Genomic DNA, 56,403 nt, shown 5'->3' with positions numbered 1-56,403 from the left:
CCAGGCGTCCGGCGTACCGGCCGCGGGTGAGCTGGATGCCGTGCACGGGACCGGTGGCGTACCAGGAGTTCCAGTCGGCGGGCAGGATCTCGGGGCTCAGATCGCGCGGCGGGGACCAGGTCCGGCCGTCGTCGTCGCTGTACTGCAGGTGCGGAGTGCGGTCGCAGGGAACCGAGCAACTGGCGCTGTCCGTACGGCCCGTGTTGTACGTCTCCGCCAGCCAGACGCGGCCGGTGACGCGGTCCACGACCGGCGCCGGGTTGCCGTGGGTGTCGCCGGCGCCCTCGTTGACCACCCGCAACGGGCCCCAGGTACGCCCGCCGTCGGTGGAGCGCTTGAGCACGATGTCGATGTCGGCCGCGTCCCCGCAGTTGAGGACGCGGCCCTCGGCGAACGCCAGCAGGGTGCCGTCGGCCGTTTCGACGACCGCCGGGATGCGGAAGCACGCGTACCCGGGGTCCTGGGCGGCCTTGAACAGCACCTGCTGCTCGAACACCGGGGAACCGCCCGCCGACTGGGCGTGCGCCGGATGAGCGGGGAGGAACGGCAGGACCAGGCCGGCCGCGGTGACGAGGGCGGATCCGATACGGGCGCGAAGACCTGACGGCACGGTGCGACCTGCCCTTCGTCGGCCGGACATCTGGACATCCGCACATCCCACGTCCAACGTGCGTCCCTGAACGGTAGTTGGCAGTGGCGCGGGTCACAAGAAGCGTGCGGACGGTCACGGACGCAGGACGACCTTGCCGAGGTTGGCCCGGCCCGTGATCACCTCGTGCCCCGCCGCCGCGTCCTCCAGGGCGAACTCCCCGTGCACGGCGGGCTTCACGGCGCCCTCGGCGAAGAGTCGCCACAGCTCCCGCCGCCACCGCTCGTACAGCTCCGGCCGGCCGCGGGCGATCAGCGCCATCTGGAAGCCGATCACCGACTTGGCCCCCACCAGCAGGTCGTACGCCTGGACGGTGCCGCCGCCCGAGCTGTAGGCGACCAGGCGGCCGTGCGGGGCGAGGGCCGCCAGGGCGGGGGTGAGCAGCTCGCCGCCGACGGCGTCGAGGACGCAGTCGACGGGATCGCCCCAGCCGTCGTCGCCGTACCGCACGCAGTCGTCCGCACCGAGCGAGCGCACGAAGTCCGCCTTCGCCCGCCCTGACACGGCCCCCAGGACCCGCCCCGCGCCCCGCGCCCGCGCGAGCTGCACGGCGAGGTGTCCGACGCCGCTCGCCGCCGCCGTGACGAGGACCGACTCCCCCGGCGCGAGGCGGGCCGCCTCCAGGGCCCCCCGGGCCACCAGTCCGCTGCGCACCAGCGCCACCGCGGTCACGGGGTCCGCGCCGTCCGGCACCGGTGAGGCCATGGCCTCGTGCAGCAGGGCGTACTCGGCGTACCCGTGCCCGAAGCACAGCCCGGTCACCCGGTCACCGGCGCGGAAGCGGGTCACGCCCTCGCCGGCCGCCACCACCTCGCCGGCGATCTCACCGCACAGCGGCACCGGCTCCGGAGCCCCGGTCACCTTGCGGACCACCGGGAGCGTGACCCCGACGGCCGCGCAGCGCACCAGCAGCTCACCGGGGCCGGGCACGGGGACCGGCACCTCCTCCACGAACAGGGGGCCGCCGGTGGACTCGTACCGGACGCGACGCATGGAACCTCCAGGGGCCGGGCGTACCCGGCACACACGATCGTCGGGAACCCCATGAAATCATTGGGAGGCCCAACGGTATAGCGGACTTCATTGGGGAGTCCAACGATTCTTCGGCTAGGCTGCCGTCATGGCCGAAGCACCCCTGCCCGCGATCCGCTCCCTGCCCAGCTGGCTACTCGGCCGAGCCGCCGCACGGGGCCGTGCCCTGGTCGCCGAGGCCCTGGCGGCGGAAGGGCTGAAGATGTGGCACCACGTCGTCCTCTCCGCCGTCCGCGACCTCGCCCCGGTCGCCCAGGCGGACCTCGGCCGCGGAGTGCGCCTCGACCCGAAGGACGTGGTCGGCATCCTGAACGACCTGCAGTCCGCGGGTCTGGTCGACCGCGCCCCCGACCCCCGCGACCGGCGCAAGAACGCCGTCTCCCTCACCGAGGAGGGTGCCCGTCTCCTCGTGCGCTGCGAGAAGGCCGCCCGTGAGGCCAACGACGAACTGCTCGCCCCGCTGTCGGCCGCCGAACGCGATCAGTTCATGGGCCTGTTGATCCGGATTTCCGGCACGGACGGCTGACGACGGCTAACGTTCCGTCATGACCGCAGCTCCCGTGCTCGATCCGCAGCGCACCGCCCTCCTCCTCGTCGACCTGATGGACCGCATCGTCGCGCTGCCCCTGGAACCCCGCAAAGGCACCGAAGTACTCGCTGCCGCCGAGGAGTTGGCCACCACCTTCCGCCGCGCCGGTGCCCTCGTCGTCCTCGTCCGGGTCGAACGCCCCGCCGTCGCCGAACAGCCGCCCGGCAGCGGGCTGGTGCCCGGCCTGCGCCGGGACGGCGACCTGGAGGTCGTCAAGCGGACCCTCGGCGCCTTCCAGGGCACCGCGCTGGACGAGCGGCTGCGCGAACGCGGCATCACCACCCTGGTGCTGGGCGGCATCGCCACCAACCTGGGTGTCGAGTCCACCGCCCGCGCCGCCGCCGACCTCGGCTACGACCTGGTCTTCGCCGAGGACACCATGGCAGCGTTCACCGCGGCCGAACACGACGCCTCGGTACGCCTCGACTTCCCGAGACTGGGCACGGTGACGAAGTCGAAGGAACTGACCTTTGCCTGAACAGCCACCCGACGAAGGCCAAGGGCCCACCAAGCGCGACTGTCCCCACGCGTCGGCCGCGAAGAGAACCGCAGGGGGCGCGCCGGTGGAGGCGAACGAAGCAAAAAATGACGGGACCCCGCAGGCGCAGGGGGCGCTCCCCGCCGGGCGGGGTCCCGCCGCCGTGCCGCGGGGACCGGTCAACCCTGGGCGGCCGCCTCCCGCAGGGCGATCCGGTCCTGGCCCGCGTACACGTTCATCGAGCTGCCCCGGAGGAAGCCCACCAGGGTCAGCCCCGTCTCGGCGGCCAGGTCCACCGCCAGCGACGACGGCGCCGACACGGCCGCGAGCACCGGGATGCCCGCCATCACCGCCTTCTGCGCCAGCTCGAAGGAGGCCCGGCCGGAGACCATGAGGATCGTCCGGGACAGCGGCAGGGCGTCGCTCTGCAGCGCCCGGCCGACCAGCTTGTCGACCGCGTTGTGCCGGCCGACGTCCTCCCGGGTGTCCAGCAGCTCCCCGTCCTCGCTGAACAGGGCCGCCGCGTGCAGGCCCCCGGTCCGGTCGAACACCCGCTGGGCCGCACGCAGCCGGTCGGGAAGGCTCGCGAGCAGTTCTGGGCTGATCCGGAGCAGGGGAGAGTCGGCGATGGGCCAGCGCGCTGTCGTACGGACGGCGTCCAGGCTGGCCTTGCCGCACAGCCCGCACGAGGAGGAGGTGTAGACGTTGCGCTCCAGGGTGAAGTCCGGGAGCGTGACGCCCGGCGCGGTCTTCACGTCGACCACGTTGTACGTGTTCGAACCGTCCACCGTCGCCCCGGCGCAGTAGACGATGTTCTGCAGGTCGGACGCGGTGGCGAGGACTCCTTCGCTCACCAGGAAGCCGGCCGCCAGCGCGAAGTCGTCGCCGGGGGTGCGCATGGTGATCGCGAGCGGCTTGCCGTTCAGCCGGATCTCCAGAGGTTCCTCGGCGACGAGCGTGTCCGGCCGGGTGGAGACCGCCCCGTCCCGGATGCGGAGGACCTTGCGTCGTTCCGTGACTCGTCCCATGGTCTGATCAGCCCCGGTTCTGTACGTGCTGGTAGCCGAAACGGCCCTTGATGCAGAGGTTGCCGTGGGTCACCGGGTTGTCGTGCGGTGAGGTGACCTTCACGATCTCATTGTCCTGCACATGGAGGGTGAGTGTGCAGCCCACCCCGCAGTACGCGCAGACCGTGGTCGTCTCCGTCTGCCGCGACTCGTCCCAGTCGCCGGCCGCCCGCAGGTCGAACTCCCGCTTGGCGGACAGTGCCCCGGTCGGGCACACCTCGACGCAGTTGCCGCAGAACACGCAGGCCGAGTCGGTCAGCGCCGCGTCGTGCTCCACGGCGATCCGCGCGTCGAAACCACGCCCGGCGACCGAGATGGCGAAGGAGTTCTGCCACTGGTCGCCACAGGCGTCGACGCACTTGTAGCAGAGGATGCACTTCGCGTAGTCGCGCACGTACAGCTCGTTGTCGATCTTCGGCTCGTCGTTGAGACGCGCCGCGTCGGGGCCGAAACGGTCCGGCTTCGCCTCGTACTCCTTGATCCACTCGGCGGCCCGTGGCGTCGTCGACAGGTCGGCCGAGGAGGCCAGCAGCTCCAGGACGATCTTCCGGCTGTGCCGCACCCGCTCGGTGTCCGTGCGCACCTCCATGCCGGGCTCGGCCCGGCGCGAGCAGGCCGGCACCAGCGTCCGCGACCCCTCGACCTCCACCACGCACACCCGGCAGGCGTTCTTCGGTCGCAGGGTGTCGCCCTGGCACAGCGTCGGGACGTCCTTGCCCGCGGCCCGGCAGGCGTCGAGGACGGTGGCGCCCTCGGGAACCCGGGCCTCCTGCCCGTCGAGCGTGAACTCGACCAGCCGGCGCGGCACCCCGATCGGTATCGCGGTCATGTGTAGGCCCCCAGACGGTCGATGGCGGATTCCACGGCGTTCCACGCGGTCTGTCCCAGACCGCAGATCGAGGCGTCCCGCATCGCCCGGCCGACCTCCCGCAGCAGGGCGATGTCGTCCGCGGCACCGGCGCCGGTGCGGTCCGCTATCCGGCGCAGCGCCTCCTCCTGCCGTACGGTGCCGACCCGGCAGGGCACGCACTGGCCGCAGGACTCCTCCCGGAAGAACCGGGCGATGCGCAGCAGCAGCCGGGGCAGCGGCACGGTGTCGTCGAAGGCCATCACCACCCCGGAGCCCAGCGTGGTGCCCGCCTCCCGGGTGCCTTCGAAGGTGAGCGGGAGGTCCAGCTCGTCGGGCCGTACGAACCCGCCGGCCGCCCCGCCGAGCAGCACCGCCCGCAGCCCCGCGCGCACCCCGGCCAGGGTCAGCAGCTCCCCGAGCGTGGCGCCGAACGGCAGCTCGTACACCCCGGGCCGGTCCACGCTGCCGGAGACGCAGAACAGCTTCGGGCCGGTGGAGCGCGCCGTACCGATCGCCGCGTACGCCGGGGCGCCCATGGTCAGGATCGGCAGGACGTTGACCAGCGTCTCCACGTTGTTCTCGGCGGTCGGCTTGCCGAACAGGCCCTTCTCCACGGGGAAGGGCGGCTTGCTGCGGGGTTCGCCGCGGTGACCCTCGATGGAGTTGAACAGGGCGGTCTCCTCACCGCAGATGTAGGCACCCGCGCCGCGCCGGATCTCGATGTCCAGGTGGTAGCCCTGGCCGAGGATGTCCTCGCCGAGCAGACCGCGGGCCCGGGCCTGGTCGATCGCGTGCTGGACCCGGCGGACCGCCCGCGGGTACTCACCGCGGATGTAGACGAAGGCCCGGTGCGCGGAGACCGCGTACGACGCGATCGTGATCGCCTCCACCAGCGCGAACGGATCGCCCTCCATCAGCACCCGGTCCTTGAAGGTCCCGGGCTCCGACTCGTCGGCGTTGCACACCAGGTAGTGCGGGTGGTCCGGCTGCGACGCCGTGGCCTGCCACTTGCGGCCGGTGGGGAAAGCGGCGCCGCCGCGCCCGACCAGACCCGCGTCCGTCACCTCCCGGATCACCCCGGCCGGCCCGAGCGCGAAGGCCCGGCGCAGGGCCGTGTAGCCGCCGTGCGCCCGGTAGTCGTCCAGCGAGGACGGGTCCACCACGCCCACCCGGCGCAGCAGCGTCAGCGAGGGGTCACCCGCCTGCGGCACCGCCGTCACGGCCGGCGGCTCCTCGGGCGCCGCGTCGGGCGCGCCCGCCGCGTCGACGGCCTCCGTCACGGAAGCGGGCGCCGACACCGCCGTCCGCACCGGCTCGCCCGCCCGGACCGCCAGCGCGGCCGGGGCGCGTTCGCACAGGCCCAGGCAGGGGGCGCGCTCGACGCTCACCCCGCTGCCGGGGCCGAGCCGCGCCTCGATCCCGGCGCACACCTCTTCGGCACCGGCGGCCAGGCAGGCCAGGTCGGTGCAGACGTGCAGCACCGTGGCGGGGCGCGGCCGGACGGAGAACATGGCGTAGAAGGTGGCCACCCCGTACGCCTCGGCCGGCGGCACGGTCAGCCTGCGGCACAGATAGCCGAGGCCGCCCTCGCTGATCCAGCCGACGCGGTCGTTGAGGGCGTGCAGCCCCGGCAGCAGCAGATCGCGCCGGTCGCGGGCCGCCCGGCCGCCACGCGCCCACCGCAGGTCGGCATCGGTGCGGTCGGCTCCCTCCCAGGAGGATTCCGGGGGGCCCAACAACGCGTCCACGGCGGCGCGTTCCTCGTCCGTCGGTTTGCTGTCGCCGAAGTGCAGGTCCACGGGTGGGTCACCTCACATAGGTCACTGCGGGCAGCTTCTCGATCCGGATCGCCGACGCCTTGAACTCCGCCGTCCCCGCGATCGGGCAGTTCGCCTCGATGGTCAGCTGGTTGGTGTCGACCTCGTCGGGAAAGTGCATGGTCATGAAGGCGAGGCCGGGGCGCAGGGCCGTGTCGATCCACACGGGTGCCACGACCGAGCCCCGCCGTGAGGACACCCGCACCTCCTCGCCGACGACGACCCCGTACCGCTCGGCGTCCTCCGGGCACAGTTCGATGTACTCGCCGCGCCGCAGCGGGGAGGCGAAACCGCCGCTCTGCACACCGGTGTTGTAGGAGTCCAGCCGCCGGCCGGTGGTGAGCCGGACCGGGTACTCCTCGTCGGTGAGGTCCACCGGCGGGTCGTGCTGCACCAGCCCGAACGGCGCCGGCCGGCCCCGCCGCCCGGGGTCCGGCTCCCACAACCGGCCGTGCAGGAAGGGTGGTTCGAGCTCCTCGGTGCTCGGGCAGGGCCACTGGATGCCCTGCTGCTCCTCCAGCCGGGAGTACGTCATCCCGTAGTGGTCCGGGGACACCGACCGCAGCTCGTTCCACACGGCCTCCGCGTCGGCGTACTTCCAGTCGTGGCCCAGCCGGGCGGCCAGTTCGCAGATGATGTCGATGTCCTCGCGGGCCTCGCCGGGCGGGGTGACGGCCCGTCGCACCCGCTGCACGCGCCGCTCGCTGTTGGTGGTGGTGCCCTCGGTCTCCGCCCAGCCGGCGGTCGCGGGCAGCACCACGTCCGCCAGCTCGGCGGTCTTCGTCAGGAAGATGTCCTGGACGACGAGGAAGTCCAGGGCCTTCAGACGGCGCACGGCCTGCTCGCTGTCGGCCTCCGACTGGGCCGGGTTCTCCCCGACGCAGTACACCGCGCGCAGTCGGCCGTCCTCCATGGCCTCGAACATCTCCGTCAGGTTCAGCCCGTAGTGCGGCTGGATGACGGTGTCCCAGGCCGACTCGAACTTCAGCCGGACGCCCGGGTCGAGGATGTCCTGGAAGCCGGGCAGCCGGTTGGGGATGGCGCCCATGTCGCCGCCGCCCTGCACGTTGTTCTGCCCGCGCAGCGGCTGGAGCCCGGAGCCGTAGCGGCCGACATGGCCGGTGAGCAGGGAGAGGTTGATCAGCGCGCGGACGTTGTCGGTGCCGTTGTGGTGCTCGGTGATGCCGAGGGTCCAGCACAGCTGGGCCCGCTCGGCGCGGGCGTAGGCGTGCGCCAGCTCGCGGATGGCGCGGGCCGGTACACCGGTCACCTTCTCGGCCAGGGACAGCGTCCAGGGCTCGACCAGCTTGCGGTACTCCTCGAAGCCGGTGGTCGCCCGTCCGACGAACGCCTCGTTCACCAGCCCGGCGCGGATGATCTCCCGGCCGATCGCGTGCGCCATCGGGATGTCGGTGCCGACGTTCAGTCCGAGCCAGCTCTCCGCCCACTCGGCGGTGGAGGTCCGGCGCGGGTCGACGGCGTACATCCGGGCGCCGTTCCGGATGCCCTTCAGCACGTGCTGGAAGAAGATCGGGTGCGCGAAACGGGCGTTGGAGCCCCACATCACGATGACGTCGGTGTGCTCGATCTCCTCGTACGACGAGGTGCCGCCGCCGGAGCCGAACGCGGCCGACAGCCCCGCCACGCTGGGCGCGTGACACGTCCGGTTGCAGGAGTCGACGTTGTTGGTGCCCATCACCACGCGTGCGAACTTCTGCGCCACGTAGTTCATCTCGTTGGTGGCGCGGGCGCAGGAGAACATCCCGAACGCGCCCCGGTTGCGCTCCAGGCCCCGGGCGGCGCGGTCCAGCGCCTCCTGCCAGCCCGCCTCCCGGAACGGCTCGTCACGACGGTCGCGCACCAGGGGGCGCGTCAGCCGGGTGTAGGTCTTCGGTTGCCGGTTCCTCATGCGGCGCTCCTCAGCGCGAGCAGGTCCGAGATGGCGTGCACGGTGCGCAGGGTGGGCACCTCCACACCGGTGATCTCCGCGAGTTCGACCACGGCGGCGAGCAGCACGTCCAGCTCCAGCGGCTTGCCGCGCTCCAGGTCCTGGAGGGTGGAGGTGCGGTGGTCGCCGACGCGTTCCGCACCCGCGAGCCGGCGCTCGATGGAGACGCCCACCTCGCAGCCGAGGGCCTCGGCGACGGAGAGCGTCTCGCGCATCATCGTCTCGATGACCCGGCGGGTGCCGCCGTGCCGGCACATCTGCCGCATGGTGGCCCGGGCCAGGGCGCTGATCGGGTTGAAGGAGATGTTCCCGAGCAGCTTGAGCCAGATGTCGTTGCGCAGGTCCGGTTCCACGGGGCACTTCAGCCCGCCGGCCTGCATGGCCCCGCTCAGCTCCCGGCAGCGCGCCGAGACGCTGCGGTCGGGCTCGCCGAGGGAGAACCTGGTGCCCTCCACGTGCCGCACCACGCCGGGCGCCTGGAGCTCCGTCGCCGCGTAGACGACACAGCCGACGGCCCGTTCGGGGGCGAGGACGGCGCTGACGGCGCCGCCGGGGTCGACGCTCTCCAGACGGTGGCCGTCGTGGGGGCCGCCGTGCCGGTGGAAGTACCACCAGGGGATGCCGTTCTGCGCGGCCACCACCGTGGTGCGCTCGTGCAGCAGGGGTGCGATCAGCGGCCCGCACGCCGCGTACGCGGTGGCCTTCAGGCCCAGGAAGACGTGGTCGACCGGGCCGACCTCGGCCGGGTCGTCGGTGGCGTGGGGGTGCGCGGTGAAGTCACCGCGCGGGCTGACCACGCGTACCCCGTGCCGCCTCATGGCCGCGAGATGCGGTCCACGGGCGATGAGGTGCACGTCGGCACCGGCGCGGTGGAGCGCGGCACCGACGTAGGCGCCGATGGCACCGGCGCCGAGGACTGCGACTTTCACAGGGACGCTCCGTTCGGTTTGAGGGATACCGCGGAGGTGAGGACGGGAGCCGACGGACGCGTCGGCTGAATCCTGTCGACGAAATATTGTCTACAGTATGGAGAAGGTGTCAGCAAGGGTTCGTGCGGCGACCGTTGAGGGGGCGCGCGATGGCCGCCGCGGGGTCCTCGCGACAACCGCTGAGGGGTCCGCGCGTCGGCCGACCGTTGAGCGCAGCGCGCATACCGTTCACCGCATACGGTCGACGGTCGCCTTCTCAACTCCCGCGCCCGGCCCTACCGTCCGGCGTCATGAGCAGCCCCCCTGTCGCACCCCCGGGCTGGAGCCGCTGGCTCGTCCCGCCCGCCGCCCTCTCCGTCCACCTCTCCATCGGCCAGGCCTACGCCTGGAGCGTCTTCAAGCCGCCGCTCGAATCCGCGCTGGGCCTCGACGGCACCCAGAGCGCGCTGCCCTTCCAGGTGGCGATCGTGATGCTCGGCCTGTCGGCCGCGTTCGGCGGCACGCTCGTCGAGCGCAACGGCCCGCGCTGGGCGATGACCGTGGCCCTCGTCTGCTTCTCCTCCGGCTTCCTGATCTCCGCCCTCGGCGCCAGGACGGAGCAGTACTGGCTGATCGTCCTCGGCTACGGCTTCGTCGGCGGGATCGGCCTCGGCATCGGCTACATCTCGCCCGTCTCCACCCTGATCAAGTGGTTCCCGGACCGGCCGGGCATGGCCACCGGCATCGCCATCATGGGCTTCGGCGGCGGCGCCCTGATCGCCTCGCCGTGGTCGGCCCAGATGCTCGAATCCTTCGGCTCCGACAACGATGGCATCGCCCTCGCCTTCCTGGTGCACGGGCTGTCGTACGCCGCCTTCATGACCCTCGGCGTCCTCCTGATCCGGGTGCCGCGCACCGAGAAGCCCGTCGAGAGCGGGCCGAGCGCCGTCGACGGCGTGCAGGTGTCGGCCCGCGAGGCCGTGCGCACCCCGCAGTTCTGGTGCCTGTGGGTCGTGCTGTGCATGAACGTGACCGCCGGCATCGGCATCCTGGAGAAGGCCGCGCCGATGATCACGGACTTCTTCGCGGACAGCTCCACCCCCGTGTCGGCCTCGGCCGCGGCCGGCTTCGTCGCGCTGCTGTCGGCCGCCAACATGGCCGGCCGCATCGGCTGGTCCTCCACCTCCGACCGGGTCGGCCGCAAGAACATCTACCGCGTCTACCTCGGCGTCGGCGCGCTGATGTACCTGCTGATCGCGCTGTTCGGGGACACCTCGAAACCGCTGTTCGTGCTGTGCGCGCTGGTGATCCTGTCCTTCTACGGCGGCGGCTTCGCGACGATCCCCGCCTATCTGAAGGACCTCTTCGGCACCTACCAGGTCGGTGCCATCCACGGCCGGCTGCTGACCGCCTGGTCCACGGCCGGCGTGCTCGGGCCGCTGATCGTCAACTGGATCGCCGACCGGCAGGAGGCGGCCGGCAAACACGGCTCGTCGCTGTACGGGCTGTCGTTCGGCATCATGATCGGCCTGCTCGTCGTCGGCTTCGTCGCCGGCGAACTCGTCCGTCCCGTCCACCCCCGCCACCACGTCCCCGCCCCGAGGGAGGCCGCAGATGCCCAGCGACAGCAGCCCGCCTAGCCGAAGGGGCCTGATCGCCTTCGCCTGGCTGTGGGTGGGCACACCCCTCGCCTACGGCCTGTACGAGCTGGTGCGGAAGGCGACACAGCTGTTCACAGGGTGAAGGGACGGGCGTCCGGGGGGCTGAGGGAAGCCGACAACCCGGGCGCCCGATTCCTGTGGCTTCACCTGCCGTCGTACTCGCGAGTCACTGATCAGACTGTGGATCCCGCTACCCACGGCACGAGGGGATACCCCGGCATGAACGGCTCGCGCATCGCCGCCATCGGTCACTACCAGCCCGCCAAGGTGCTCACCAACGACGACCTGGCGGGCATGGTCGACACCAGCGACGCGTGGATCCGCAGCCGGGTGGGCATCCGGACGCGGCACATCGCCGGCCCCGACGAACCGGTCGACGAACTGGCCGCGCACGCCGCCGCCAAGGCCCTCGCCGCGGCCGGACTCGCGCCCGCCGACATCGACCTGGTGCTGGTGGCCACGTCCACCGCGATCGACCGCTCCCCGAACACCGCCGCCCGGGTGGCCGCCCGCCTGGGCATCCCGCGGCCGGCCGCGATGGACGTCAACGTCGTCTGCGCCGGGTTCACCCACGCCCTCGCCACCGCCGACCACACGGTCCGGGCGGGCGCCGCGACCCGGGCGCTCGTCATCGGCGCCGACAAGATGTCCGACGTCACCGACTGGACCGACCGCTCCACCTGCGTCCTCGTCGGCGACGGCGCCGGGGCGGCCGTGGTGGAGGCGTGCGGACCGGGCCGCGAGCCCGGGATCGGGCCGGTGCTGTGGGGGTCGGTGCCCGAGATGGGGCACGCCGTGCGGATCGAGGGCACGCCGCCGCGGTTCGCCCAGGAGGGGCAGAGCGTCTACCGCTGGGCCACCACCCGGTTGCCGGCCATCGCCCGCCAGGCCTGCGAGAAGGCCGGGGTGGCGCCCGAGGACCTCGCCGGGGTCGTGCTGCACCAGGCCAACCTGCGGATCATCGAGCCCCTGGCCGAGAAGCTGGGCGCCGTCAACGCGGTGGTCGCCCGCGACGTCACCGAGTCCGGCAACACCTCGGCCGCCAGCATCCCGCTGGCCTTCTCCAAGTTGGCCGAACGGGGAGCGCTCAGCACGGGCGACCCGGTGCTGCTGTTCGGTTTCGGCGGCAATCTGTCGTACGCCGGTCAGGTCGTGCGGTGCCCCTAGCGGGCGCCCGTTGCCCATACGAGCCGCAGGGGGCTCAGTTGGCGTACTCGGCTGGATTGCCCCGTGCTTCCGCACGCCTGGTGCTGAATACTGTGCACCGTAGACTGTAGACGAAAGACAATTGATACTGAGCCGAAGTGAGCGTCTCAGGGTCCACGCGTCAGACCTGCTCAGGAGGGGACCGCGATGTTGTCGACCGGACTGCCGCAGGGGGCGGTGCCCAAGCTGGAACGGCCCGGCCCGCTGCGTGAGCGCGTCTACGAGGCGCTGCTGGAACTCATCACCACCCGCGCTCTGCAGCCCGGCCAGCACCTCGTGGAGAGCGAACTCGCCGGGCACCTCGGCGTCTCGCGGCAGCCCGTGCGCGAGGCCCTGCAGCGGCTGAACACCGAGGGGTGGGTCGATCTGCGGCCCGCGCAGGGCGCGTTCGTGCACGAGCCGACCGAGGAGGAGGCCGACCAGCTCCTCACGGTCCGCACCCTGCTGGAGGCGGAGGCCGCCCGGCTGGCCGCCGCACACGCGGACAGCGCCGGCATCACCGTGCTGGAGGAGCTGTGCGCCGAGGGCGAGGCGGCGGTGGCGGCCGAGGACGTGGACCGCGCGGTCGCCCTCAACGCCGCCTTCCACGCCAAGGTGATGGAGCTGGCCGGCAACACCGTCCTCGCTGGACTCGCCGCCCAGGTGGACCGGCGGGTCCGCTGGTACTACACGCCGGTGGCCCGGCAGCGCGGCCGGCAGTCGTGGCGCGAGCACCGCGAACTGATCACCGCGATCGCCGCCCGTGACGAGCAGCGCGCCACCCGGCTGATGCGCGCGCACACCGAGCACACCCGGCGCTCGTACCACGAGCGGAACGCGACCTGACCGGGTCTCCGGGCGGCCCGCCGCACGGGGCGTCCGTGAGCCGCCGCGCGGTCGCCGTGCGGTGAGGGGGTGACCGGCCCGGGCCGGGGGTGAGCCGGCACCACCCCACAGGGAACGCCCCGGCCGACGCCGAGTTCCCCCTCCCCGACGAGCCGGTCGGGGAGGGGGAACACCGGTCGAGCCCGGCGGTCAGGTGGCCGGGTGCGGCTTCGCGGCCGGTACCGGCTCGCCGCCGGCGGTGCGGCCCGGCTGGCGCAGCAGGAGTGCGAGCGCCGCCGCCACCATCGAGACACCGCCGGCCAGCGCGTAGGCGCCGTTGTAGCCCCAGGCGCCGACCACCATCGAGCCGAGGCCGCCGCCGAACAGGCCGCTGACCAGCTTCCCGCTGTACACGAGGCCGTAGTTGGTGGCGTTGTAGTTCTCGCCGAAGTAGTCCGGGGTCAGCGCGGCGAACATCGGGTAGAACGCGCCGCCGCCGAAGCCGGAGAGGAAGGCGAAGAACAGGAACAGCCACTCGCTCCTGACGTCACCGGCCCAGATGACGCCGAACTGGGCGAGTCCGAGGACGACGATGACGAAGACCAGCGTCGTCTTGCGCCCCCAGTGGTCCGACAGCCAGCCCACGACACCGCGGCCGATGCCGTTGATGACCGCCATCACGCCCATCGAGGACGCCGCGACCAGCGGGCCGAAGCCCACCTCCTTGGCGAAGTCGACCTGGAAGGAGATCCCGAAGATCGACACGCCGGCGGTCATCACGATGGAGATCCACATCAGGGGCAGCATCCCGGTGCGGATGGCCTCCTTGGGTGTGAACTGCCGTACGGCGGGCGGGTTCTTCGCCAGCGACCGGGCGTTCTTGCTGTCGCCGGAGAAGGAGAGCGGGTCGATGTCCGCCGGCCACCAGTTCTTCGGCGGGTCCTTGAAGAAGAACGCCGAGGCGAACACGACGATCATCACGTAGACGCCGATGAGGTCCAGGACCCGGTGGTAGTTCTCCGTGTCGAAGGCGTAGTTGAAGATGAAGATGAACGGCAGCGAGCCGTACGCGAAGCCGCCGTTGACGAAGCCCGTGCGGGCGCCGCGCCGTTCGGGGAACCATTTGCCGACCATGTTGATGCAGGTCGCGTACACCAGCCCGGCGCCGATGCCGCCGACCACGCCGAAGCCGAGGATCGCCAGCCACACGTCGTCCAGGTGCGACAGGGCCAGGAACCCGACCAGGCACAGGCCGGAGCCCGCGTACATCGCACGGCGGGCGGTCAGGACGCCCTTCTCGCGCAGCCAGCCCGCCGGGAAGGCGATGCCGGCCTGGAAGAACACCCAGACGCTGAGGATCCAGAAGGTGTTGGACTGGGTCCAGCCGTGCGCGTGCGAGAGGGTGTCCTCCGCGGAGCCGTACGCGTACTCGAAGACGCTGATCGCCATCATGGCGATCCACGGCAGGTAGACCATGAGCTTGCGGGAGTGGCCGAGGATGTCCCGGTCGGTCTCGCCCACGCGGTAGACGCGGCCGTTCGAGTCGGTCACCTCGCGATAGGGACGTGGTGCGGCGTGCAGGTCGGCCGAGAGTGGATCTGCCGTCATGCTTATGCCATCTCCTCACCGAGGGGGTGCGGGTTGGGGACGATGCGCCGGGCCTTCGGCCTGCCCGGGGCCTTCAGGAAGAGCGCCAGCACCGCGGAGGCCAGCCCGACGGAGCCCGCGAGGACGAACGCGCCGTGGTAGTCCCACGCGTCGACGACGACCGCGCCCAGGCCCGAACCGACGAGCCCGGAGACGAGCTTGGAGCTGTAGACCATCCCGTAGTTGGAGGCGTTGTTGTTCTCGCCGAAGTAGTCCGCCGTCATGGCCGCGAACAGCGGGAAGATCGCCCCGCCGCCGAAACCGGAGACCATGGAGCACAGCAGGAAGAACGGCATGCTGCCCATCTGGCCGGACACCAGCACACCGAACTGCGCCGAGCCGAGCACGACGCACACGATGATCAGCGTATGGCGACGCCCGTAGCGGTCGGATATCCAGCCGATGACCCCGCGCCCGGTGCCGTTGACGATGGCCTTCAGGGACATCGCCGTCGCCACGATCCCGCCCGCGAAGCCCATGTCCTTGCCGAACGGCACCTGGAAGGCGATGCCGAAGATATTGATCCCGGCCGTGCACAGCAGACAGAACCACATCATCCACAGAACAGGGGTACGGGCCGCCTCCTTCGGGGTGTACTGCTTCACCGCCGGCGGGTTCTTCTCCAGCGCCCGCCGGATCTTCGGGTCGTGGGTCACCATGAGCGGGTCGACGTGCGCGGGCCACCAGTTCTTCGGCGGGTCCTTGAAGAACCAGCCGGCCGACGCCACCACCAGGCACAGTCCGATGCCGACCGTGACCAGCACGTTCCGGTAGTTGCCCAGGTCCATGTACGACGTGAACAGGAACACGAACGGCACCGAGCCGTAGGCGAAGCCGCCGTTGACGAAGCCGGTCTTGCCGCCCTTGCGCTCCGGATACCACTTGCCGACCATGTTCACGCAGGTCGCGTAGACCAGGCCGGCGCCGATGCCACTGCACATGCCGAAGCCGAGGTAGGCGACGGCGACATGCGGCGCGTACGCCAGTGACAGATAGCCCAGCAGCGTGCCGACCGCGCCGAGCAGCATCGCCGTACGGGCGGGCAGCCGGCCGCTCTCCCGCAGCTGCCCCGCCGGGAAGGCCACGGCCGCCTGGAAGAACACCCAGACGCCCATCAGCCAGAAGATGTGCCCGTTGCTCCACAGATGCGCCTCGTGGAGCGTGTCCTCCGCCGACGTGAACGCGTACTCGGCGGAGCTGATGCCCATCATGCCCACCCAGGGCAGGACGACCATCCAGGTGCGCCTGCGGCCCATGATGTCGATGTCGGACTCGCCGACCCGGTACACGCGCCCGTTCCGGTCCGTCACTTCGCGGTACGGCACGGACGTCGAGTAGTCGGTCGTTCTCATCGCTCACCCCTTGCGTCGAAAGTTCTGGCCAGCGCCCCCTGTCCCATGCCTTTCGTGCGCAGACGGGTCCCGGGGCCGGCCGGCGCGCACCGCGGGCCGGCCCCGTTCCGCTCAGCTCATGAACCGCCCCCCAACGTTCCCGCCGCCCGCGCCCACCGGTACTTCGCGCCGAGCACCGCCACCGGCTTCTCGGTCGTGTACGGATACGCCACGACCCCCCGCTCGAACAGGTACTGGCAGGCCTCCTCGACCTCGACGTCACCGGCGAGCGACGCCACGACCGGCTTCTCGACACCCCGCTCCCGGAACTCGGCGACCACCCGCGCGGTGAGTTCGGCGAACACCATCGGCGGGGTGACGATCGTGTGCCAGTAGCCGAGCACCAGGGCGTGGATGCGCGGATCCTCCAGACCCAGCCGGATCGTCGCCTCGTACGTCGACGGCGGCTCGCCCCCGGTGATGTCCACCGGGTTGCCGGCCGCGCCGAACGGCGGGATGAACCGGCGGAACGCCTCGTCCAGGTCGGGCGGGATCTCCATCAGGGACAGCCCGTTGTCCGTCACCGCGTCCGAGAGCAGCACACCGCTGCCGCCCGCGCCGGTGATGATCACGACGTTGTCGCCCCGCGGGGTGGGCAGCACCGGCAACGCGCGCGCGTACTCCAGCATGTCGTTCAGGCCCGGCGCCCGGATGACGCCGGCCTGGCGGAGGATGTCGTCGTACACCGCGTCGTCGCCCGCGAGCGCGCCGGTGTGCGAACCGGCCGCCTTGGCGCCCGCCGCCGTACGGCCCGCCTTCAGCACCACGACCGGCTTCTTCGGCACGGTCGCGCGGGCCGCCTCCACGAACGCCCGCCCGTCCTTGAGGTCTTCGAGGTGCATCGCGATGCACTCGGTGTGCGGGTCCTCGCCGAACCAGGTCAGCAGGTCGTCCTCGTCCAGGTCCGACTTGTTGCCGAGGCCGACGATCGCCGACACACCCGTCTTCGTGGTGCGGGCGAAACCGAGGATGGCCATGCCGATGCCACCGGACTGCGAGGTCAGCGCCACCCCGCCCTTGACGTCGTACGGCGTGCAGAACGTGGCGCACAGGTCCTGCCAGGTGGAGTAGTAGCCGTAGATGTTCGGGCCGAGGAGGCGGACGCCGTGCCGCTCGGCGATCGCCACGATCTCCGCCTGGAGCTCGTGCTCGCCGGTCTCCGCGAAGCCGGAGGGGATCAGGACGGCGTTGGGGACGCCCTTGCGCCCCACCTCCTCCAGGGCCGCGGCGACGAACCGTGCGGGGATGGCGAAGACGGCCACGTCCACCTCGCCGGGCACGTCCGTGACGCTCTTGTACGCCTTGCGGCCCAGGATGTCGTCGGCCTTGGGGTTCACCGGGTGGATGTCCCCGGCGAAGCCGCCGTCGACCAGGTTGCGCATCACCGAGTTCCCGATCTTGCCGGGCTCGTTGGAGGCGCCGATCACGGCGACGGAGGAGGGCTGCATCAGCCGCCGCATGGACGCGAGGATCTCCTCGCGCGAGTACCTCCTGCGCGCTGCCGGCTGCCGCTCGGCGAGGAGGATCCGGATGTCGGCGGCGACCGCTCCCGTCGCCGTCGCGATCACCGGGTTGAGGTCCACCTCGGCGATCTCCGGGAAGTCCGCGACGAGTTGGGACACCCGCCGGATCTGCTCGGCCACCGCCCACCGGTCCACCCCGGCCTGGCCGCGGACGCCGCGCAGGATCTCCGCCGACCGGATGGAGTCGAGCATCGACAGCGCCTCGTCGGCGGAGACCGGCGCGAGACGGAACGTGACGTCCTTCAGCACCTCCACCAGCACGCCGCCGAGCCCGAACGCCACCACCTTCCCGAAGGTCGGATCGGTGACCGCCCCGACGATGACCTCCTGGCCCGCCGGCAGCAACTCCTGCACCAGCACGCCCTCGATCCGGGCCCCGGCGTCGTAGGCACGCGCGTTCTCCACGATCCGGTGGAACGCGGCGCGTACGCTGGCCGCGCCCTCCACCCCGACGACGACCCCGCCGGCCTCGGTCTTGTGCAGGATGTCCGGCGAGACGATCTTCATCACCACCGGCCCGCCGAGACGCGCCGCCGCGGCCACCGCCTCGTCCACGTCCGTCGCCAGCTCCTCGCCCGGTACGGCGATCCCGTACGCCTCGGCGACCACCCGGCCCTCGGGCGCGGTCAGCGCTGTACGGCCCTCGGCCCGCACCGACTCCAGCAGGGACCGCACCCGCAGTACCCGGTCCTCGGCCATCACGTCAGATCACCCCGTTCGACTTCAGCAGGCGCAGTTCCTCGTCGCCGAGGCCCAGTTCGCCGACGTAGACCTCTTCGTTGTGCTCGCCGAGGAGGGGGGAGCCGGTCACCTCCACGGGGGAGTCGGAGAGCTTGAGCGGGCTGCCGACGGTCACGAACTCGCCGCGCTCGGGGTGCGGGACGCGGACCACCATCTCGTTGGCGGCGAGCGAGGCGTCCTCGATGATCTCCTTGGTGGACAGGATCGGGCCGCACGGGATGTTGTGCGCGTTCAGCCGCTCCAGCACCTCCCACTTGGGGAGCGTCGCCGACCACTCCTCGATCAGCTGGAACATCTTGTTCAGCTTCGGCAGCCGGGCCTCCGGGGTCGCCCACTCGGGGTCCTCGGCGAGTTCGGGCCGGCCGATGAGTTCGGTGATCGGCTTCCAGCCGACGGGCTGGACGATGACGTACACGTAGTCGTTCGGGCCGCCCGGCGCGCACCGGACCGCCCAGCCCGGCTGACCGCCGCCGGACGCGTTCCCCGAGCGGGGGACCTCCTCGCCGAAGTCCTCGTTGGGGTACTCGGCGAGCGGCCCGTGCGCCAGGCGCTGCTGGTCCCGCAGCTTCACCCGGCACAGGTTGAGCACCGCGTGCTGCATGGCCACGTTGACCCGCTGCCCGCGCCCGGTCCGCTCGCGCTGGAACAGCGCCGCGAGAATGCCCGCCACGGCGTGCACACCCGTCCCCGAGTCCCCGATCTGCGCCCCCGTCGCCAGCGGCGGCCCGTCCTCGAAACCGGTGGTGGACATCGACCCGCCCATGGCCTGCGCGACGACCTCGTACGCCTTGAAGTTGGTGTACGGGCCGTCCCCGAACCCCTTGATGGAGGCGTAGACGATCCGTGGGTTGATCTCCTTGATGCGGTCCCAGGTGAACCCCATCCGGTCGACCGCGCCCGGCCCGAAGTTCTCGACCATGACGTCCGAGCGCCGGATCAGCTCGGTGAGGATCTGCTTGCCGCGCTCGGTCTTGGTGTTCAGCGTGATGCTCCGCTTGTTGCAGTTGAGCATCGTGAAGTACAGGGAGTCGACGTCCGGCAGGTCCCGCAGCTGCTTGCGGGTGATGTCGCCGCTCGGTGCCTCCAGCTTGACGACGTCGGCGCCGAGCCAGGCGAGGAGCTGGGTGGCGGACGGCCCGGACTGGACGTGGGTCATGTCCAGGACGCGGATGCCGGTCAGGGCCTTGGTGGGCGTTCCAGTCATGCGGGCCACCTCACTTGTACATGGTCTGGTTCATGGTTCCGGGGGCGTACGCGTCCGGGTCGACCCAGACGTTGATCAGCGACGGCTTGCCGGACTCGCGGGCCCGGCGCAGGGCGGGGCCGATGTCGGCGGGGTCGCGGACCTCCTCGCCGTGGCCGCCGAGGATCTGCGCGAACTTGTCGTACGGGACGTCGCCGAGGGTGTTGCCGACCCGTTCGCGGTCCTTGCCGTACTTGGCGGCCTGCCCGTAGCGGATCTGGTTCATCGAGGAGTTGTTGCCGACGATCCCGACGAACGGCAGGTCGTAGCGGACCAGGGTCTCGAAGTCCCAGCCGGTGAGGGAGAAGGCGCCGTCCCCGAAGAGGGCGACCACCTCCTTGTCGGGGCGGGCCTGCTTGGCGGCGAGCACGAAGGGGATGCCGACGCCGAGGGTGCCGAGGGGGCCCGGGTCCATCCAGTGGCCGGGCGACTTGGGCTGGACGACCTGTCCGGAGAAGGTGACGATGTCGCCGCCGTCGCCGATGTAGACCGAGTCCTCGGTCAGGAAGTCGTTGATCTCGCTGACCAGCCGGTACGGGTGGATCGGGGAGGCGTCGGACCGCAGCTGCGGCAGCCGCTTCTCGATCGCCGTCTGCTCGGCCGCGCGCAGTTCGTCCAGCCACTCCTTGCGCCGGGCCGCACCGCCGTTCAGCCGCCCGGAGGCGGCCTCCGTCACCGACTTCAGCACCAGGCCGGCGTCGCCGACGATGCCGAGCCCGATGTCGCGGTTCTTGCCGACGGTGCGGTAGTCGAGGTCGATCTGCACGACCGTGGCAGTGGGGGAGAGGCGTTTGCCGTAGCCCATGCGGAAGTCGAACGGCGTGCCGACGATGACGATGACGTCGGCGTTGGAGAAGGCGTACCGGCGGGAGAGCTGGAAGTGGTGCGGGTCGCCCGGCGGGAGCGTGCCGCGTCCGGCGCCGTTCATGTACGCCGGGACGTTCAGGGTGCGCACCAGCTCGATCGCGGCCTCGGTGCCCCGGGTCGTCCACACCTGGCTGCCCAGCAGGATCGCCGGCTTCTCGGCGTGGACGAGCAGGTCGGCGAGCTTCTCGATGGCCTCCGGGTCACCGGCCGAGCGGGTCGAGGCCCGGTAGGCGCCGGGCCGCGGCACCCGGGCCTTGGCGACCGGCACCTTCGCGTCGAGGACGTCCCGGGGGATCTCCAGGAAGGAGGGGCCGGGTGCGCCGTGGTAGCACTCGCGGAAGGCCATCGACACCATGTCCGCCGCGCGGGCCGTGTCCGGCACCGCCGCCGCGAACTTGGTGATCGGCGTCATCATGTCGACGTGCGGCAGGTCCTGGAGGGACCCCATCTTGTGCTGGGTGAGCGCGCCCTGACCACCGATCAGCAGCATCGGGGACTCGGCGCGGAAGGCGTTGGCGACCCCGGTGACGGCGTCGGTCGTCCCGGGCCCCGCGGTGACCACCGCGCAGCCCGGCTTGCCGGTGATACGGGCGTAGCCGTCGGCGGCGTGCGCGGCGACCTGCTCGTGGCGGACGTCGACGACTTCTATTCCCTCGTCCACGCAGCCGTCGTAGATGTCGATGATGTGGCCGCCGCACAGGGTGTAGATGCGGTCGACGCCTTCGGCCTTCAGCGCCTTGGCAACGAGATGGCCACCGGAGATCACGTCCTGGGTGTCGTCGGGCATGGCGAAGTCCCGTCCCTTTCGTAGGAGTTTGTGCGGCTCGCGGGGCAGGGGGTGCGTACAGCGGACGTACGGCGATGCAGCGATACGTACAGCGGCAGGCTGTATGCAGTAGATTGCATACAGTCGACGAATACTGTATGAAGCTTGTTATCCCGCATCCAGTGGGTGGTGTCCAGGGGGCGTACACAGTTTTCGGTCATCGGTGTCCGGGCGAATCCAGTCACCGGAGCACGCGCGATGATCCCCGCAGACAGGAGCCGGCATGGACCTGTACGAACACCAGGCACGACAGCTCTTCCAGGACCACGGCATCCCGGTGCCGCGGGCCGAGATCACCCAGTCACCCAAGGAGGCGCGGGAGATCGCCCGGCGGCTCGGCGGCCGGGCCGTGGTCAAGGCACAGGTGAAGACGGGCGGGCGCGGCAAGGCGGGCGGAGTCCGGCTCGTCGCCGACCCGGGCGCCGCCGAACTGACGGCCCGGCAGATCCTCGGCAGGGACATCAACGGCCATCGGGTCCGCACCCTGATGCTGGCCGAACCGGTCGACATCGCCGAGGAGTTCTACGTCTCCTACGTCCTGGACCGCGCGGCCGGCGGCTTCCTCGCCATCGCGTCCGCGCGGGGCGGGGTGGACATCGAGGAGGTGGCGGCGAACCACCCGCAGGCCGTGGCCCGCATCCCGGTCGACCGGGCCGAGGGCGTCACCTCCGCCAAGGCCGGCGAGATCGCGAGCGCCGCCGGGCTGCCGCCGCGGACCGCCGACGTCCTCGTCCGGCTGTGGCAGGTGCTGGTCGCCGAGGACGCCCTGCTCGTCGAGGTCAACCCGCTGGTGCGCGCCGCCCAGGGGCACATCCTCGCCCTCGACGGCAAGGTCACCCTGGACGACAACGCCCGCTTCCGGCAGACCCGTTGGGGCGCCGAGGACGCGGAGGACCGGGACCCGCTGGAGACCGAGGCGGCCACCCGCGGGATCAACTACGTCAAGCTCGACGGCGAGGTCGGGATCATCGGCAACGGCGCCGGCCTGGTCATGTCGACCCTGGACGTGGTCGCCGGCTGCGGCGCCCGCCCCGCCGACTTCCTCGACATCGGCGGCGGGGCCTCGGCGGAGGTCATGGCCGACGCGCTCTCCGTGGTGCTCGCCGACCCCGCCGTGCGGAGCGTCCTCGTCAACGTCTTCGGCGGGATCACCGCCTGCGACACCGTCGCCGACGGCATCCTGGCGGCCGTCGACCGCCTCCGGCCCACCAAGCCGCTCGTCGTGCGCCTCGACGGCAACAACGCCGCGCGCGGCCGGGCGATCCTCGACGCACGCGCCCATCCGCTGGTCGAACAGGTCGCCACCATGGACGGCGCCGCCCGCCGGGCCGCCGAACTCGCCCACACCGCCTGAGGAGCCCGGACATGGCCATCCACCTCACCACGGAGAGCAAGATCCTCGTCCAGGGCATGACCGGCGCCGAGGGCATGAAGCACACCCGGCGCATGCTGGCGGCCGGCACGAACGTCGTCGGCGGGGTCAACCCGCGCAAGGCCGGCCGTACCGTCGACGTCGACGGGCACCCGCTGCCCGTCTTCGGCTCGGTCGCCGACGGCATGCGCGCGACCGGCGCCGACGTCAGCGTCGTCTTCGTGCCGCCCGCCTTCGCCAAGGCGGCCGTGACCGAGGCCGCCGACGCCCGGATCCCGCTGGCCGTCGTCATCACCGAGGGCATCCCGGTCCACGACACCGTCGCCTTCACCGCGTACGCGCGGCAGCGGGGCACGCGGATCATCGGACCCAACTGCCCCGGCCTGATCTCCCCGGGTCAGTCGAACGCGGGCATCATCCCCGCCGACATCACCAAGCCCGGCCGTATCGGCCTGGTCTCCAAATCGGGCACCCTGACCTACCAGCTCATGTACGAGCTGCGCGACACCGGCTTCTCCACCTGCGTCGGCATCGGCGGTGACCCCGTCGTCGGCACCAGTCACATCGACTGCCTGGCCGCGTTCCAGGACGACCCCGACACCGAACTGATCGTCCTGATCGGGGAGATCGGCGGCGACGCGGAGGAACGGGCCGCCGCCTACATCCGCGACCACGTCACCAAGCCCGTCGTCGGCTACATCGCCGGGTTCACCGCGCCCGAGGGCCGCACCATGGGCCACGCCGGCGCCATCGTCTCCGGCTCCACCGGCACCGCCCGCGCCAAGCAGGAGGCCCTGGAGGCGGCCGGGGTACGGGTGGGCCGCACCCCCACGGAGACGGCCCGGGTGGTGCTGGAGGTGTTGCGGCAGGGCTGAGCCGAGGCGCGTGCTTCCCGCACCGCCGCCTCCCGAGAGAAGCGGCAGGTACCTCCCCCACCCTCCATCACCGCCGAGCGAGAGCGGAGACCACGCATGGCACCCACCCTCACCCCGCAGCCCCCGCCCCCTCCTCCCGTCGCACTCCTCAAACCCGGCACCTCCTACGCCGACGCCTGGCAGCGCTGTCTCACGGTCGCCCCCGAGGCCTTCCGGGAGCAGGGCGCCGGCAATCTGTGGGCCGGTGTCTGGCGCCCCGACGGCCGGACACTGCCCGCGACCACCCCGGTCGACGGCACCCCCATCGCCGGCGCGCCCCGCCTGGACGGCGACACCGCCCACCAGGCCGTACGCGCCGCCCTTGACCAGCACCGCGCCTGGCGGCACATCCCGCTGCCCGAACGGCGGGCCCGCGTCGCCGCCACCCTGGACGCGCTCGCCGAGCACCGCGAACTGCTCGCGCTGCTGCTCGTCTGGGAGATCGGCAAGCCCTGGCGGCTGGCGCTCGCGGACGTGGACCGGGCGATCGACGGCGTGCGCTGGTACGTCGACGGGATCGAACCGATGCTCACGGGCCGGACCCCGCTGGACGGGCCCGTGTCGAACATCGCCAGCTGGAACTACCCGATGAGCGTGCTCGTGCACGCCGCTCTCGTGCAGGCGCTGGCCGGCAACGCGGTCATCGCCAAGACCCCGACCGACGGCGGTGTGGCGTGCCTCACCCTCGCCGCGGCGCTGGCCGCCCGCGAGGGGGTGCCGCTGACCCTGGTCGGCGGCAGCGGGCGCGAGCTGAACCAGGCGCTGGTGCGGGCGCCGGAGATCGGCTGCGTCTCCTTCGTCGGGGGCCGCGACACCGGGGCGGCCGTCGCCACCGACGTCGCCGACCGGGGCAAACGGCACATCCTGGAACAGGAGGGCCTGAACACCTGGGGTATCTGGGGCTTCTCCGACTGGGCGGCGCTCACCGCCGTCGTCCCCCGGCTCTTCGACTACGGCAAACAGCGCTGCACCGCCTACCCGCGCTTCGTCGTCCAGCGCTCCCTCTTCGACGCGTTCCTCGCCGCCTACCTGCCGGCGGTCCGGGCCGTCCGCGTGGGCCACCCGCTCGCCGTGGCGGACCCGGCCGATCCGCTCCCCGAGCTGGACTTCGGACCACTGATCAACGCGGCCAAGGCCAAGGAGCTGACCGACCAGGTGGCCGAGGCCGTCGACCGGGGTGCCGTACCGCTGTACCGGGGCCGGCCGGACGAGGCGCGCTTCCTGCCGGGCCAGGACACCTCCGCCTACGTCCACCCGGTCACCCTGCTCGGTCCGCCGCCGTCCTCGCCGCTGCACCACGCCGAGCCCTTCGGACCGGTCGACACGATCGTCCTCGTCGACACCGAGGCCGAGCTGCTGGCCGCGATGAACGCGTCCAACGGCGCGCTGGTGGCCACGCTCGCCACCGACGACCGGGCCGTCTACGACCGGCTCGCCCCGCAGATCCGCGCCTTCAAGACCGGGCACGGCGTCCCGCGCTCCCGCGGCGACCGGGACGAGCTGTTCGGCGGCTTCGGCGCGTCCTGGCGCGGCGCGTTCGTCGGCGGTGAGCTCCTGGTCCGGGCGGTGACGCGGGGCCCGGCGGGGGAGCGGTTGCCCGGGAACTTCCCGGAGTACCAGCTCATGCCCTGACTCTCACCCTCGGCACACGGGACCTCGCGGACTGTATACCGTTGGCAATCCCGCGTCCTGCCTCGCCCGGCGGACGGATACGCAGGTGAAACGCACCCCGAAACCTTGGTATTGTTGTCCCTGTCGCCGCGCGGAACACACCCCGCAAGGCGGCAGACACCTGGTCCGGGTGGCGGAATGGCAGACGCGCTAGCTTGAGGTGCTAGTGCCCTTTATCGGGCGTGGGGGTTCAAGTCCCCCCTCGGACACTCGCTGTGACGACACGGTGGCGAGGGCCTCGACCTGAGGGTCGTGGTCCTCGCTTTCTGTGTACCTGCCGCGCGGTGTCCGGCACCGCCGGCCGGCGGACGGGTTCAGCTCCCGGCGCAGTAGCTCATCAGCGTGTCGTGGTTGGCCTTGAACTGGTCGTAGATCGCCGGGTTGTCGATCTTCAGCAGTGTTTCGTCGTTGGCCCGCAGCGCCGAGTAGGTGTAGTTGTGGCTGCCGGTCCACACCAGCTTGCGGTTGGCGACCCCGTCGTACGTTCCCTGGATCAGCAGGTACTTGGAGTGCACCCCGATCTTGTAGGTGCCGTCGGGGCTGTTCTCGTAGCACTCCACCCGCTTGGTCAGCTTGCCGTAGAGGGTGTCCGTCACGGCCTGGCTCATGGAACCCGGTGCGCCGTCGGCCGCCAGGTAGACCGAGCACCCCGAGTTCACCAGACTGACCAGTTTCTGGGCGACCTCGTCGCGGCTGAAGAGGTTCATGCCCACGCGGATTTGGGTGCCTCCGGAACAACTGACGTTGTCCAGGACCAGTTTGACGGTGTCGGTGCTCGCGTCGTTGTTCCACGACGTGCCGGACGCCTCGTGGCGGGGGAAGAAGTACGCCTTGTACGGGCCGGTGCTGCTGATCGGCGTCTTGTAGTAGTCGGAGGAGCCCGACGAGGAGGAGCCGTAGGACAGCAGGTCCGAGAAGTACGACTGGTAGATGCCGTACAGGCCGGAGTCCGGGATCGTCACGGCGTTGTTGAAGTAGGTGGTGCGCTGTGAGGTGGTCATGTTGTGCGAGGTCTGCACCACCACGTTGCTCGCGCCGCCCACGTTGGAGAACAGCCAGAACTTGTTGTGGTTGATCGCGGGATCGCCGGAGGTGAGCTCCCGGTCTCCGATGCAGCCGCGCGCGCTGGGGCAGGCCATCACCCACGACGGCTGGGTGCGGTCGGTGCCCAGGCCGTCGGCGAGGGTGGTGTACTCGCCTCCGCTCATGGTGACGGTGGTGTGGTCCACGATGAGGCGGACCTTGACGCCTCGCGCCTTCGCGTTGACGAGCGCCTGGGCGGCCGTGTCGTCGGTGAACGTGTAGGCCGCGGCCGTGATCGACTCCCCGGCCGGGGTGGCGTTGATCAGGCTGACGATGTGGTCGCGGATCCGGTTCTGGTCGGCGGTGGTGCCTGACGGGTCGTTGAAGACGGCCGAGGTGGTGACCGTGACGGCGGCGTGGGCCGGGCTGGAGACAATCAGGACGGTCGCGGGGAGCAGGACGGCTGCCAGAACCGTCCTCCACATCTTCGTCAGTCGACGCACAACGATCCCTTCGCATGACGGGTCGGATCTGAGCGTATGTCAGGAGCCTGCGCCAGGTTGCCCGTTCACTCCTGTCCGTGGCAACAGTCCGCACGTGAGCTCCGCCCTGGGCGTGTACGGCGCTCCCGGCGCGGCCGGCGCGGTGAAGGACTCCGCACACCGCCTTCCGCGCGCCCTTCCGTGCGGCCTTCCATGCGCCTTTCAGCACGGCCCAACTGTTCTGTCGAATCCCTTGACGATCGCCTCTCCGGCCGGTTAACTCACGTCCTAAATTAAGTCATGAGTGCAATCCCTGAAGGGACCCGGGAGCCATGCGCAGGATCCGAGCCGCGGCCGTAGGCGCCGTCACCCTGTCTCTCGCCCTCGCGGCCACGGCCTGCGGAGGCGGATCGTCCACCGACGGCGGGTCGAACGACTCACCCAAGACGCTGACGTACTGGGCCTCCAACCAGGGCGCCAGTGTCGCCGTGGACAAGAAGGTGCTCCAGCCCGAGCTCGACAAGTTCGAGAAGCAGACCGGCATCAAGGTGAAGCTGGAGGTCGTGCCCTGGTCGGATCTGCTCAACCGGATCCTGACCGCGACCACCTCCGGCCAGGGCCCGGACGTGCTGAACATCGGCAACAGCTGGAGCGCCTCCCTGCAGGCGACCGGCGGACTTCTGTCGTGGGACGAGAAGAACTTCGCCAGGATAGGCGGCAAGGAGCGGTTCTCCGAGACCGCGCTCGGCTCGACCGGCGTCCAGGGCAAGGACCCGGCCGCCATACCCCTGTACTCGATGGCGTACGCCCTCTACTACAACAAGAAGATCTTCGCCGACGCCGGGATCAGCAAGCCTCCGGCCACCTGGGACGAGCTGGTCGCGGACGGCAAGAAGATCAGGGCCAAGGGCAAGTCCGTGCTCGGCGCCGAGGGTTCGAACGTCTCGGAGAACATCCACCACGTCTTCGTGTTCGCCAAGCAGCACGGGGCCGACTTCTTCACCGCCGACGGCAAGCCCGACTTCACCAACCCCAAGGTGGTCGAGGCGGTGAAGAGCTACGTCGACCTGATGGCCGAGGACAAGGTCATTCCGGCCGGCGACGCCGAGTACGCGCAGAACCAGTCCGTCAGCGACTTCGCCAAGGGCAAGCAGGCGATGCTGCTGTGGCAGTCCGCCGCCGCCAACCTCAAGTCCCAGGGAATGAGCGAGGACGCCTACGGCGTCGCGCCGGTGCCGGTCATCTCCGGGACGCCCGGCCCCGGCACCCAGGTCAACTCGGCGTTCATGGGCATCAACATCGCCGTCTTCAAGAACACCCACAACCTCGACGGCGCCACGAAGTTCGTGAAGTTCATGACCTCCGACGCCGAGCAGAAGGTCCTCAACACGGCCTACAGCTCCATCCCGCCGGTCAGGACCGCCCAGGACGACCCGGCGTTCAACACGCCGGCCACCGCGGTGCTGAAGGACACCCTTGCCAAGAGCGCGGCCGTGCTGCCGCAGGTGCCGTCCGAGTCGCAGTTCGAGACGGTGGTCGGTACGGCCGTCAAGGAGCTGTTCGCCGACGCCGCCGCCGGACGCGCCGTGACCACCGACTCGGTCAAGGCGAAGCTGGAGAAGGCCCAGCAGCAGATGCCGGCGGCCTGACCACGATGACGACCACCGCACTGAAGGAACCGGTGCGCGAGACGTCCCCCGGTGCGGCGCGCGAACCCCGCCGCCGCACCGGGCGGATCAGACGCGTCTCCCTGCCGTACCTGCTCCTGCTGCCCGCCCTGCTCCTCGAACTCCTCGTCCACCTGGTGCCGATGGCGATCGGCATCGTGATGAGCTTCAAGGAGCTCACCCAGTTCTACATCCGCGACTGGGGCACCGCCCCCTGGAACGGCTTCGACAACTACAAGGTGTCGGTGGACTTCGACGCCCCCGTCGGCAAGGCGCTGCTCCAGTCCTTCGGCATCACCGTCGGCTTCACCCTGCTGTCGGTCGGCCTGTGCTGGCTGATCGGCACGGCCGCCGCCGTCTACATGCAGGGCACCTTCCGGGGACGCGGCCTGCTGCGCGCCCTGTTCCTGGTGCCGTACGCGCTGCCCGTCTACGCGGCCGTCATCACCTGGGTGTTCATGTTCCAGCACGACAACGGCCTGGTGAACCACGTGCTGCACGACCAGCTCCACCTCACCGACAAGCCGTCCTTCTGGCTCATCGGGGACAACAGCTTCTACGCCCTGCTCACCGTGTCCGTGTGGAAGGGCTGGCCGTTCGCGTTCCTCATCGTGACGGCCGGGCTGCAGAACATCCCCCGGGAGCTGTACGAGGCCGCCGCGCTGGACGGCGCCGGGATGTGGCAGCAGATCCGCCGCATCACCCTGCCGTCACTGCGCCCGGTCAACCAGGTGCTGATCCTGGTGCTGTTCCTGTGGACGTTCAACGACTTCAACACGCCCTACGTGCTGTTCGGCAAGGCCGCTCCCGAGGCCGCCGACCTCATCTCGGTGCACATCTACCAGTCCTCCTTCGTCGCCTGGAACTTCGGCACCGGCTCGGCCATGTCCGTTCTGCTGCTGCTCTTCCTGCTCGTCGTGACGGGCGGATACCTGCTGCTGACCTCGCGCGGACGGAGGGCCTCCGATGCATGACCCGTCGCTCACGGCGCCACGCAACTCGCCCATGGCGCCCCCGCGTTCGTTCCTGTGGTCGCGCCGGGTGTTCCTCACTCTGCTCGCCGGGTTCGTGCTGGTCCCGGTGTACGTGATGATCTCCAGCTCGCTGAAGCCGCTCGCCGACGTCACCGGCAAGTTCCGCTGGCTGCCCAGCGAGCTGACCATCCGGCCGTACATCGACATCTGGTCGACCGTGCCGCTCGCGAAGTACTTCATGAACTCGCTGATCGTCGCGGGCGCGGCGACCGTCTGCTCGGTGGTCATCGCCGTGTTCGCGGCCTACGCCGTCAGCCGCTACGACTTCCGCGGCAAGCGCGTCTTCACGGTCACCGTGCTGTCCACGCAGATGCTCCCGGGCATCCTCTTCCTGCTCCCGCTCTTCCTGATCTACGTCAACATCGGCAACGCGACCGGCATCGCCCTGTTCGGCTCCCGCGGCGGGCTGGTCCTGACGTACCTCACCTTCTCGCTTCCGTTCTCCATCTGGATGCTGATCGGCTACTTCGACTCGGTGCCGCGCGACCTGGACGAGGCGGCGCTGGTGGACGGCTGCGGACCGATCGGCGCGCTGTTCCGGATCGTCGTACCGGCCGCGATCCCGGGCATCGTCGCGGTGGCCGTGTACGCCTTCATGACCGCCTGGGGAGAGGTGCTCTTCGCCTCGGTCATGACCAACGACACCACCCGCACCCTCGCCGTCGGCCTCCAGGGCTACTCCACGCTCTACGACGTGTACTGGAACCAGATCATGGCCGCCTCGCTGGTCGTCAGTGTGCCCGTGGTGGCCGGCTTCCTGCTGTTGCAGCGCTATCTCGTCGCGGGTCTGACGGCGGGCGCCGTCAAGTGACCCACACCCCTGATCCCGAAGGGACTTCCGTGTCCGAACCCATCGACCTCGCCGCCCTCCCGCACGACTTCCTGTGGGGCACGGCCACAGCGGCGTACCAGATCGAGGGGGCCGTCGCCGAGGACGGCCGTTCGCCCTCGATCTGGGACACCTTCTCCCACACCCCGGGGAAGATCGCGAACGGTGACAACGGCGACGTCGCCTGCGACCACTACCACCGCTGGCGCGAGGACATCGGGCTGATGCGGCAACTCGGCGTCAATGCCTACCGGTTGTCCGTGGCCTGGCCGCGGGTGGTCCCAGGGGGCACCGGTGCGGTGAATCCCAAGGGGCTGGCCTTCTACGACGAGTTGGTGGACGCACTGCTGGAGGCGGGCATCACCCCGTCCGTCACGCTCTACCACTGGGACCTGCCGCAGGTGCTCCAGGACCGCGGCGGTTGGCCGGAGCGGGACACCGCCCTGGCGTTCGCCGAGTACGCCTCCGTCGTCGCCGAGCGCCTCGGCGACCGGGTCACGCTCTGGGCCACCCTCAACGAGCCGTCCTGCTCGGCCTGGATCGGCCATCTCGAAGGCACGATGGCGCCGGGCTGGACCGACCTCACCGCCGCCGTCCGCGCCTCCTGCCACCTGCTCCTCGGCCACGGTCTCGCCACCCAGGCGATCCGCGCCGCCGCCCCCGGCGCCCAGGTCGGCATCGTCAACAACCTCTCCACCGTGCACCCGGTCACCGACCGACCCGAGGACCTGGCGGCGGCCCGCCGGCACGACGGCCATGTCAACCGCTGGTGGCTCGACCCGGTGCACGGCCGCGGCTTCCCCGCCGACATGGTGGAGACCTACGGGGTCGAACTCCCGGTGGACGACACCGACCTGGCCACCATCGCCGCCCCGCTCGACTGGCTCGGCCTGAACTACTACTTCCCGGCGTACGTCGCCGACGACCCCGAGGGGCCCGCTCCGTACGTCCGTTCCGTCCGTCGCGAGGGCGTCCCGCGCACCGGCATGGACTGGGAGATCGACGCGTCCGGCATCGAGACACTGCTGCTGAGGCTCACCGAGGAGTACGGCGCCCGGAAGATCTACGTCACCGAGAACGGCTCCGCCTTCCCGGACGTGGTCCGCCCCGACGGCAGCGTCGACGACCCCGAGCGCCAGGACTACCTGGAGCGCCATCTCGCCGCCTGCGCCTCGGCCGCCCGCAAGGGCGCCCCGCTGGCCGGCTACTTCGCCTGGTCGCTGCTGGACAACTTCGAGTGGGCGTACGGCTACGACAAGCGGTTCGGCCTGGTCCACGTCGACTACCGCACCCAGGTCCGCACGATCAAGGGCACCGGCCGCCGGTACGCGGACATCGTCCGCGTCCACCGCGGCCAGACACGCCGGGCCGCCTGAGCCCGGCCCGGACGGCCGGTGGACACGGCTGGGGAGTGCGTGTCCACCGGCCCGCCCAGCACACCTCCCATGGCTGTCATGTACGCGACATAGATCAGGAAGCGCACCTCCACCCCACAAGGAGAGCCGCATGCCCAGCCGCATCCCCCGCACCCTGCTCGCCGCCCTGGCCACCACGGCCCTGCTGTGCTCCGGCCCGCTCCTGGCCGGGCCCGCCGCCGCGGCCCCCGCCGCCGTGAGCTGGGACACCGACCGAGCGGCCACCGCCTACGCGGTGAACCCCGCGGCCGTCACCGCCTCCGGCAGCGAGAACGCCGGCACCGCGCCCGGCCTCGCCTTCGACGGCAACGGCGCCACCCGCTGGTCCAGCGACTTCGCCGACGACGCCTGGATCCGCGTCGACCTCGGCTCGGTGATCCGCGTCGACCGCGTCGTACTCGACTGGGAGGCCGCCTACGGCAAGCGCTACGTGCTGGAGGCGTCCCGGAACGGCACCGACTGGACGCCCTTCTACACCGAGACGGCGGGCACCGGCGGCTCGGTCACCGCGCACACCTACCCCCAGGAGGTCACCGGCCGCTACGTCCGCCTGCGCGGCCTCGAACGCGCCACGCCGTACGGCTACTCGCTGTGGAACTTCAAGGTCTACGGCGGCGAACCGGCGCCCGCGTCGACCACCCGCACCAACCTCGCCCTGAACCACCCCGCGTCCTCCAACTTGTACCAGCACGCAGGGAACTCGCCCGCGTTCGTCACCGACGGCGGCTGGCCCGCCAACCTCAAGGACGACGCGACCCGCTGGTCCAGCGACTGGAACGCGGACCGCTGGGTCTCGGTGGACCTGGGCGCCCCGTCCGTCATCTCCTCCGTCGACCTCTACTGGGAGGCGGCCTACGCCGTCGACTACCAGCTCCAGGTCTCCGACGACAACCGCACCTGGCGCACGGTGTACCAGCCCTCCGCCGCCGACGTGGCCGCCCGCCGCGCCAACGTGAAGTCCCCGGCCGAGGCCGTGGGCCTGCACGACACCGTCACCCTCCCCGCACCGGTCACCGGCCGCTACGTCCGCATGCTCGGCAAGGAGCGCCGCTCCTTCTACAACCCGGCCCCCGCCACCGCCCAGTTCGGCTACTCGCTGTACGAGTTCCAGGTCTGGGGCACCGGCGGCAGCGCCTCCGCCGCCTATCCGGCCCTGCCCGCCGACCAGCCGGGCACCTACCGCACCACCTTCTTCGACGACTTCACGGGCGCCTCGCTCGACCGCTCCAAGTGGCGGGTGGTTCGCACCGGCACCGAGATGGGCCCGGTCAACGGCGAGTCGCAGGCGTACGTCGACTCCCCGGACAACGTCCGCACCGAGAACGGGGAGTTGATCCTCCGGGCGAAGTACTGCAAGGGCTGCACCCGCGCGGGCGGCGGCACCTACGACTTCACCTCCGGCCGCGTCGACACCAACACCCACGTCGACTTCACCTACGGCAGGGTCAGCGCCCGGATGAAGCTGCCCGTCGGCGACGGGTTCTGGCCGGCGTTCTGGCTGCTCGGCAGCAACGTGGACGACCCCTCCGTCTCCTGGCCGGCCTCCGGCGAGACCGACATCATGGAGAACATCGGCTACCCCGACTGGACCAGCACGGCCCTGCACGGCCCCGGCTACTCGGCCGACGGCAACATCGGCGCCCGCCAGACGTACCCGGGCGGCGGCACGGCCGACCAGTGGCACACCTACGCGGTCGAGTGGACCCCGACGGCGATGCGGTTCTTCGTCGACGACCGCCTGGTCCAGGAGACGACCCGCAACAAGCTGGAGTCCACCCGGGGCCAGTGGGTCTACGACCACAACCAGTACGTCATCCTGAACCTCGCCCTCGGCGGCGCCTACCCGGCCGGCTGGAACAAGGTCACCACCCCCTACTGGGGCCTGCCGCAGTCCAGCGTGGACCGGATCGCGGGCGGGGGAGTGCAGGCGGAGGTGGACTGGGTGCGGGTGGAGCAGAAGGGCTGACGATGGACTGAGGCATCCTGGGACGAGGAGCCGTGAAGAACCGAGGGGCCGGCGATGGATCTGGTGCTCGACCCGCCGCGCGGAGTGGCGCCGATCATGCTGGGCATGACGCTCGACGAGGCGCTCGCCACGGTCCCCGACCGGGACGAGCCCCGTGTGCTGCGACGCCCGAGCCGGAACTCGGCCAAGGCGTACTGGACCCTCGACCACGTCGGCGTACATGCCCTGGTCGAGGGCGGCGCCCACGTCACCGCGATCGAGCTGTGGTGGCCCGGCGAGGGCCGCACCTCCAGCACGCGCGTCCTGCTCCACGGGGACGAGGTCTTCACCACCCCCGCCGTGGACCTCCTCCGTCGTGCCGCGGGCCGGGGCTGGACGGTCGACACGTCGCAGCCGGAGTACCCGGTGATCCCCGGCGTGTCGCTCGGCTTCACCCGGCAGACCTCACAGGAGGTCGAGCGGAACGCCGGCGGTCTCCCGAAGTACGTCACCTCCGTCCTGGTGGGCGGCGAGGACTACTACGACCACCGGTACGGGCAGCGGTGTTGATCCAGCCGACCGACGCGAGCGCTTGCTGGGTCGGTTTCACCCGCCCGCCTCCGCCGGGAACCGGATCGGATCGCCGGACCAGGTCTCGTGCTGCTCGGCGTCCAGCTCGGGCGGCCTGACCGTCTTCGGGAAGGGCACTGCTCGACGGACCGGAATGGGTGACGCTCAACAAGGGGAGTACTGCAAGAACAACCGGTGTCCGGCGTGGAAGAGGAGCGGCTGAGGGGCGCCTCAGTTCGCCCGCACGGCGCGGCAGCGGACCGGTAGGTCGGCGCGCCGGCTGGAGGCCGACCCGGTCAACGCTCCGCTCCCCGCGCCTGCTCGCCGACGGCGACGGGGTGCGCCTTCTTGGCGTGGTTGGCGATGCTCGCCGGTGCGCCGACGTAGTCGCAGGACCGGCACTTCTGCCACACACCCTCGGACACGGCACGCGCGCTCACCGAGTGTCCGGGGCCGTACCCGTGCCTGTGCAGCAACTGGGCGACCGAGGAGCCGTACTCGGCCGCGAGCAGGGCCGCCTCCGCCACCTTGTCGTGTCCGGGAGCGAAGAAGGATCCTGGGCCGACTCTCTTGGCACAGCCGCACCAGCAGGTGCCGGTCGGAGTCAGGTGAGGAAGAGGCTGCGTCGTCATGACCTCACCGTAGGCCAACGAACATGATGGGTCAGACGCTTCGCTCTGTTCGCTCGAAAGACCCGCGGGGCCGACCGGCACACCGCGGGACACTGATTGGGCAGCCCCCGGTCACGTGCCGACGGACGTGCCTGCGCACCAGTCGCTCCTCCTCCGTCACTGCCAGGTAGTCGGCGGGAGGCAGGGGGAGGCCCTGGTCCAGGACGTCGTGCCGGGTGGAGCCGACTCCGGTGCGGTGGGAGCAGACCGGCTCCACCAGCTCTGGCGTCACCGCTGATTCCGTAGTGTCGTCAGGACTGTCCCCTCTTGAGGAGTTCACCGTGCCGCCCCGCTTCGAGACCGCTCGCTTCCACGTCGACTCAGGCCCCGACTCCCTCTTCACACGAGTCCGGCACATCCTGCGCGAACCGGTACAGCTGAGAGCACATGGCACGCACGTGACCGAACGGCTCCAACAACGAGATGCGCCCCTGGAGACGTTGACCCGCTTCGATCCGGCAAGTTGGGAGATGGTCTCGGCAGAGGTGCGCACGGACACCGGAAAGTGGGTGAAGTCGACCTGGCGGGTGCGGGCGGACGAGCGGACCTGGTGGGTGGTGATCGGACTGGGCAACGCGCTCGTCACCGTGATCGATGTCGATCCGTATCGCCGGGGTATCGGGGCGGGCATCATCACCGGAGGTTCCCTGTACGCACGTGTCGACGCCGTCAACGCGGAGCTGATGCGCGGCACGTGAGAAGCGTCCCGCAGCCGTCCTTCCCGGGCCTTTCGACGATCATGACGATGTGCCCGGCGCGGCCCTTGGTCAGGGGCTGACGGAAGTGCCGCCGCACGGCACCGGCCGGGACAGGTCCGGGTCGCCGAACTCCGCGCGCAGGGCCTGGAACGCGGTGACCTTGTCCTCGCCGAAGCGGCGGACGTGGGCGGCGTACTCGTCGGCGGTGAGGAACACCGACAGGCGGGACTTGGTGTGGAACTTGTCCGCGTACATCACCAGCCGCTCCTCCTCCGTCACCGCCAGGTAGTCGGCGGGAGGCAGCGGGAGGCCCTGGCTGAGGACGTCGTGCCGGGTGAGGCCGACTCCGGTGTGGTGGGAGCAGAACCGGCGCAGCGGCTCGGGGAAGCCCTCCTGCTCCAGGATCTCGTGGCCGAGCAGTCCGTGCCGGATGTACTGCGCGTGATCCAGCCGTCCGTCGGCGTCGTAGAGGCGGTAGACGCCGATGTCGTGCAGGAGGCAGCCGGCGCGGACCAGATCGGCGTCGAGGTGGCCGAGGCGCGGGGCGGACAGGAGCTGCCGGGCGACGCTCCAGACGATCTCGCAGTGCGTGTGGACGAGCGCGAACGCCTCGGCGGTGGGCGCGTACTTCTCGTGCAGCGCACGGATCTCGTCGGGTCCCGGAATGCTCATCCGGCGAGCGTAACAACCGCCGCGGCGCGATCCGTACGGCCCTCCCGCCCGGGTTCGGGCCGGGCCGGTGCGGTCCGGCCCGGTTCCGGTCATCCGATCGAGCACTCCTTCACACTGAGCGGCCTGGTGCTGCCGGCCGGTCTGCTGCACAGCACTTCCGTCTCCGAGACGCCCCGAGGGGTCCTGCGGACCCGCTTGATCACGATGCTGTGGCCGCGCCGTTCGCCGTACAGCGGTGCGTCCGTGAAGTCGATCGTCCCGGTGGCCATCCCGTCGAGCTTCACGCCCCTGAGGTTCACCCAGGTCGCCGCCCGGCTCTGGCGCACGTCGCCGAGGCTGGCCGCCCAGTACAGGGCACGCGTGGCGTCGTGGGCGAGGGCCGTCTGGCCGCTGGCGAAGTCGGTGGAGTCGTACGTGACCTTCTTGCCCTCCAGCCAGGGGAGGTACTTGCCGGCGTCCTCGTAGAAGGCGGTCGTGGACGCGGCCTCCCTCAGTTCGGCCAGGGCGGTGTGATAGAGCGTGATCCGCGGGGCCACGCCGTCACGGCCGCCGGTGCCGGAGAACCTGGCCTTGCTCAGGTCGTCGCCGGTGAGGATGGAGATCTCCCGGTCCGCGCAGCCCGGTTCGGTGCCCAGCTGGGTCATCAGCGGGCCGATGTCCTCGACCCGTCCGGCGAAGTAGATCACCGAGGGAACGTTCTTCGCCCGGCAGATGCTCCCCGCGCGCTGCCGCAGTTCAGGCTTGCCGTTCGCCACCCGGTAGCGCTGCTCGGGCAGCATCCGGAACCGTTCCCGGAGCAGCATCTTCCCGCCGTAGGCGGCCTGTTCGCTGGTGTAGCGGTCCTGCGAATCCTTGGTGTCGCGGGCCAGCACCAGCGCGTACGGGTCCTTCTCGCGGGCGCGCAGCTGCCGGGTGACGAAGCCGAGCGCCTCCGCCTGGTGCTCGTCGGGTGCCGCGAGGCTGAACCAGTTGGAGAACCGCTTCGGCAGGTAGCTCGCCGAGTTCGTGCCGGAGACGATGGGCAGTCCCACCTCGTGGAGCCGGCGCGTGACGTAGGTGCTGCTCTGCAGGTCACGTCCGAAGCCGACCACGCCGACGACGGTCGGGTCGCGGTCGGCGTACCGGGCGATCGCGTCCGCCGCCACGCTCTGCTGCCCCATGTCCACACCCGCGTTGGCGAGCAGCACCCGGAGTTTCACCGTGTAGTTCTCGTTGACCACGCGCTGCGCCAGGTACACCCCGGCCAGCTCCTCGGCGCCCTTGACGAGGGAGGAGTCCGTCGCGGAGGAGCTCAGCGGTCCGGCGTACACCACGGTGACGTACGTGCCGGGGTGGTGGTGCAGCACGTCGGCGTTCTCGGCGCGCACCAGGTCCTCCAGCTCACGCATCCTCCTGCCGTCCCCGTCGGCTCCGCCCGCGAGGTACGCGCCGAACCGCACGTCTCCGGTGGCTATGCCGACGCACTCCGTGCCGCCGCCGGGCGCGGGACGCCGTACGGTGTCGCGATCGGCGCTCACCAGGCCCGCCGAGCAGTAGGCACGGTGCAGTTCGAGGGAGTGGACGACACCAGCGGTGCCGGCGAGGACGAGGACGAGGACCAGGCTGTACGCCGACCAGACCACGCGGGCGAGGGGCGGCCGGTGCCTGGCCCGCACGCACCGCCAGTCCGTCTGCCGCAACTGCACCAGCTCGTCGCGGGGCAGCGGCACCCTGAGCACCCAGGGCAGGGCGTTCGTCCGGCTCGGCGACTGGTCGGCCCGGAGGTTCCCCGCCCACTCGTCGTACCAGTGCCGCAACCGCTGCTGGAGGCGCCAGGGCTGCGGCCGGCCGGCCGGTGGCTCCGCGTCCGTGCCGCGGTCGAGCAGCGCCGCGTCGCCCGCCGCCATGCCCCCCACGATCAGCAGCGGGTCCAGCTCACTGCGCCGGCTGCGGACGTCGCTCACCGCCCTGATCAGTTCGACACCGCCGTTCTCCCGGCTGATCCGGCGCAGGAACAGCACGGGCGGACGCGTCCGCTTGAGGCCCCGCAGGTCCCAGCTGGCGCGCCGGTGGTTGTCCCGCAGGTCCTCGAACAGCGCCAGCACGTACAGCTGGAGCGGGAACGGGCCGCCCTCCCGCATCGCCTCGGCCACGTCGTAGGCGCGGGCCGCTATCGCCCTCCACGAGTTGACGGGCCGCAGCAGTCGCACGCTGGTCGACCGGCGGCGGGCGGCGGACTGGAGGAACGTCGTGGTCAGGAACCACCGGCTCTCCGTGCGCAGCCACAGGAAGAGGGGGGCGCGCCCGGGGGACGTGGTTGAGGCCGGCGAGCAGGATCATCAGTCCGATGCCCGCCAGAGCGGCGACGTACCACTCGGGGCGGGTGAGCAGCGCGGTGAACGCTCCCAGGATGCCCATGGGCAGGAACTGCTGCACGTCGTTGAGGAGCAACTGCCGGTGCCAGCGCGAGGGCCTGCGGGGCCGCCAGCGCTGCCGGGCCAGGATGCGCAGCAGGTGCGTCTGGGCCTGCTCCCGCTGCGCGTTGCCGTCCGGTGTGCCGGCGGGCGCGGTCGGCCAGTGCTCGCGCATCTCCGGGGCGTCGGTGGCCTCCTGGAGGGCGCGGACGAGGTTGAGGCGCGGGAAGGAGTAGGGCCGGTAGGCGGCGGAGCGGCCGCCCCACTTCCGCCAGTCGCCGAGGTCCCACAGGAGCCGCGTGGCCCTGGCCAGCGGGTCGACGTCCCCCGGCTGCGGCTCGGTCGGGGCGACGGCCAGGCGCGTCCCGTGGCGCTGCTGTCCTTCGCGCAGTTCGTCGACGAGTTCGGTCACGCGGTCGTCGTCCGCGGGGTCCTCGGCGTGCAGCACGATGACCGGCATCGGCCGATCGCTGGTCCGGAAGTCCTGGATCAGGGACTCCAGCTGCCGCTGGACGTCGATTCCGGCCTCGGTCGACATGCCCGGGTGATCACCCGGGCAGTCCTGAGGGAAGCCGTGATCACGGCCGTGCATGGACACCCCCCGTGGTCTGAAGACACATGTGTCACAAGCGCTCTTGAGGATATCGCCCAGCAGTGACAACCGTTCCCGGCGGAACGCCGTGCGGGCGGCGGCACGGTGGGGAGGCCGTGCCTGTTCACCGGGGGAGGACGTGCGCTCCCTCAGGGGAGACCGCGAGCCGCTGTCCGGACGGGGGGCGCACGCCCGGGCGCGGGGGGTGGGAGCCGCGGGAATCCGGCGAGACCGACGGTCCGCGCCGGGCGTCGGTCGGCGGGGACCGTCCGGCGTCGGTCGGCGGGCGGCGCCGGGTGCCGTCAGCGGCCCGACGGCACCAGTTCCCGCACCCGCCGCGCAGGCGCCGGGCGCACGGCGCGCGCGTTGCGCCGCAGCCACAGCACGTCCCGTCCGAAGGACCACACCAGCGAACCCAGCGCCAGCAGGACGACGGCGAGGTTGGCCGGGGCCGGCAGCAGCTCGGCGCCCGCGACCAGCAGGCAGACGCCCTGGATCGCCGCCACGGTCTTGCGGGCGAACGAAGGCGGCAGCGGGGCCGTCAGCCAGGGCGCGAGCCGGGCCGCGGCGACGAACGCGTAGCGCATCCCACCGATCAGGAGGACCCACGGTCCGAGCTGCGCCGACACGTACACGCTCAGCACCAGGATCAGGAACGCGTCGACCTCCATGTCGAAGCGCGCGCCGAGCGCGGAGGAGGTGCCGGTGCGGCGGGCGACCTTGCCGTCCACGCCGTCCAGCAGTAGGGCGACGGCGGTCAGCGCGACCAGCAGCGTCACCGGCGGCGCGCTCTCGAAGGAGTCCGCGACCAGCGCGGTCACCCCGCCGACCAGGGTGGCCCGGCCCAGCGTGACCCGGTTCGCGGGGCCGAAGGAACGGAGCGGGGAGCGGTACAGGGCGCGGGAGAGGACCGCCCAGGTGGCGAACGCGAAGGCGAGCCCCGTCAGCCAGCCGACCGGCCCCATGCCGATCGCCGAGCCGAGCAGGGCCAGCAGCAGGATCTGCACAGCCGCTCCCACAGCGGTCTCCTGCTGGAGCCTCGCGTCATACGTGTTGTTCAGGGCCACCGCACACCCTCCGGCCGAGTGACAGAGTCGATCAACGCCGCGTACTGTGCGCGGCCTGTGCACAACTCGGTACGTGAACAACTTCCCGATCGTTCAGGAGGATGCCGATGAACCGGTCGGCCCGCGCGTTCTGGCTCCGCTCGCCCGGCCACGGGGAGCTGCGCGAGGTCACCCTCGCGGAGCCCGCCGAGGACGAGGTCCTGGTCCGGGCCCTGTACTCCGGAGTCAGCCGGGGCACGGAGACCCTCGTCTTCCGGGGCGGCGTGCCGGAGAGCCAGCACACCGTGATGCGCGCACCGTTCCAGGAGGGCGACTTCCCGGCACCGGTGAAGTACGGCTACCTCAGCGTCGGCGTGGTCGAGGCGGGCCCGGCCGCGCTGACGGGCCGTACCGTCTTCTGCCTGTACCCGCACCAGAGCCGTTACGTCGTTCCGGTGAGCGCCGTCACCGTCGTGCCCGAGCGGGTGCCCGCCGGGCGGGCCGTGCTCGCCGGGACCGTCGAGACCGCCGTCAACGCCGTGTGGGACGCGACACCGCTGCTCGGCGACCGGATCGCGGTCGTCGGCGGCGGCATGGTCGGCTGCTCGGTCGCCGCACTGCTCGCCCGCTTCCCCGGCGTCCGCCTCCAGCTGGTCGACGCCGACCCGGCCCGCGCCGGGACCGCCGAGGCGCTCGGCATCGACTTCGCCGCACCGGCCGACGCCCTCGGCGACTGCGACCTCGTCGTCCACGCCAGCGCCACCGAGGCCGGCCTCACCCGGGCCCTGCAACTCCTCGCCCCCGAGGGCACGGTCGTGGAACTGAGCTGGTACGGCGACCGGCGCGTGGCCCTGCCGCTCGGCGAGGCCTTCCACTCCCGCCGGCTCACCGTGCGCGGCAGCCAGGTCGGCACCGTCTCCCCGGCCGCCCGGTCCGGCCGTACCTACGCCGACCGGATGGCGCTCGCCCTGGACCTGCTCGCCGACCCGGCGTTGGACGCGCTCATCACCGGGGAGAGCGCTTTCGAGGAACTCCCGGACGTGATGCCCAGGCTGGCGTCCGGTGAGATCCCCGCCCTGTGCCACCGGATCCGGTACACGGAGACCGGTCTGACCTGAGAAAAGAGTGAGGAACGGCTGAACACGGGGAAGCGAAGAGCCGTACTACACGGCATCCCCCGGCGGGCAAGGCGGGGGACCAGACGCGCCGCACCTGGAGGGTCGTCCGTTGTTCAGCATCACCGTCCGCGATCACATCATGATCGCCCACAGCTTCCGCGGCGAGGTCTTCGGACCCGCGCAGCGCCTGCACGGCGCCACGTTCCTCGTGGACGCGACGTTCCGCCGCGAGCAGCTGGACGAGGACAACATCGTGGTCGACATCGGCCTGGCCACGCAGGAACTGCGCACCATCACCGCGGAGCTGAACTACCGCAACCTCGACGACGAGCCGGAGTTCGCCGGCGTCAACACCTCCACCGAGTTCCTGGCCAAGGTCATCGCCGACCGGCTCGCCGAGCGGATCGCGAAGGGCGCGCTCGGCGAGGGCGCCAAGGGCCTCGCCGGGATCACCGTCACGCTCCACGAGTCCCACATCGCCTGGGCGAGTTACGAGCGTGACCTGTGACCGACCTGACCGTGGAGCGGGCACGCCTCGCGTACGTGCCCTCGCAGCCCAGCGCCGCCCCGAACGCCGGAATCATCCCCATGTCCCTGCGCAGTGTGCACTTCGTGATGCCGGGCGGCGTCGACGACCCGGCCGCACCCAGCGGCGGCAACGCCTACGACCGCCGGGTCTGCCTGGACCTGCCCGGCTTCGGCTGGCAGGTCACCCGGCACGCCGTACCCGGCACCTGGCCGCGCCCGGACGCCGCCGCCCGCGACGCGCTCGCCCGCACGCTGCGGAGCCTCCCGGACGACTCCGTCGTCCTCCTCGACGGCCTCGTCGCCTGCGGAGTCCCCGAGACCGTCGTCCCCGAGGCGCGGCGCCTGCGCCTCGCGGTCCTCGTCCACCTCCCCCTCGGTGACGAGACCGGCCTGGACCCGGCCGTCGCCGCCGACCTGGACGCGCGCGAGCGGATGGTGCTGCGGGCGGTGCCCGCGGTGATAGCCACCAGCGACTGGGCGGTCCGCCGGCTCGTCTCCCACCACGGACTCGCCCCCGACCGGGTGCACGTGGCCGCGCCCGGCGCCGACATCGCGCCCCTCGCACCCGGCACCGACGGCGTCTCCCGCCTGCTATGCGTGGCAGCGGTGACCCCGCGCAAGGGCCAGCACCGGCTGGTGGAGGCGCTCGCGGCGGTCCGGGACCTGCCGTGGACCTGCGAGTGCGTCGGCGGCCTCGGCCACGACCCGGACTACGTGACCCACCTGCGGGAGCTGATCGCCCGGCACGGTCTCACCGACCGCCTGCGTCTCACCGGCCCCCGCTCCGGCGCCGACCTCGACGCCTCCTACGCCGCCGCCGACCTGATGGTCCTCACCTCTTACGCCGAGACCTACGGCATGGCGGTCACCGAGGCCCTCGCCCGGGGCATCCCCGTCCTCGCGACCGACGTCGGCGGACTGCCCGAGGCGGTCGGCCGCGCCCCGGACGGCGGGGTGCCCGGCATCCTCGTCCCGCCGGAGGACCCCGCCGCGCTCGCCGCCGAACTGCGCGGCTGGTTCGGCGAACCCGACGTGCGCCGCCGCCTCAAGGCCGCGGCCCGCGGCCGCCGCGCCGCCCTCGACGGCTGGGCGACCACCGCCCGCAGCCTCGCGGCGGTCCTCGGCCGCCTCCCGGAACGACCGAGGAGGACGGCGTGAGCGGGCACGGGGACAGGGGCGCGGAGGTGGCGCAGGTGCGGTGGGAGCCGGGTGGGTCGAGGGGCGGTGACGCGGTGGGCGTCCGGTCCGCTGCGGACGGACTGGTTCCCGCTCGGCCCGGGCCCGCGGCACAAGAGTTCGTGCAGGGTGCCGCGGGTGCGCGGAGCGAGGAGGTACCAGGCGTGGAGACCGTGGGCATGGAGGTGGGTGCGGAGGCACCCGGCGGCGAGACCGGTGCCGGGGGTCCCAGCGGGGCGGGCGGGCGCGGCGGCACGCCGGGGACCGGGCCGACCGGCGCCGGCGGCTCCGCCGGTGACGGCGCTGCCGGTCCGGTCGTCGCCGGTGCCGGGCCCGTGGTCCGTCCCGGCGAGCGGTCCACCGTACGACTGCGGGACGGCGACCAGGAGGAACCCCCGCGGTACGCGCCCGAGTGGCTGCAACTGCGGGAAGGCGCCGACGCGGTGGCCCGCGCGCAGGAACTGCTGGACCCGCTGCGGATCCGGCTGGCCAACCTGCCGGGCCGGTCCGGCGGACTGGTGGTGCACGACCTGGGCTGCGGCACCGGCTCGATGGGCCGCTGGCTCGCGCCCCGCCTCGACGGCGCCCAGCACTGGATCCTGCACGACCGCGATCCCTACCTGCTGCACTTCGCCGCCGTGGCCTCCCCGCGCTCCGCCGCCGACGGCAGCCGCGTCACGGTGGAGACCCGGCGCGGTGACGTCGCCCGGCTCACCCCGGAAGCGCTGACCGGGGCCTCGCTGGTCACCGCGTCCGCGTTGCTCGACGTGCTCACCCGGGAGGAGATCGATGCCCTGGCGGACGCCTGCGCGGGCGCCGGCTGCCCGGCGCTGCTCACCCTCTCCGTCGCGGGACGCGTCGAACTCGCCCCCGAGGACCCGCTGGACGCCGAGATCGCCGAGGCGTTCAACGCCCACCAGCGGCGCGGCGGGCTGCTCGGCCCGGACGCGGTCACCGTGGCCTGCGAGGCGTTCGCCGAGCGCGGGGCGACGGTCCGGGTGCACGCGAGCCCGTGGCGGCTCGGCGCCGAGGAGGCCGCGCTGACCGAGCAGTGGCTGCGCGGCTGGGTGGGCGCCGCCGTCGAACAACGGCCGGACCTGGGCGACCGGGCCGAGACGTACCTGAGCACCCGGCTCGCCGCCTGCGCGGCCGGCGCGCTGCGGGTCACCGTCCACCACACCGACCTGCTGGCGCTGCCCAGGCCGAGGGGCGCGGCGGCGTGAGCGGGAGGACGACGGCAGCGGGCACGAGGGTGCCGACGGGGGCGGACACGGGCACGTACGCGGGTACGGCAACGCCGGGCGAGGACACCGGCACGGACGCGCGTACGACACCGGCGGAACCGGCAGGCGCCGCGCCCCAGTCGGCTCCCGCGTGCCCGCACATGACGCAGGCACGGACAGAGGCGCAGGCACAGGCACTCCGCGCGGACGCGACACCCCCCACCCCCCGGCGCCGCGACTCCCGCAGCCTGCGTACCCACGTCGGCACCCTCGTCGGGGCCGGCATCCTCGCCGCGCTCCTGTGGCGGCTCGGTACCGGTGCCCTGCTGGACGGACTGCGGCGCATCGACGCCGTGACGGTGCTGGCGGCGCTGGGCGTCGGCGTGGTCACCACCGTGTGCAGCGCGTGGCGTTGGCAGCTGGTGGCCCGGGGTCTGCGGCTGCGGCTGCCGCTGGGAGCGGCCGTGGCCGACTACTACCGGGCGCTGTTCCTGAACGCGGCCCTGCCCGGCGGAATCCTGGGCGATGTGCACCGGGCGGTCCGGCACGGGCAGAGCGCGGGTGACGTCCGGCGCGGGGTGAAGGCGGTCGTACTGGAGCGGGTCGCGGGGCAGATCGCGCTGGCCGTGGCGGGCGCGGCGGTGCTGCTGACCCTGCCGTCGCCGGTGCGTGCCGAGGTCCGTGGCTTCGCCCCGCTCACGGCGCTGGCCGCCGTCGGCGCGCTGGCCGTCGTCCTCGCCGTCCGGATGAACCGGCCGCCGGGCCGCCGGCACGGCGCGCTGCGCCGGACGCTCGGCGAGGCCCGCCGGGGACTGGCGTCCCGGCAGAGCGGGCCGGGTGTCGCACTGTCCTCCGCGGTCGTCCTGGCCGGGCACCTGGTCATGTTCGTCGTCGCGGCCCGGGTGGCCGGCTCGGCCGCGCCGGTCGCGGTGCTGCTGCCGCTCGCGGTACTGGCGCTGCTGGCCATGGGGCTGCCGCTGAACGTCGGCGGTTTCGGCCCCCGCGAGGGCGTCACCGCCTGGGCGTTCGGCGCGGCGGGGCTCGGCGCGGACACCGGTGTCGCGGTCGCCGTGGTCTACGGCGTACTGAGCTTCGTGGCGAGCCTGCCCGGCGCCGTGGTCCTGCTCCTGCGCTGGTACGAGACCCTGCGCACCGGGCCCGCCGCACCGTTCGCCACCCCCGCCGCCGGCGACCGCCCGCCGACCGGGGCCGCCCCCACGGGTCCCGGTCGGCAGGGGGCCGCCGGCCGGGGTCAGTCCCGGTCCGGCGCCGAGGTGAGCAGCCTGAAATACGGCTCGAAGGATTCCGCCAAACTCGCCAGCAGTTCCTTCCCCTTTTCCGCCGAACCCAGGGAAGGACGGCCGATGACGCCCGATTCGGTATAGGCGGACATTCCCACGGTGAGCAGATGGCGACGGTCGTCGGCGACGAAATCGGCGGACTCGTGACCAGGGCGGACGAATTCGGGGTGAGCGTGCAGCAGAATCGAGGTCTCGATTTCTCCCGCGTGCATGTCGGTGAGCAGCGAGGTGACCACCCCGGCCCGCTCCCGCGCCGCCTCCCAGTCCTCGGCGGCCGGGAACAGCGCCATCCGCTCACCGCGCGCGGAGGACTCCTGGACGACGTTGCCCAGCACGTAGTTGCCGCCGTGCCCGTTGACGACGACCAGTGCCTCGACGCCCGAGCGGCGCAGCGACGCCGCGATGTCGGAGACCACCGCGTGGAGGGTCACGGCGGAGATGCTGACGGTCCCCGGCCAGGCCGCGTGCTCGTGCGAGCAGGAGACCGTCACCGGAGGGAGGAGGTGCACCGGGTACGCGGCGGCGATCTCCCGCGCCACGGCGCAGGCGACCAGCGTGTCGGTCGCCAGCGGAAGGAACGGACCGTGCTGTTCGAAGCTCCCGACGGGAAGGACGGCGACCTGTGCTGACACGCCCGCCCCCCGGGTCCGTACGTCCTCGGTGGTGTCCGTCGGCACCACGCCGCTCACCACCGCGTACGCCGCCGTCCGCGCGCCCGAACCACTCATCTTTTCACGGCCTTTCGTCTCTGCTTAGGAATCAGATCATGACAGAAAACACCGGCGTCAACATCGGCGTACTCGGCAAGAAGTCCCCGCGGCGTTCCGGCGCGGAACGCGTCGTGAATGCACCCCTGCCCACCGTGTACGGGAAATTCCAGGCGGTCGGCTACCTGGACCACGACCGCGGTGACGAGCAAGTGGCCCTGGTGTACGGCGAGATCGGTACCGAGAACGTGCTGACCCGGCTGCACTCGGAGTGCCTGACCGGGGACGCGTTCGGCTCCCGGCACTGCGAGTGCGGGGACCAGCTGGAGGCGGCGATGCGCGCGGTGGTCGCCGAAGGCAGCGGCATCGTCGTGTACTTGAGGGGACACGAGGGGCGCGGCATCGGTCTGCTCGCCAAGCTGCGCGCGATGGCGCTCCAGGCGGAGGGCCTGGACACGGTGGAGGCGAACCTGGCGCTCGGCCTGCCGGTGGACGCCCGCGACTACGGCGTGGCCGCCGAGATCCTGCGTGACCTCGGGGTGCGCTCGGTACGGCTGATGTCCAACAACCCGCGCAAGCGGGAGGCGCTGGTCCGGCACGGCGTCCAGGTCGCCGAGCAGGTGCCGCTGCTGATCGAGCCGTGCGAGAGCAACATCACGTACCTGCGGACCAAGCGGGAGCGGATGGACCACCACCTGCCCCATCTGGACGCCGTCGCCCACGGCTCCTGAACGCCCGGTCGCCGGTTGGGCGGGCGGAGTTCCGGAAAGGATCAGGCGACAGGCGACAGGCGACAGGCGTGCGGGCGGTGGAGGAGGCGGCGGCGTGGACCTTCGGGCCGAGGTGGTCATCGTCGGCGGCGGGGTGATGGGCACGAGCATCGCCTGGCACCTGGCGCGGGCCGGAGTGCGGGACGTCGTCCTCGTCGAACGGGACGAACTCGCCGCCGGCTCCACCTCGAAGGCCGCCGGGGGAGTGCGGGCGCAGTTCTCCGACGAGCTGAACATCCGGCTGGGGGCGCGCAGCCTGGAGGCGTTCGGCCGGTTCGAGGAGGAGGTCGGGCAGGACATCGGGCTGCGCCGGGTCGGCTATCTGTTCCTGCTCTCCACGCCCGGGCAGGTGGCCTCCTTCGAGGCGGGCGTGCGGTTGCAGAACTCCCTCGGGGTGCCCAGCCGCCTGCTCACCCCGAAGGAGGCCCGCCGCCTCTCCCCGCTGATCCGCACCGACGGCCTGCTGGCCGCCGCGTACTCCCCGGACGACGGCCACTGCACCCCGGAGGCCGTCGTCCACGGCTACGCGGGCGCCGCCCGCGCCCACGGCGCCCGCATCCTGCGCCACACCGAGGTCACCGGCATCGAACTGCGCGGCGACAGCATCACCGCCGTCAGCACGACCCTCGGCCGGATCGAGACCGGCACGGTGATCTGCGCGGCGGGCGCCTGGTCCCGGGCGGTCGGCGCCATGGTGGGCGTGGAGCTGCCGGTACGGCCGCTGCGGCGGCAGATCGCCGTCACCGGACCGGTGCCGGGCCTGCCGCCCACGCTGCCCATGACCATCGACTTCACCACCAGCCTCTACTTCCACCGGGAGGGCCCCGGCCTGCTGCTCGGCATGTCCGACCCGGACGAGCGGCCCGGCTTCGCCACCGACACCCACGACCGGTGGATCCCGCGGCTCGCCGAGGCGATGCGGCAGCGCGCCCCCGCCCTGCTCGACCTGCCCCGCACCGGCGGCTGGGCGGGCCTGTACGAGAACACCCCCGACCACAACGCCCTGATCGGCGAGGCGCCGGAGGTGTCCCGGTTCCTGTACGCGACCGGCTTCTCCGGGCACGGCTTCCTCCAAGGGCCGGCCGTCGGCGAGGTGATCCGCGACCTGTACCTCGGCCGCGTACCCTTCCTGGACATCAGCCCCCTGAGCGCCGGCCGGTTCGCGGCCGACGCCCCGCGCCCGGAGGCCAACCTGGTATGACCGAGCTCCACCTGTGGCTGCGCCACGAGCCCCGTACGACCGAACGGCGCACGCCCGTCGTCCCCGCCGACGCCCGCCGGCTGGTCGACAGCGGGGTCACCCTCACCGTCGAGGAGTCCCCGCAGCGCGTCTTCCCCATCGAGGAGTACGAGGCGGCCGGCTGCCGCCGCGCCCCGGCGGGCTCCTGGGTGGCGGCACCCCGCGACACCGTGATCCTCGGCCTGAAGGAACTCCCCGACGAACCGGCGGAGTTGATCCACCGGCACATCTTCTTCGGGCACGCCTACAAACAGCAGCCGGGCGCCGCCGGGCTGCTGCGCCGGTTCACGGCCGGCGGCGGGGCGCTGCTGGACCTGGAGTACCTGGTGGACGACGAGGGCCGCCGGCTCGCCGCCTTCGGCTACTGGGCGGGATATCTGGGGGCCACGCTCGCCGTGCTCCAGCACCGGGGCCGGCTGACGGCACCGCTGGCGCCCACGACGAAGGACGACCTGGACGCCGTACTGCGGCCGGCGCCCGGGGACACGGAGTTCGCGGCGCTGGTGATCGGCGCCCTCGGACGCAGCGGGCGGGGCGCGTCGACGGCCTTCCGCACGGCGGGCGTCGAGGCGACCCGCTGGGACCTGGCGGAGACCCGCGACCTGGACCGGCGGGCCCTGCTCGGGCACGACGTGATGGTGAACGCGGTCCTCGCCACCACCCTGGTTCCGCCGTTCCTGCGCGAGGAGGACCTGGACTCCCCGGCCCGCCGGCTGCGCACCCTGTGCGATGTCACCTGTGACGTCGGCTCCCCGTTCAACGTCCTGCCGGTCTACGACCGTACGACGGACTGGACCGAGCCTGTGCGCCGGCTGCGCAAGGAGCCGCCGCTGGATCTGATCGCCATCGACAACCTGCCGTCGCTGCTGCCCCGGGAGTCCAGCGTCGACTTCTCGGCGGCCCTGCTGCCGCAGCTGCTCGCCTTCGGCCCGGGCGGCGCCTGGGGCCGCTGTCTCGACCGGTTCCACCAGGCCTGCCGTGAACTCGGCACCGAGGAAGGGGAGTCGCGCTCATGACCGACCGCGTCCCGGCGAGCGGAACCGTCCACTGGGTCGGCGCCGGACTGTCCACCGGCAGCGGGCTCGCCGGCCTGTGCCGTACGGCCGGCCGGGTCCTGCTGTGGCACCGCACCGAGGACCGCGCGGCCGAGGCGCTGGCCGGCCTCGGCCTGACCGGACGGGCCGAGCCCCGCGCCCTCACCACCCCGGCCGCCCTCGCCGCAGCGCTGGAGCCCGGCGACGTCGTGGTGTCGATGCTGCCCGCACCGCAGCACGCCGAACTGCTGGCCGTCTGCGTACGGGCCCGCGCGCACTTCGCCTGCTCCAGCTATGTGTCGCCGGAACTGCTGGCGCACACGGAGGCGGCGCGGGCGGCGGGCCTGGTCGTGCTCACCGAGACCGGCCTGGACCCGGGCATCGACCACCTCTTCGCGCACAGCCTCATCGGCCGGGCCCGGGCGCGCGTCGGCGAGCACACCCCGGCCTCCTACCGGCTCACCTCGTACTGCGGCGGCGTCCCGGCCGTGCCGAACGACTTCCGCTACCGCTTCAGCTGGGCGCCGCTCGGTGTGCTGGGCGCCCTGCGCTCGCCCGCGCGGTACCTGGAGGACGGCGTGGAGACCACGGCCGACCGGCCCTGGGAGGCGACCCGCCCGCTCGTCCTGGACGGCGAGACCTTCGAGGCCTACCCCAACCGCGACAGCATCCCCTTCGTCGCCCGGTACGGCCTGCCCGCCGCCTGGACCCCGCGCACCTTCGTCCGGGGCACCCTCCGGCTGGACGGCTGGCTGAAGGCGTGGGAGCCGGTCTTCGAGGAGCTGACGACGGACGACGACGAACGGATCGCCGCGCTGGCGCGGCGGCTGGCGGCGGCCCACCCGACCACGGACGCCGACCGCGACCGGGTGGTGCTCTCCGTCTCCCTCAAGGTCGACGCGGGCGAGGGCCGGCACTGGACCGGCGCCTACCTGCTCGACCTGACCGGTGACGCCGAGGAGTCCGCGATGGCCCGCTGTGTCTCCCGCCCGCTCGCCCTCGGCGTCCGGCACATCCTGGACGGCAGCCTGCGGGCCGGTCTGCACCGGGCGGCGGAGACCGCCCAGCGCGCGGACCGTTGGCTGGCCGAACTCGCCGACGACGGGCTGGAGTTCACCCTGACCCTCGGCCAGTAGCCGGCCGCCGGGTCAGTCCGCCACCGCCTCGTGCACCAGCCGCCGCAGCTCGGGGAAGACCTTCAGCCTCTTCGGGCGCACCTGGCTCATGAACTGCACGGTCACGTCGTGGGCCGGGGCGACCCAGAACGCGGTGGTGGCCACGCCGGTCCAGCCGTACGTGCCGGGGTGGGACGGGGCCAGGGTGCGGGCCGGGTCGGTGACGACGGAGACGTTGAAGCCGAAGCCGAGGCCGTCCATGCCCGGTTCCTGGTGGACCGGGGCGCCGAAGGAGCGGATGGTGGCCCCGCCCGGGAGCTGGTTGCGGGTCATCAGGGCGAGCGTCTCCGGGGCGAGCAGCCGTACGCCGTCCAGTTCGCCGCCCCGGCGCAGCAGCTCCATGAACCGGTGGAAGTCGTACGCGGAGGAGACCAGGCCGCCGCTGCCGGACAGGAACCGCGGCCGGCCGCGCACCGGCAGACCCGGTACCGGTTCGATCCCGCCCTCGTCCGTCTCGCCGTACAGCTCGGCGAGCCTGTCCGCCTGCTCGGGCGCGATGTGGAAGCCGGTGTCGGTCATGCCGAGCGGGCCGAGGATCCGCTCGGCGAAGAACGCGTCCAGCGGCTGCCCGGACACCACCTCGATCACCCGGCCCAGCACGTTGGAGGCCACCGAGTAGTTCCACCGGGTGCCCGGGTCGAACTGCAACGGCATGCGCGCGTAGACCTCGACGGTCTCCGCCAGGTCCTTGCCCGGCGGCACCGAGTACTCAAGGCCCGCCTCGCGGTAGAGCGCGTCCACCGGGTGGCGGTGGTAGAAGCCGAAGGTCAGGCCCGCGGTGTGGGTGAGCAGATGCCGGATCAGGATGGGACCTGCGGCCGGGCGGGTGCGCACGTCGGTGCCCGAACCCTCCACATACACAAGGGGGTCGGCGAAGGCGGGCAGATGACGTTCCAGCGGGTCGTCCAGGGACAGCCGGCCCTCCTGCACCAGCAGCAGCACCGCGACCGCGGTGACCGGCTTGGTCATCGAGTAGATCCGCCACAGCGTGTCCGGCTCGACCGGCAGCCCGGCGGCCACGTCCCGCAGCCCGTACGTGGTCAGATGCGCGACCCGGCCACCGCGGGCCACGGCCACCAGGAAGCCGGGCAGGCGTCCCGCGTCGACGTGCTGGGCGAAGTGCCGGTCCAGGCGGTCCAGCGCCCCGGCGTCCAGCCCCGCCTCCGCCGGCTCCACATCCTGTCGCAGCTGTCCCATCGCTCTCCTCCGGTCGCGTCGTCCCCGATGCGTCCCGATTCCCGCGCGGGCCCGCACCCACCTCTCATCGTCGCGCAGGACCGCTGGTCGGGAGGGGCCCATCCGGGGGGTGTGTGATCGATTCGACGTGTGTGGGGGTGGGAGGCCGGGAGGGCGGCGTCGACGGGCGGGGCGGGGTCGGTGGGTGCCCGCGGCTGTTCCCGACGGGGCGGGGGCAGGGCCGGTGGGTCGCGTCGTCATGGAGTGTCCGGGCTTGCCTCGGGCCCCTTATGGATCGTCTCGATCTGCCGCGGGCATCCTTCCCCGCGTCGCGGAGGAGCACCGGCCGGGGACGGGGGGCGTTGCCGACGGGGCGGGAGGGGGCCGGTGGGTGCGTCGGTCAGGGTGCGTGGCGGCTTCCTGCGGCGGCGTTCCTCATGGTGGCGGAGGAGCAGCGGCCTGGATCGGCGTCTTTGGGGTGTGGGGGACCGGGGGCGTGGCCGCTGCCGGCGGGGCCGGGCGTGCGCGGGTGGGCAGGGCGCGGGTCGCCGGCAGGGCGAGGGCGGTGAGGGCCGCCAGGGTGAGCAGGGTCGGGCCGGTGCCCGTGCTCAGCAGGGCGGTCGCGCCGGCCACGCCCACGGCGGGACCGACGTTCAGCGCGGTCTGCTGCAACCCGCCCGCGACCCCGGCCACCGTCACCTCCGCTCGCCGCACGATCACCTGCGTGGCCGCCACCATCACCGTGCCGAACCCGGCGCCCAGCAGCGCGAACCCGCACCCGAACGCGGGTGTGCCGGTGGCCCCGGACAGCACCAGGACGCCGAGCACGAGCACCGCCGTCGCCCCCGCCGTCGTCGCCCGCGCACCGCACCGGCCCAGCAGGGCGGGGCACAGCGAGGCCGAGAACACCATGAACACGGCCAGCGGCAGGCTGCGCAGTGCGCTGTCGAACGGGTCGAGGCCGAGGCGGCGCTGGAGGACGTACGTGGCGACGAACAGCGTGCCGAACAGGGACGCGGAGACGGCGACCAGGACGCCGAGCGCCGCTCCGACCGCACGGGAGCCGATCACCTCGGGCGGCAGCAGCGGGCTCGCCGTCCGCCGCTCGTGCCGGACCAGGACGGCCGCCGTCACCCCGGACAGGGCGAGGCCCGCCCCGGAGACCGGCCGGGCCGTGACCGCGTACACCAGGCCGGCCAGGGTCACCGCGAGCAGGACGGCCCCGGGCAGGTCCAGCGGGGTGCGGGCGGGCGCCGGGCGCCGCTCCGGGCGGAGCAGGGCGGGCAGGCCGAAGACGAGCGCGGGCGGCACGTTGACGAAGAACACCGCCCGCCAGCCGAGACCGGTCACCAGCGCCCCGCCCAGCAGCGGTCCCGCTGCCGCCGCCAGCCCGATCGCGGCGGTCCGCACGGCCAGCGGCGACGCGAGCCGGTCCGGCGGGTAGGCGGCCCGCAGCATGCCCAGTGTGGCCGGCTGCAACAGCGCCCCGAACACACCCTGCACCGCCCGCAGTCCGATCACCCACCCCACCCCGGGCGCGAGGCCGATGCCGACCGAGGCGGCGCCGAAGCCCAGCATGCCGAGTCCGAACACGCGCCGATGCCCGTACCGGTCACCGAGTCGCCCCGCGAACACCAGCAGGCTCGCGACCGCGACGAGATACGCGGTACTGGTCCACTGCACCTGGGCGAACGACGCGTCCAACTCCCGTTGCAGACTGGGCTGCGCGACGGTGAGGACCGTACCGTCCAGCGCGACGACCACCGCGCCCGCCACACTGCTCGCCAGCGTCCAGGACCGGTTCACCGGCCACCCCCCGGCCCGCCCAGGTGCGCGGTGAGGACGGTGTCGAGCAGAGGGCCGAAATCTTCCTCACCCAGGGCGAGTTGCAGACTGCGCCAGCGCCACAGCTGGGCCGCTCCGTGCAGGTTCGCCCACAGGGCGCCCGCCACCCGCCGGGCGTCGGCATCGGGGTCCGCGTCACCGATCAGCCCCGCCAGCAGGCTGAACAGCGGAAGGCTCGTGCCCCGCAGCCCCAGGTGACCGCTCTCCAGCAGGTCATGACGGAACATCAACTCGTACATGCCCGGCCGCTCCAGTGCGAACTCCAGGTACGTCCGCGCCAGCGCCGCCACTTGGGCGCGTGGCCCTCCGGGCTCCTGTTCCAGCGTCGCGTGGACCCGCTCGCCCAGTTCGATGAAGCCCCGTCGGGCGATGGCGGAGAGCAGTTCCAGGTGGGTGGGGAAGTAGCGGCGCGGCGCCCCGTGCGACACGCCCGCGCGCCGGGCGATCTCCCGCAGGGTCAGCGCCTGCGGACCCTCGGCGGCCAGCAGCTCCACGCCCACGTCCACCAGCCGTGCCCGCAGGCCCAGATCGGAGTCGGTCATGGACAGTGTCTACCAGGTGTGCGTAGACACTGTCTACTGACATCCCACCGATCGCTGTCCGCGGGGAATGCACCGGGGGCCGCCGTGAGTTGGACTCGGTATGACCCAGGACTCCTCGCAGGACACGCTGCTCGGCCTCCTCTCCGCGGGACACGCCGGCGTACTGGTCACCCTCAGGCGCGACGGCCGCCCCCAGCTGTCCAACGTCAGTCACGCCTATTACCCCGACGAGGGGGTCATCCGGATCTCGGTCACCGACGACCGCGCCAAGACCCGCAACCTCCGCCGTGACCCCCGTGCCTCGTACCACGTCACCAGCGACGACCGCTGGGCGTACACCGTCGCCGAGGGCACCGCCGAGCTGACGCCGGTCGCCGCCGACCCGCACGACGAGACCGTCGAGGAGCTGATCCGGCTCTACCGGGACGTCCTCGGTGAGCACCCGGACTGGGACGACTACCGGGCCGCGATGGTCCGCGACCGCCGCCTGGTGGTCCGGCTGCACGTCGAGCGGACGTACGGCATCCCGAAGGGCTGACCCACGGCGGCCGGTGCGCTCACGGCGCCTGGAGGAACCGGTCCGCGCCCAGCCGCCCGCTCACGGCGACTCCGCGGTCCGTGCCTCGATCGCCCGCAGGACGGCGACCATGTCCTCGCCGCCGTATCCCTGCGCCACCGTCTCCTCGAACAGGGTGTGGCAGACGTCGAGGAGCGGGGAGGCGAGACGGGCCTTGCGGGCGGCCTCGGCGATCAGCCGGTTGTTCTTGAGCACGTCCAGCGCCGCCGCCTGCACCGCGAAGTCCCGCTCGCGCAGCTTGGGCGCCTTCATGCGGGACACCCCGCTGGCCATCGGGCCCGCGTCCAGGACGTCCAGGAACAGCCGGCGGTCCAGACCCTGCCGCTCGGCGAAGTGGAACGCCTCGGTCAGCCCGGTCACCTGGGTGATCAGGAAGATGTTCACCGCCAGCTTCATCAGCAGCGCCCCCGGCGCCGGACCGCACGGGAACGCCTCCCGGCACATCGGCGCGAGCAGCGGCCGTACGGCGGCCACGGCGGCCTCCTCACCGGCGAGCATGGCCACGAGCTGCCCCTGCTCCGCCGGCACCCGGGACCCGGAGACGGGCGCCTCGACATAGCGGCCGCCGGCGGCGCGGATCTCGGTCTCCAGGGCGTGGGAGTACTCCGGGGAGGTCGTGCCCATGTGGACGACGGTCCGGCCCGCGACCCGCGCGGCCAGTTCGGACGTGCCCCGGCCGAGGACCGCGTCCGTCGCCGTCTCGTCGGCGAGCATCAGCAGCACCACCTCGGCCCGCGCGAACACCTCGCCGGCGTCCGCGGCGACCTCGGCGCCGGCCGCGCGCAGCGGCTCCGTCCGCTCCGGGGTCCGGTTCCAGACCACCAGGGGGGTGCCGGCCGACGCCAGGCGCAGGGCCATGGGCCGCCCCATCACTCCGAGACCGATGAATCCGACGTGCATGGCAGGCCGCCCTCCGCGCCACGGGTCGACTATGACACCGGTCATAGTAGCCGTCCCTATGACGGTGGTCATACAGTGGCGCGGGAGGAACGGAGGTCGACGATGACGCAGGCGCGGCGCGGACCGCGGGAGCGGATGGTGTTCAGCGCGGCCCAGCTCATCCGGCGGCAGGGGGTCACCGCGACCGGCATGCGGGAGGTCGCCGCGCACGCGGAGGCACCGCGCGGCTCCCTCCAGCACTACTTCCCTGGTGGTAAGGAACAGCTGGTCAACGAGGCGGTCGCATGGGCCGGCCGGTACGCGGGCAAGCGGGTCGCCCGCTTCCTCGCGGGACTCGACCGGCCGACGCCGAGCGGTCTGTTCGCGGCGATGGCCGCGCAGTGGACCGACGAGTACGCGGCGGACGGCTTCGCGGCGGGATGCCCGGTCGCCGCCGCCACCGTCGACTGCGCCACGTCCGGCGACTCGACCCGGGAGGCGGCGGCCACCGCCTTCGCGACCTGGCGGGGCCCGGTCGCCGAGGCGTTGACGGACATGGGCGTCCCCCCGTCCCGAGCCGAGTCCCTGGCCACCCTCATGATCAGCGCGTTGGAGGGCGCGATCCTGATGGCACGCGCCGAGCGGGACGTGCGGCCCCTGGCGACGGTCGTCGAGGAACTCGGCCCGCTGCTGGACTCCGCCACGGGCTCCTGAGCACCCTGCCCCGTAGCGTGGGCCTCTGGTCGCCCCGGGCGGGACGCCACCCGCACGACCCCTCCATCAGGCAGGCCCCCGTTCCCCGGCGGGGCGCCGCCCGCAGGGCCCCTCCGCCAGGCAGGCCCCGTTCCCCGGCGGGGCGCCGCCCGCACGG

The 56,403-nt window shown here is 72.1% G+C and carries 47 protein-coding genes, 1 tRNA gene and 3 pseudogenes (1 of these 51 only partly in view); 28 read left to right on the top strand and 23 right to left on the bottom strand.

Annotation, left to right across the window (positions count from 1 at the left end):
• On the bottom strand, positions 1-610 hold the 5' portion of the coding sequence (locus C3492_RS21305) for a sialidase family protein (protein ID WP_103813353.1). 1,256 nt of this gene lie to the left of the window's left edge; the window shows 610 of its 1,866 coding nt (coding positions 1-610); the start codon lies at positions 608-610; the stop codon falls past the left edge of the window.
• A 114-nt stretch (positions 611-724) separates the two neighbouring features.
• Positions 725-1,642, bottom strand: coding sequence for a zinc-binding dehydrogenase (locus C3492_RS21300; RefSeq protein ID WP_103813352.1), 918 nt, complete (start codon positions 1,640-1,642; stop codon positions 725-727).
• Positions 1,643-1,769: 127 nt separating this feature from the next.
• Between C3492_RS21300 and C3492_RS21295 the strand changes: the two genes are divergently transcribed.
• Both C3492_RS21295 and C3492_RS21290 read left to right on the top strand, forming a co-directional pair.
• Positions 1,770-2,207 (top strand): MarR family winged helix-turn-helix transcriptional regulator, encoded by a 438-nt coding sequence (locus C3492_RS21295; protein WP_103813351.1) that lies wholly within the window; start codon positions 1,770-1,772, stop codon positions 2,205-2,207.
• A gap of 19 nt (positions 2,208-2,226) precedes the next feature.
• Positions 2,227-2,748: an isochorismatase family protein gene (locus C3492_RS21290; protein WP_181140478.1), complete on the top strand. Its 522-nt coding sequence runs from the start codon at positions 2,227-2,229 to the stop codon at positions 2,746-2,748.
• A gap of 179 nt (positions 2,749-2,927) precedes the next feature.
• On the opposite strand, the gene fdhD is transcribed toward C3492_RS21290, so the two are convergent.
• The 5 genes from fdhD to C3492_RS21265 are packed head-to-tail and all read right to left on the bottom strand — an operon-like array spanning position 2,928 to position 9,359.
• Entirely contained in the window at positions 2,928-3,776 is an 849-nt protein-coding gene (gene fdhD / locus C3492_RS21285) for a formate dehydrogenase accessory sulfurtransferase FdhD (protein WP_103813349.1), read from the bottom strand.
• A gap of 7 nt (positions 3,777-3,783) precedes the next feature.
• The gene (locus C3492_RS21280) at positions 3,784-4,644 is read right to left on the bottom strand and encodes a 2Fe-2S iron-sulfur cluster-binding protein (RefSeq protein ID WP_103813348.1); all 861 of its coding nucleotides are present in this window, start codon (positions 4,642-4,644) and stop codon (positions 3,784-3,786) included.
• On the bottom strand, positions 4,641-6,464 hold the full coding sequence (locus tag C3492_RS21275) for an NADH-ubiquinone oxidoreductase-F iron-sulfur binding region domain-containing protein (RefSeq protein WP_103813347.1): 1,824 nt from the start codon (positions 6,462-6,464) through the stop codon (positions 4,641-4,643). Before C3492_RS21275 ends, C3492_RS21280 begins: the two co-directional genes overlap by 4 nt.
• 7 nt (positions 6,465-6,471) lie before the next feature.
• Positions 6,472-8,391 carry a molybdopterin oxidoreductase family protein gene (locus tag C3492_RS21270; protein WP_103813346.1) on the bottom strand — a complete coding sequence of 640 codons (1,920 nt, stop codon included), beginning with the start codon at positions 8,389-8,391 and terminating at the stop codon, positions 6,472-6,474.
• The gene (locus C3492_RS21265) at positions 8,388-9,359 is read right to left on the bottom strand and encodes a 2-dehydropantoate 2-reductase (protein WP_103813345.1); all 972 of its coding nucleotides are present in this window, start codon (positions 9,357-9,359) and stop codon (positions 8,388-8,390) included. Before C3492_RS21265 ends, C3492_RS21270 begins: the two co-directional genes overlap by 4 nt.
• Before the next feature lie 290 nt (positions 9,360-9,649).
• Here C3492_RS21265 and C3492_RS21260 point away from each other — a divergent pair, with 290 nt between their 5' ends.
• The 4 genes from C3492_RS21260 (at position 9,650) to C3492_RS21250 (ending at position 13,030) form a co-directional block, all read left to right on the top strand.
• On the top strand, positions 9,650-10,978 hold the full coding sequence (locus C3492_RS21260; RefSeq protein WP_103813344.1) for an OFA family MFS transporter: 1,329 nt from the start codon (positions 9,650-9,652) through the stop codon (positions 10,976-10,978).
• On the top strand, positions 10,953-11,081 hold the full coding sequence (locus tag C3492_RS45900; protein WP_258055802.1) for a hypothetical protein: 129 nt from the start codon (positions 10,953-10,955) through the stop codon (positions 11,079-11,081). Before C3492_RS21260 ends, C3492_RS45900 begins: the two co-directional genes overlap by 26 nt.
• A gap of 137 nt (positions 11,082-11,218) precedes the next feature.
• Positions 11,219-12,166 (top strand): beta-ketoacyl-ACP synthase III, encoded by a 948-nt coding sequence (locus C3492_RS21255; protein WP_103813343.1) that lies wholly within the window; start codon positions 11,219-11,221, stop codon positions 12,164-12,166.
• A gap of 186 nt (positions 12,167-12,352) precedes the next feature.
• Positions 12,353-13,030 carry a GntR family transcriptional regulator gene (locus C3492_RS21250; protein ID WP_103813342.1) on the top strand — a complete coding sequence of 226 codons (678 nt, stop codon included), beginning with the start codon at positions 12,353-12,355 and terminating at the stop codon, positions 13,028-13,030.
• Between the two features lie 189 nt (positions 13,031-13,219).
• Here C3492_RS21250 and C3492_RS21245 read toward each other — a convergent pair whose 3' ends face one another.
• From C3492_RS21245 to C3492_RS21225, 5 genes are all read right to left on the bottom strand, one after another.
• The gene (locus C3492_RS21245; protein ID WP_181140477.1) at positions 13,220-14,617 is read right to left on the bottom strand and encodes an OFA family MFS transporter; all 1,398 of its coding nucleotides are present in this window, start codon (positions 14,615-14,617) and stop codon (positions 13,220-13,222) included.
• Positions 14,618-14,619: 2 nt separating this feature from the next.
• A complete protein-coding gene (locus C3492_RS21240; RefSeq protein ID WP_103813341.1) occupies positions 14,620-16,008 on the bottom strand; it encodes an OFA family MFS transporter in 1,389 nt (462 codons plus the stop codon).
• A 116-nt stretch (positions 16,009-16,124) separates the two neighbouring features.
• Positions 16,125-18,269: an acetate--CoA ligase family protein gene (locus tag C3492_RS21235; protein ID WP_103813492.1), complete on the bottom strand. Its 2,145-nt coding sequence runs from the start codon at positions 18,267-18,269 to the stop codon at positions 16,125-16,127.
• 4 nt (positions 18,270-18,273) lie between these two features.
• Positions 18,274-19,515: a formyl-CoA transferase gene (frc, locus tag C3492_RS21230; RefSeq protein ID WP_103813491.1), complete on the bottom strand. Its 1,242-nt coding sequence runs from the start codon at positions 19,513-19,515 to the stop codon at positions 18,274-18,276.
• A gap of 10 nt (positions 19,516-19,525) precedes the next feature.
• Positions 19,526-21,208 (bottom strand): thiamine pyrophosphate-binding protein, encoded by a 1,683-nt coding sequence (locus tag C3492_RS21225; RefSeq protein ID WP_103813340.1) that lies wholly within the window; start codon positions 21,206-21,208, stop codon positions 19,526-19,528.
• 262 nt (positions 21,209-21,470) lie between these two features.
• On the opposite strand from C3492_RS21225, the gene sucC reads away from it, so the two are divergent.
• The 4 genes from sucC to C3492_RS21205 all read left to right on the top strand — a co-directional run bounded on the left by sucC (position 21,471) and on the right by C3492_RS21205 (position 25,413).
• Entirely contained in the window at positions 21,471-22,601 is a 1,131-nt protein-coding gene (sucC, locus tag C3492_RS21220; RefSeq protein ID WP_103813339.1) for an ADP-forming succinate--CoA ligase subunit beta, read from the top strand.
• An 11-nt stretch (positions 22,602-22,612) separates the two neighbouring features.
• Positions 22,613-23,494, top strand: coding sequence for a succinate--CoA ligase subunit alpha (sucD, locus tag C3492_RS21215; RefSeq protein WP_103813338.1), 882 nt, complete (start codon positions 22,613-22,615; stop codon positions 23,492-23,494).
• Positions 23,495-23,590: 96 nt separating this feature from the next.
• Positions 23,591-25,165, top strand: coding sequence for an aldehyde dehydrogenase family protein (locus tag C3492_RS21210; RefSeq protein WP_103813337.1), 1,575 nt, complete (start codon positions 23,591-23,593; stop codon positions 25,163-25,165).
• A 163-nt stretch (positions 25,166-25,328) separates the two neighbouring features.
• Positions 25,329-25,413: transfer RNA gene (locus C3492_RS21205), tRNA-Leu, on the top strand.
• A 105-nt stretch (positions 25,414-25,518) separates the two neighbouring features.
• Here the strand turns inward: C3492_RS21205 and C3492_RS21200 are convergent.
• Positions 25,519-26,712 (bottom strand): phospholipase D-like domain-containing protein, encoded by a 1,194-nt coding sequence (locus tag C3492_RS21200; RefSeq protein ID WP_258055800.1) that lies wholly within the window; start codon positions 26,710-26,712, stop codon positions 25,519-25,521.
• A gap of 329 nt (positions 26,713-27,041) precedes the next feature.
• On the opposite strand from C3492_RS21200, the gene C3492_RS21195 reads away from it, so the two are divergent.
• The 6 genes from C3492_RS21195 to C3492_RS21170 all read left to right on the top strand — a co-directional run bounded on the left by C3492_RS21195 (position 27,042) and on the right by C3492_RS21170 (position 34,169).
• The gene (locus tag C3492_RS21195) at positions 27,042-28,358 is read left to right on the top strand and encodes a sugar ABC transporter substrate-binding protein (protein ID WP_103813335.1); all 1,317 of its coding nucleotides are present in this window, start codon (positions 27,042-27,044) and stop codon (positions 28,356-28,358) included.
• Positions 28,359-28,363: 5 nt separating this feature from the next.
• Positions 28,364-29,350: a carbohydrate ABC transporter permease gene (locus C3492_RS21190; RefSeq protein WP_103813334.1), complete on the top strand. Its 987-nt coding sequence runs from the start codon at positions 28,364-28,366 to the stop codon at positions 29,348-29,350.
• A 31-nt stretch (positions 29,351-29,381) separates the two neighbouring features.
• The gene (locus C3492_RS21185; protein ID WP_103813333.1) at positions 29,382-30,221 is read left to right on the top strand and encodes a carbohydrate ABC transporter permease; all 840 of its coding nucleotides are present in this window, start codon (positions 29,382-29,384) and stop codon (positions 30,219-30,221) included.
• A gap of 29 nt (positions 30,222-30,250) precedes the next feature.
• The gene (locus tag C3492_RS21180; RefSeq protein WP_103813332.1) at positions 30,251-31,615 is read left to right on the top strand and encodes a GH1 family beta-glucosidase; all 1,365 of its coding nucleotides are present in this window, start codon (positions 30,251-30,253) and stop codon (positions 31,613-31,615) included.
• 130 nt (positions 31,616-31,745) lie between these two features.
• Positions 31,746-33,620, top strand: a complete 1,875-nt coding sequence (locus C3492_RS21175; protein ID WP_103813331.1) for a discoidin domain-containing protein — start codon at positions 31,746-31,748, stop codon at positions 33,618-33,620.
• Between the two features lie 54 nt (positions 33,621-33,674).
• Positions 33,675-34,169, top strand: a complete 495-nt coding sequence (locus C3492_RS21170; RefSeq protein WP_103813330.1) for a hypothetical protein — start codon at positions 33,675-33,677, stop codon at positions 34,167-34,169.
• A 296-nt stretch (positions 34,170-34,465) separates the two neighbouring features.
• Here the strand turns inward: C3492_RS21170 and C3492_RS21165 are convergent, their stop codons facing one another.
• The gene (locus tag C3492_RS21165) at positions 34,466-34,801 is read right to left on the bottom strand and encodes a hypothetical protein (protein ID WP_258055798.1); all 336 of its coding nucleotides are present in this window, start codon (positions 34,799-34,801) and stop codon (positions 34,466-34,468) included.
• A gap of 136 nt (positions 34,802-34,937) precedes the next feature.
• Positions 34,938-35,048 (bottom strand): annotated as a pseudogene (locus tag C3492_RS45895) (phosphohydrolase); the annotation flags it as partial.
• A gap of 190 nt (positions 35,049-35,238) precedes the next feature.
• Here C3492_RS45895 and C3492_RS45890 point away from each other — a divergent pair.
• The gene (locus C3492_RS45890; RefSeq protein ID WP_258055797.1) at positions 35,239-35,538 is read left to right on the top strand and encodes a hypothetical protein; all 300 of its coding nucleotides are present in this window, start codon (positions 35,239-35,241) and stop codon (positions 35,536-35,538) included.
• A 69-nt stretch (positions 35,539-35,607) separates the two neighbouring features.
• Here C3492_RS45890 and C3492_RS21150 read toward each other — a convergent pair whose 3' ends face one another.
• The 3 genes and pseudogenes from C3492_RS21150 to C3492_RS21140 all read right to left on the bottom strand — a co-directional run bounded on the left by C3492_RS21150 (position 35,608) and on the right by C3492_RS21140 (position 40,262).
• Positions 35,608-36,210, bottom strand: a complete 603-nt coding sequence (locus C3492_RS21150; RefSeq protein ID WP_103813328.1) for an HD domain-containing protein — start codon at positions 36,208-36,210, stop codon at positions 35,608-35,610.
• Positions 36,211-36,299: 89 nt separating this feature from the next.
• Positions 36,300-39,141, bottom strand: a pseudogene (locus C3492_RS21145) (ABC transporter substrate-binding protein).
• A gap of 356 nt (positions 39,142-39,497) precedes the next feature.
• Positions 39,498-40,262, bottom strand: a complete 765-nt coding sequence (locus tag C3492_RS21140) for a CDP-alcohol phosphatidyltransferase family protein (RefSeq protein ID WP_103813327.1) — start codon at positions 40,260-40,262, stop codon at positions 39,498-39,500.
• A gap of 107 nt (positions 40,263-40,369) precedes the next feature.
• Here C3492_RS21140 and C3492_RS21135 point away from each other — a divergent pair, with 107 nt between their 5' ends.
• From C3492_RS21135 to C3492_RS45885, 5 genes are all read left to right on the top strand, one after another.
• On the top strand, positions 40,370-41,359 hold the full coding sequence (locus tag C3492_RS21135) for a zinc-binding alcohol dehydrogenase (RefSeq protein ID WP_103813326.1): 990 nt from the start codon (positions 40,370-40,372) through the stop codon (positions 41,357-41,359).
• A gap of 109 nt (positions 41,360-41,468) precedes the next feature.
• Entirely contained in the window at positions 41,469-41,867 is a 399-nt protein-coding gene (locus tag C3492_RS21130; RefSeq protein ID WP_103813325.1) for a 6-carboxytetrahydropterin synthase, read from the top strand.
• Entirely contained in the window at positions 41,864-43,045 is a 1,182-nt protein-coding gene (locus C3492_RS21125) for a glycosyltransferase family 4 protein (RefSeq protein ID WP_103813324.1), read from the top strand. The genes C3492_RS21130 and C3492_RS21125 overlap by 4 nt, the downstream gene beginning before the upstream one ends.
• A gap of 197 nt (positions 43,046-43,242) precedes the next feature.
• Positions 43,243-44,286 carry a class I SAM-dependent methyltransferase gene (locus C3492_RS21120; protein WP_103813489.1) on the top strand — a complete coding sequence of 348 codons (1,044 nt, stop codon included), beginning with the start codon at positions 43,243-43,245 and terminating at the stop codon, positions 44,284-44,286.
• 161 nt (positions 44,287-44,447) lie between these two features.
• Positions 44,448-45,671 (top strand): lysylphosphatidylglycerol synthase transmembrane domain-containing protein, encoded by a 1,224-nt coding sequence (locus C3492_RS45885; protein WP_258055818.1) that lies wholly within the window; start codon positions 44,448-44,450, stop codon positions 45,669-45,671.
• Here C3492_RS45885 and C3492_RS21110 read toward each other — a convergent pair.
• Positions 45,557-46,315 (bottom strand): annotated as a pseudogene (locus C3492_RS21110) (creatininase family protein); the annotation flags it as partial. The gene C3492_RS45885 and the pseudogene C3492_RS21110 sit on opposite strands and share 115 nt — an antisense overlap.
• Before the next feature lie 38 nt (positions 46,316-46,353).
• Here C3492_RS21110 and ribA point away from each other — a divergent pair.
• The 4 genes from ribA to C3492_RS21090 all read left to right on the top strand — a co-directional run bounded on the left by ribA (position 46,354) and on the right by C3492_RS21090 (position 50,474).
• Positions 46,354-47,025: a GTP cyclohydrolase II gene (gene ribA, locus C3492_RS21105; protein WP_103813321.1), complete on the top strand. Its 672-nt coding sequence runs from the start codon at positions 46,354-46,356 to the stop codon at positions 47,023-47,025.
• A 94-nt stretch (positions 47,026-47,119) separates the two neighbouring features.
• Positions 47,120-48,265 (top strand): FAD-binding oxidoreductase, encoded by a 1,146-nt coding sequence (locus tag C3492_RS21100; RefSeq protein ID WP_103813320.1) that lies wholly within the window; start codon positions 47,120-47,122, stop codon positions 48,263-48,265.
• Positions 48,262-49,320 carry a saccharopine dehydrogenase gene (locus C3492_RS21095; RefSeq protein ID WP_103813319.1) on the top strand — a complete coding sequence of 353 codons (1,059 nt, stop codon included), beginning with the start codon at positions 48,262-48,264 and terminating at the stop codon, positions 49,318-49,320. Before C3492_RS21100 ends, C3492_RS21095 begins: the two co-directional genes overlap by 4 nt.
• Positions 49,317-50,474 carry a saccharopine dehydrogenase family protein gene (locus C3492_RS21090; protein ID WP_103813318.1) on the top strand — a complete coding sequence of 386 codons (1,158 nt, stop codon included), beginning with the start codon at positions 49,317-49,319 and terminating at the stop codon, positions 50,472-50,474. The genes C3492_RS21095 and C3492_RS21090 overlap by 4 nt, the downstream gene beginning before the upstream one ends.
• Before the next feature lie 12 nt (positions 50,475-50,486).
• Here the strand turns inward: C3492_RS21090 and C3492_RS21085 are convergent, their stop codons facing one another.
• The 3 genes from C3492_RS21085 to C3492_RS21075 form a co-directional block, all read right to left on the bottom strand.
• Positions 50,487-51,710 (bottom strand): serine hydrolase, encoded by a 1,224-nt coding sequence (locus C3492_RS21085; RefSeq protein ID WP_103813317.1) that lies wholly within the window; start codon positions 51,708-51,710, stop codon positions 50,487-50,489.
• A gap of 414 nt (positions 51,711-52,124) precedes the next feature.
• Complete coding sequence (locus C3492_RS21080; protein WP_103813316.1) at positions 52,125-53,495, bottom strand: MFS transporter; 1,371 nt, start codon at positions 53,493-53,495, stop codon at positions 52,125-52,127.
• A complete protein-coding gene (locus tag C3492_RS21075) occupies positions 53,492-54,076 on the bottom strand; it encodes a TetR/AcrR family transcriptional regulator (protein ID WP_103813315.1) in 585 nt (194 codons plus the stop codon). Before C3492_RS21075 ends, C3492_RS21080 begins: the two co-directional genes overlap by 4 nt.
• 100 nt (positions 54,077-54,176) lie before the next feature.
• Here C3492_RS21075 and C3492_RS21070 point away from each other — a divergent pair, with 100 nt between their 5' ends.
• Entirely contained in the window at positions 54,177-54,614 is a 438-nt protein-coding gene (locus tag C3492_RS21070; RefSeq protein ID WP_103813314.1) for a PPOX class F420-dependent oxidoreductase, read from the top strand.
• Between the two features lie 60 nt (positions 54,615-54,674).
• On the opposite strand, the gene C3492_RS21065 is transcribed toward C3492_RS21070, so the two are convergent.
• Positions 54,675-55,553, bottom strand: coding sequence for an NAD(P)-dependent oxidoreductase (locus C3492_RS21065; protein WP_103813313.1), 879 nt, complete (start codon positions 55,551-55,553; stop codon positions 54,675-54,677).
• 102 nt (positions 55,554-55,655) lie between these two features.
• Between C3492_RS21065 and C3492_RS21060 the strand changes: the two genes are divergently transcribed.
• Positions 55,656-56,246 carry a TetR/AcrR family transcriptional regulator gene (locus C3492_RS21060; protein ID WP_103813312.1) on the top strand — a complete coding sequence of 197 codons (591 nt, stop codon included), beginning with the start codon at positions 55,656-55,658 and terminating at the stop codon, positions 56,244-56,246.
• Positions 56,247-56,403 lie beyond the last annotated feature (157 nt).

Origin of the sequence: Streptomyces sp. Ru62 (genome assembly GCF_002920615.1) — a bacterium.
GTDB lineage: Bacteria > Actinomycetota > Actinomycetes > Streptomycetales > Streptomycetaceae > Streptomyces.
This window is presented reverse-complemented; position numbering and strand designations above follow the sequence as displayed.

What these genes read in the sequence shown, in the direction of transcription:
- C3492_RS21235 (WP_103813492.1), bottom strand. Translation starts at nt 18,269, where the DNA reads ATGGCCGAGGACCGGGTACTGCGGGTGCGGTCCCTGCTGGAGTCGGTG.
- C3492_RS21245 (WP_181140477.1), bottom strand. Translation starts at nt 14,617, where the DNA reads ATGACGGCAGATCCACTCTCGGCCGACCTGCACGCCGCACCACGTCCC.
- C3492_RS21070 (WP_103813314.1), top strand. Translation starts at nt 54,177, where the DNA reads ATGACCCAGGACTCCTCGCAGGACACGCTGCTCGGCCTCCTCTCCGCG.
- C3492_RS21300 (WP_103813352.1), bottom strand. Translation starts at nt 1,642, where the DNA reads ATGCGTCGCGTCCGGTACGAGTCCACCGGCGGCCCCCTGTTCGTGGAG.
- sucC (WP_103813339.1), top strand. Translation starts at nt 21,471, where the DNA reads ATGGACCTGTACGAACACCAGGCACGACAGCTCTTCCAGGACCACGGC.
- C3492_RS21250 (WP_103813342.1), top strand. Translation starts at nt 12,353, where the DNA reads ATGTTGTCGACCGGACTGCCGCAGGGGGCGGTGCCCAAGCTGGAACGG.
- C3492_RS21260 (WP_103813344.1), top strand. Translation starts at nt 9,650, where the DNA reads ATGAGCAGCCCCCCTGTCGCACCCCCGGGCTGGAGCCGCTGGCTCGTC.
- C3492_RS21120 (WP_103813489.1), top strand. Translation starts at nt 43,243, where the DNA reads ATGGAGGTGGGTGCGGAGGCACCCGGCGGCGAGACCGGTGCCGGGGGT.
- C3492_RS21185 (WP_103813333.1), top strand. Translation starts at nt 29,382, where the DNA reads ATGGCGCCCCCGCGTTCGTTCCTGTGGTCGCGCCGGGTGTTCCTCACT.
- C3492_RS21190 (WP_103813334.1), top strand. Translation starts at nt 28,364, where the DNA reads ATGACGACCACCGCACTGAAGGAACCGGTGCGCGAGACGTCCCCCGGT.
- ribA (WP_103813321.1), top strand. Translation starts at nt 46,354, where the DNA reads ATGACAGAAAACACCGGCGTCAACATCGGCGTACTCGGCAAGAAGTCC.
- C3492_RS21075 (WP_103813315.1), bottom strand. Translation starts at nt 54,076, where the DNA reads ATGACCGACTCCGATCTGGGCCTGCGGGCACGGCTGGTGGACGTGGGC.
- C3492_RS21170 (WP_103813330.1), top strand. Translation starts at nt 33,675, where the DNA reads ATGGATCTGGTGCTCGACCCGCCGCGCGGAGTGGCGCCGATCATGCTG.
- C3492_RS21060 (WP_103813312.1), top strand. Translation starts at nt 55,656, where the DNA reads ATGACGCAGGCGCGGCGCGGACCGCGGGAGCGGATGGTGTTCAGCGCG.
- C3492_RS21270 (WP_103813346.1), bottom strand. Translation starts at nt 8,391, where the DNA reads ATGAGGAACCGGCAACCGAAGACCTACACCCGGCTGACGCGCCCCCTG.
- C3492_RS21065 (WP_103813313.1), bottom strand. Translation starts at nt 55,553, where the DNA reads ATGCACGTCGGATTCATCGGTCTCGGAGTGATGGGGCGGCCCATGGCC.
- C3492_RS21090 (WP_103813318.1), top strand. Translation starts at nt 49,317, where the DNA reads ATGACCGACCGCGTCCCGGCGAGCGGAACCGTCCACTGGGTCGGCGCC.
- C3492_RS21295 (WP_103813351.1), top strand. Translation starts at nt 1,770, where the DNA reads ATGGCCGAAGCACCCCTGCCCGCGATCCGCTCCCTGCCCAGCTGGCTA.
- C3492_RS21175 (WP_103813331.1), top strand. Translation starts at nt 31,746, where the DNA reads ATGCCCAGCCGCATCCCCCGCACCCTGCTCGCCGCCCTGGCCACCACG.
- C3492_RS21290 (WP_181140478.1), top strand. Translation starts at nt 2,227, where the DNA reads ATGACCGCAGCTCCCGTGCTCGATCCGCAGCGCACCGCCCTCCTCCTC.
- fdhD (WP_103813349.1), bottom strand. Translation starts at nt 3,776, where the DNA reads ATGGGACGAGTCACGGAACGACGCAAGGTCCTCCGCATCCGGGACGGG.
- C3492_RS21280 (WP_103813348.1), bottom strand. Translation starts at nt 4,644, where the DNA reads ATGACCGCGATACCGATCGGGGTGCCGCGCCGGCTGGTCGAGTTCACG.
- C3492_RS45885 (WP_258055818.1), top strand. Translation starts at nt 44,448, where the DNA reads ATGACGCAGGCACGGACAGAGGCGCAGGCACAGGCACTCCGCGCGGAC.
- C3492_RS21200 (WP_258055800.1), bottom strand. Translation starts at nt 26,712, where the DNA reads ATGTGGAGGACGGTTCTGGCAGCCGTCCTGCTCCCCGCGACCGTCCTG.
- C3492_RS21240 (WP_103813341.1), bottom strand. Translation starts at nt 16,008, where the DNA reads ATGAGAACGACCGACTACTCGACGTCCGTGCCGTACCGCGAAGTGACG.
- sucD (WP_103813338.1), top strand. Translation starts at nt 22,613, where the DNA reads ATGGCCATCCACCTCACCACGGAGAGCAAGATCCTCGTCCAGGGCATG.
- C3492_RS21225 (WP_103813340.1), bottom strand. Translation starts at nt 21,208, where the DNA reads ATGCCCGACGACACCCAGGACGTGATCTCCGGTGGCCATCTCGTTGCC.
- C3492_RS21165 (WP_258055798.1), bottom strand. Translation starts at nt 34,801, where the DNA reads ATGACGACGCAGCCTCTTCCTCACCTGACTCCGACCGGCACCTGCTGG.
- C3492_RS21255 (WP_103813343.1), top strand. Translation starts at nt 11,219, where the DNA reads ATGAACGGCTCGCGCATCGCCGCCATCGGTCACTACCAGCCCGCCAAG.
- C3492_RS21085 (WP_103813317.1), bottom strand. Translation starts at nt 51,710, where the DNA reads ATGGGACAGCTGCGACAGGATGTGGAGCCGGCGGAGGCGGGGCTGGAC.
- frc (WP_103813491.1), bottom strand. Translation starts at nt 19,515, where the DNA reads ATGACTGGAACGCCCACCAAGGCCCTGACCGGCATCCGCGTCCTGGAC.
- C3492_RS45900 (WP_258055802.1), top strand. Translation starts at nt 10,953, where the DNA reads ATGCCCAGCGACAGCAGCCCGCCTAGCCGAAGGGGCCTGATCGCCTTC.
- C3492_RS21095 (WP_103813319.1), top strand. Translation starts at nt 48,262, where the DNA reads ATGACCGAGCTCCACCTGTGGCTGCGCCACGAGCCCCGTACGACCGAA.
- C3492_RS21210 (WP_103813337.1), top strand. Translation starts at nt 23,591, where the DNA reads ATGGCACCCACCCTCACCCCGCAGCCCCCGCCCCCTCCTCCCGTCGCA.
- C3492_RS21195 (WP_103813335.1), top strand. Translation starts at nt 27,042, where the DNA reads ATGCGCAGGATCCGAGCCGCGGCCGTAGGCGCCGTCACCCTGTCTCTC.
- C3492_RS21135 (WP_103813326.1), top strand. Translation starts at nt 40,370, where the DNA reads ATGAACCGGTCGGCCCGCGCGTTCTGGCTCCGCTCGCCCGGCCACGGG.
- C3492_RS21150 (WP_103813328.1), bottom strand. Translation starts at nt 36,210, where the DNA reads ATGAGCATTCCGGGACCCGACGAGATCCGTGCGCTGCACGAGAAGTAC.